At 52.0% G+C, this 54,430-nt stretch carries 63 protein-coding genes, 1 rRNA gene and 2 pseudogenes (2 of these 66 cut by a window edge); 29 read left to right on the top strand and 37 right to left on the bottom strand.

The annotated features are described in order from the left end of the window. A protein-coding gene (locus tag TON_RS05815) for a DUF2202 domain-containing protein (protein ID WP_012572104.1) crosses the window boundary here: on the top strand, positions 1 to 186 show its 3' end. The gene continues 552 nt to the left of window position 1, outside the view; 186 of the gene's 738 nt are visible here — the last part of the coding sequence; the start codon falls outside the window, past its left edge; the stop codon is at positions 184 to 186. A gap of 12 nt (positions 187 to 198) precedes the next feature. On the opposite strand, the pseudogene TON_RS05820 reads toward TON_RS05815, so the two are convergent. Next, positions 199 to 758: pseudogene (locus tag TON_RS05820) on the bottom strand (carbon-nitrogen hydrolase family protein). Further along, the gene (locus TON_RS05825) at positions 755 to 1,453 is read right to left on the bottom strand and encodes a carotenoid biosynthesis protein (protein WP_012572107.1); all 699 of its coding nucleotides are present in this window, start codon (positions 1,451 to 1,453) and stop codon (positions 755 to 757) included. The pseudogene TON_RS05820 and the gene TON_RS05825 overlap by 4 nt, the downstream one beginning before the upstream one ends. A 117-nt stretch (positions 1,454 to 1,570) precedes the next feature. On the opposite strand from TON_RS05825, the gene TON_RS05830 reads away from it, so the two are divergent. The 5 genes from TON_RS05830 (at position 1,571) to TON_RS05845 (ending at position 6,789) form a co-directional block, all read left to right on the top strand. Beyond that, complete coding sequence (locus TON_RS05830; RefSeq protein ID WP_012572108.1) at positions 1,571 to 2,341, top strand: DUF2202 domain-containing protein; 771 nt, start codon at positions 1,571 to 1,573, stop codon at positions 2,339 to 2,341. A gap of 193 nt (positions 2,342 to 2,534) precedes the next feature. Then, positions 2,535 to 3,476: a hypothetical protein gene (locus TON_RS05835; RefSeq protein WP_012572109.1), complete on the top strand. Its 942-nt coding sequence runs from the start codon at positions 2,535 to 2,537 to the stop codon at positions 3,474 to 3,476. Positions 3,477 to 3,491: 15 nt separating this feature from the next. Further along, positions 3,492 to 3,644 carry a hypothetical protein gene (locus TON_RS10365; protein WP_012572110.1) on the top strand — a complete coding sequence of 51 codons (153 nt, stop codon included), beginning with the start codon at positions 3,492 to 3,494 and terminating at the stop codon, positions 3,642 to 3,644. Positions 3,645 to 3,679: 35 nt separating this feature from the next. Continuing rightward, a complete protein-coding gene (locus TON_RS05840; RefSeq protein ID WP_012572111.1) occupies positions 3,680 to 4,825 on the top strand; it encodes a gluzincin family metallopeptidase in 1,146 nt (381 codons plus the stop codon). Positions 4,826 to 4,998: 173 nt separating this feature from the next. Then, on the top strand, positions 4,999 to 6,789 hold the full coding sequence (locus TON_RS05845; protein WP_012572112.1) for a hypothetical protein: 1,791 nt from the start codon (positions 4,999 to 5,001) through the stop codon (positions 6,787 to 6,789). A 13-nt stretch (positions 6,790 to 6,802) separates the two neighbouring features. Here the strand turns inward: TON_RS05845 and TON_RS05850 are convergent, their stop codons facing one another. Genes TON_RS05850 through TON_RS05870 form a run of 5 tightly spaced genes read right to left on the bottom strand, consistent with a single transcriptional unit; the run spans position 6,803 to position 9,127 of the window. Next, positions 6,803 to 7,024: a hypothetical protein gene (locus TON_RS05850; RefSeq protein ID WP_012572113.1), complete on the bottom strand. Its 222-nt coding sequence runs from the start codon at positions 7,022 to 7,024 to the stop codon at positions 6,803 to 6,805. Then, entirely contained in the window at positions 7,021 to 7,512 is a 492-nt protein-coding gene (locus TON_RS05855) for a hypothetical protein (RefSeq protein ID WP_012572114.1), read from the bottom strand. Before TON_RS05855 ends, TON_RS05850 begins: the two co-directional genes overlap by 4 nt. Before the next feature lie 10 nt (positions 7,513 to 7,522). After that, positions 7,523 to 7,960, bottom strand: a complete 438-nt coding sequence (locus TON_RS05860) for a helix-turn-helix domain-containing protein (protein ID WP_012572115.1) — start codon at positions 7,958 to 7,960, stop codon at positions 7,523 to 7,525. Between the two features lie 25 nt (positions 7,961 to 7,985). Beyond that, complete coding sequence (locus tag TON_RS05865; RefSeq protein ID WP_012572116.1) at positions 7,986 to 8,594, bottom strand: class I SAM-dependent methyltransferase; 609 nt, start codon at positions 8,592 to 8,594, stop codon at positions 7,986 to 7,988. A 23-nt stretch (positions 8,595 to 8,617) separates the two neighbouring features. Further along, positions 8,618 to 9,127: a hypothetical protein gene (locus TON_RS05870; protein WP_238516378.1), complete on the bottom strand. Its 510-nt coding sequence runs from the start codon at positions 9,125 to 9,127 to the stop codon at positions 8,618 to 8,620. A 59-nt stretch (positions 9,128 to 9,186) separates the two neighbouring features. Here TON_RS05870 and TON_RS05875 point away from each other — a divergent pair, with 59 nt between their 5' ends. From TON_RS05875 to TON_RS05890, 4 genes are read left to right on the top strand one after another with little or no spacing between them, the layout of a single operon-like run. Beyond that, positions 9,187 to 9,999, top strand: coding sequence for a GNAT family N-acetyltransferase (locus TON_RS05875; RefSeq protein WP_012572118.1), 813 nt, complete (start codon positions 9,187 to 9,189; stop codon positions 9,997 to 9,999). Positions 10,000 to 10,050: 51 nt separating this feature from the next. After that, on the top strand, positions 10,051 to 10,521 hold the full coding sequence (locus TON_RS05880; protein WP_012572119.1) for a GNAT family N-acetyltransferase: 471 nt from the start codon (positions 10,051 to 10,053) through the stop codon (positions 10,519 to 10,521). A gap of 38 nt (positions 10,522 to 10,559) precedes the next feature. Further along, positions 10,560 to 11,747 carry an MFS transporter gene (locus TON_RS05885; protein WP_012572120.1) on the top strand — a complete coding sequence of 396 codons (1,188 nt, stop codon included), beginning with the start codon at positions 10,560 to 10,562 and terminating at the stop codon, positions 11,745 to 11,747. Between the two features lie 11 nt (positions 11,748 to 11,758). Further along, positions 11,759 to 12,343 carry an HAD family hydrolase gene (locus TON_RS05890; RefSeq protein ID WP_012572121.1) on the top strand — a complete coding sequence of 195 codons (585 nt, stop codon included), beginning with the start codon at positions 11,759 to 11,761 and terminating at the stop codon, positions 12,341 to 12,343. On the opposite strand, the gene TON_RS10615 is transcribed toward TON_RS05890, so the two are convergent. The 4 genes from TON_RS10615 to TON_RS05905 are packed head-to-tail and all read right to left on the bottom strand — an operon-like array spanning position 12,321 to position 14,480. Beyond that, the gene (locus TON_RS10615) at positions 12,321 to 12,692 is read right to left on the bottom strand and encodes a hypothetical protein (protein ID WP_012572122.1); all 372 of its coding nucleotides are present in this window, start codon (positions 12,690 to 12,692) and stop codon (positions 12,321 to 12,323) included. The two genes, TON_RS05890 and TON_RS10615, sit on opposite strands and share 23 nt — an antisense overlap. Further along, on the bottom strand, positions 12,679 to 13,086 hold the full coding sequence (locus TON_RS10620; protein WP_012572123.1) for a nucleotidyltransferase domain-containing protein: 408 nt from the start codon (positions 13,084 to 13,086) through the stop codon (positions 12,679 to 12,681). The genes TON_RS10615 and TON_RS10620 overlap by 14 nt, the downstream gene beginning before the upstream one ends. Positions 13,087 to 13,130: 44 nt before the next feature. Further along, complete coding sequence (locus TON_RS05900) at positions 13,131 to 13,694, bottom strand: nicotinamide-nucleotide adenylyltransferase (protein ID WP_012572124.1); 564 nt, start codon at positions 13,692 to 13,694, stop codon at positions 13,131 to 13,133. A gap of 12 nt (positions 13,695 to 13,706) precedes the next feature. Next, positions 13,707 to 14,480 carry an SAM hydrolase/SAM-dependent halogenase family protein gene (locus tag TON_RS05905; RefSeq protein WP_012572125.1) on the bottom strand — a complete coding sequence of 258 codons (774 nt, stop codon included), beginning with the start codon at positions 14,478 to 14,480 and terminating at the stop codon, positions 13,707 to 13,709. A 49-nt stretch (positions 14,481 to 14,529) separates the two neighbouring features. Here TON_RS05905 and TON_RS05910 point away from each other — a divergent pair, with 49 nt between their 5' ends. Genes TON_RS05910 through pgsA form a run of 3 tightly spaced genes read left to right on the top strand, consistent with a single transcriptional unit; the run spans position 14,530 to position 17,240 of the window. Then, complete coding sequence (locus TON_RS05910) at positions 14,530 to 16,137, top strand: transglutaminase-like domain-containing protein (RefSeq protein WP_012572126.1); 1,608 nt, start codon at positions 14,530 to 14,532, stop codon at positions 16,135 to 16,137. Further along, a complete protein-coding gene (locus TON_RS05915) occupies positions 16,134 to 16,673 on the top strand; it encodes a tRNA (cytidine(56)-2'-O)-methyltransferase (protein WP_012572127.1) in 540 nt (179 codons plus the stop codon). The genes TON_RS05910 and TON_RS05915 overlap by 4 nt, the downstream gene beginning before the upstream one ends. 3 nt (positions 16,674 to 16,676) lie before the next feature. Next, the gene (pgsA, locus tag TON_RS05920; RefSeq protein ID WP_012572128.1) at positions 16,677 to 17,240 is read left to right on the top strand and encodes an archaetidylinositol phosphate synthase; all 564 of its coding nucleotides are present in this window, start codon (positions 16,677 to 16,679) and stop codon (positions 17,238 to 17,240) included. Between the two features lie 83 nt (positions 17,241 to 17,323). Here pgsA and TON_RS05925 read toward each other — a convergent pair whose 3' ends face one another. Next, positions 17,324 to 18,034, bottom strand: a complete 711-nt coding sequence (locus TON_RS05925; RefSeq protein WP_012572129.1) for a TIGR02253 family HAD-type hydrolase — start codon at positions 18,032 to 18,034, stop codon at positions 17,324 to 17,326. A gap of 159 nt (positions 18,035 to 18,193) precedes the next feature. Between TON_RS05925 and TON_RS05930 the strand changes: the two genes are divergently transcribed. Then, complete coding sequence (locus TON_RS05930; RefSeq protein WP_167711489.1) at positions 18,194 to 18,475, top strand: hypothetical protein; 282 nt, start codon at positions 18,194 to 18,196, stop codon at positions 18,473 to 18,475. On the opposite strand, the gene TON_RS05935 is transcribed toward TON_RS05930, so the two are convergent. Both TON_RS05935 and TON_RS05940 read right to left on the bottom strand, forming a co-directional pair. Continuing rightward, complete coding sequence (locus TON_RS05935) at positions 18,456 to 19,025, bottom strand: ASCH domain-containing protein (RefSeq protein WP_012572131.1); 570 nt, start codon at positions 19,023 to 19,025, stop codon at positions 18,456 to 18,458. The two genes, TON_RS05930 and TON_RS05935, sit on opposite strands and share 20 nt — an antisense overlap. A 3-nt stretch (positions 19,026 to 19,028) precedes the next feature. Then, entirely contained in the window at positions 19,029 to 19,364 is a 336-nt protein-coding gene (locus TON_RS05940) for an ASCH domain-containing protein (protein ID WP_012572132.1), read from the bottom strand. 93 nt (positions 19,365 to 19,457) lie between these two features. On the opposite strand from TON_RS05940, the gene TON_RS10280 reads away from it, so the two are divergent. Next, a complete protein-coding gene (locus tag TON_RS10280) occupies positions 19,458 to 19,625 on the top strand; it encodes a class III signal peptide-containing protein (protein WP_012572133.1) in 168 nt (55 codons plus the stop codon). A gap of 9 nt (positions 19,626 to 19,634) precedes the next feature. After that, the gene (locus TON_RS05945) at positions 19,635 to 20,765 is read left to right on the top strand and encodes an A24 family peptidase C-terminal domain-containing protein (RefSeq protein ID WP_012572134.1); all 1,131 of its coding nucleotides are present in this window, start codon (positions 19,635 to 19,637) and stop codon (positions 20,763 to 20,765) included. Between the two features lie 179 nt (positions 20,766 to 20,944). Here TON_RS05945 and TON_RS05950 read toward each other — a convergent pair whose 3' ends face one another. From TON_RS05950 to TON_RS06030, 18 genes and pseudogenes are all read right to left on the bottom strand, one after another. Beyond that, positions 20,945 to 21,568 carry an HAD-IB family phosphatase gene (locus TON_RS05950; RefSeq protein WP_012572135.1) on the bottom strand — a complete coding sequence of 208 codons (624 nt, stop codon included), beginning with the start codon at positions 21,566 to 21,568 and terminating at the stop codon, positions 20,945 to 20,947. 38 nt (positions 21,569 to 21,606) lie between these two features. Further along, complete coding sequence (locus TON_RS05955; RefSeq protein WP_012572136.1) at positions 21,607 to 22,269, bottom strand: protein-L-isoaspartate(D-aspartate) O-methyltransferase; 663 nt, start codon at positions 22,267 to 22,269, stop codon at positions 21,607 to 21,609. 49 nt (positions 22,270 to 22,318) lie between these two features. Further along, positions 22,319 to 24,223 (bottom strand): hypothetical protein, encoded by a 1,905-nt coding sequence (locus tag TON_RS05960; RefSeq protein ID WP_148202371.1) that lies wholly within the window; start codon positions 24,221 to 24,223, stop codon positions 22,319 to 22,321. 26 nt (positions 24,224 to 24,249) lie between these two features. Continuing rightward, positions 24,250 to 25,980 (bottom strand): archaellar assembly protein FlaJ, encoded by a 1,731-nt coding sequence (flaJ, locus tag TON_RS05965; RefSeq protein WP_012572138.1) that lies wholly within the window; start codon positions 25,978 to 25,980, stop codon positions 24,250 to 24,252. Between the two features lie 13 nt (positions 25,981 to 25,993). After that, positions 25,994 to 27,634 carry a type II/IV secretion system ATPase subunit gene (locus tag TON_RS05970; RefSeq protein WP_012572139.1) on the bottom strand — a complete coding sequence of 547 codons (1,641 nt, stop codon included), beginning with the start codon at positions 27,632 to 27,634 and terminating at the stop codon, positions 25,994 to 25,996. 1 nt (position 27,635) lies between these two features. Continuing rightward, positions 27,636 to 28,334: an ATPase domain-containing protein gene (locus TON_RS05975; protein ID WP_012572140.1), complete on the bottom strand. Its 699-nt coding sequence runs from the start codon at positions 28,332 to 28,334 to the stop codon at positions 27,636 to 27,638. Positions 28,335 to 28,389: 55 nt separating this feature from the next. Further along, positions 28,390 to 28,869 carry a flagellar protein G gene (locus tag TON_RS05980; protein ID WP_012572141.1) on the bottom strand — a complete coding sequence of 160 codons (480 nt, stop codon included), beginning with the start codon at positions 28,867 to 28,869 and terminating at the stop codon, positions 28,390 to 28,392. Continuing rightward, positions 28,869 to 29,345, bottom strand: a complete 477-nt coding sequence (locus TON_RS05985; protein WP_012572142.1) for a flagellar protein — start codon at positions 29,343 to 29,345, stop codon at positions 28,869 to 28,871. Before TON_RS05985 ends, TON_RS05980 begins: the two co-directional genes overlap by 1 nt. Before the next feature lie 32 nt (positions 29,346 to 29,377). Continuing rightward, complete coding sequence (locus tag TON_RS05990; RefSeq protein WP_012572143.1) at positions 29,378 to 30,709, bottom strand: FlaD/FlaE family flagellar protein; 1,332 nt, start codon at positions 30,707 to 30,709, stop codon at positions 29,378 to 29,380. Between the two features lie 3 nt (positions 30,710 to 30,712). Beyond that, entirely contained in the window at positions 30,713 to 31,189 is a 477-nt protein-coding gene (locus TON_RS05995) for a flagella accessory protein C (protein ID WP_012572144.1), read from the bottom strand. Between the two features lie 13 nt (positions 31,190 to 31,202). After that, entirely contained in the window at positions 31,203 to 32,000 is a 798-nt protein-coding gene (locus TON_RS06000) for a flagellin (protein ID WP_012572145.1), read from the bottom strand. A gap of 10 nt (positions 32,001 to 32,010) precedes the next feature. Then, positions 32,011 to 32,676 (bottom strand): flagellin, encoded by a 666-nt coding sequence (locus tag TON_RS06005; RefSeq protein WP_012572146.1) that lies wholly within the window; start codon positions 32,674 to 32,676, stop codon positions 32,011 to 32,013. 54 nt (positions 32,677 to 32,730) lie between these two features. Next, positions 32,731 to 33,471, bottom strand: coding sequence for a flagellin (locus TON_RS06010; RefSeq protein WP_012572147.1), 741 nt, complete (start codon positions 33,469 to 33,471; stop codon positions 32,731 to 32,733). Between the two features lie 36 nt (positions 33,472 to 33,507). Beyond that, positions 33,508 to 34,038, bottom strand: coding sequence for a hypothetical protein (locus TON_RS10800; protein ID WP_337998376.1), 531 nt, complete (start codon positions 34,036 to 34,038; stop codon positions 33,508 to 33,510). Between the two features lie 174 nt (positions 34,039 to 34,212). Further along, positions 34,213 to 34,539 (bottom strand): annotated as a pseudogene (locus tag TON_RS10805) (archaellin/type IV pilin N-terminal domain-containing protein); the annotation flags it as partial. A gap of 39 nt (positions 34,540 to 34,578) precedes the next feature. After that, on the bottom strand, positions 34,579 to 35,286 hold the full coding sequence (locus TON_RS06020; protein WP_012572149.1) for a flagellin: 708 nt from the start codon (positions 35,284 to 35,286) through the stop codon (positions 34,579 to 34,581). A 215-nt stretch (positions 35,287 to 35,501) separates the two neighbouring features. Continuing rightward, a complete protein-coding gene (locus TON_RS06025) occupies positions 35,502 to 36,455 on the bottom strand; it encodes a class I SAM-dependent methyltransferase (protein ID WP_012572150.1) in 954 nt (317 codons plus the stop codon). A 9-nt stretch (positions 36,456 to 36,464) separates the two neighbouring features. Next, positions 36,465 to 36,794: a helix-turn-helix domain-containing protein gene (locus TON_RS06030; protein ID WP_012572151.1), complete on the bottom strand. Its 330-nt coding sequence runs from the start codon at positions 36,792 to 36,794 to the stop codon at positions 36,465 to 36,467. Positions 36,795 to 37,146: 352 nt separating this feature from the next. Here TON_RS06030 and TON_RS06035 point away from each other — a divergent pair, with 352 nt between their 5' ends. Further along, a complete protein-coding gene (locus tag TON_RS06035; RefSeq protein ID WP_012572152.1) occupies positions 37,147 to 38,226 on the top strand; it encodes a hypothetical protein in 1,080 nt (359 codons plus the stop codon). On the opposite strand, the gene TON_RS06040 is transcribed toward TON_RS06035, so the two are convergent. Both TON_RS06040 and TON_RS10525 read right to left on the bottom strand, forming a co-directional pair. Then, positions 38,223 to 38,663: a chemotaxis protein CheW gene (locus TON_RS06040; RefSeq protein ID WP_012572153.1), complete on the bottom strand. Its 441-nt coding sequence runs from the start codon at positions 38,661 to 38,663 to the stop codon at positions 38,223 to 38,225. The two genes, TON_RS06035 and TON_RS06040, sit on opposite strands and share 4 nt — an antisense overlap. 4 nt (positions 38,664 to 38,667) lie before the next feature. After that, on the bottom strand, positions 38,668 to 39,894 hold the full coding sequence (locus TON_RS10525; protein ID WP_012572154.1) for a methyl-accepting chemotaxis protein: 1,227 nt from the start codon (positions 39,892 to 39,894) through the stop codon (positions 38,668 to 38,670). A 243-nt stretch (positions 39,895 to 40,137) separates the two neighbouring features. Between TON_RS10525 and TON_RS06050 the strand changes: the two genes are divergently transcribed. From TON_RS06050 to TON_RS06095, 10 genes are read left to right on the top strand one after another with little or no spacing between them, the layout of a single operon-like run. Then, the gene (locus TON_RS06050; RefSeq protein ID WP_012572155.1) at positions 40,138 to 41,001 is read left to right on the top strand and encodes a CheR family methyltransferase; all 864 of its coding nucleotides are present in this window, start codon (positions 40,138 to 40,140) and stop codon (positions 40,999 to 41,001) included. Continuing rightward, positions 40,976 to 41,338 (top strand): response regulator, encoded by a 363-nt coding sequence (locus tag TON_RS06055; protein ID WP_012572156.1) that lies wholly within the window; start codon positions 40,976 to 40,978, stop codon positions 41,336 to 41,338. Before TON_RS06050 ends, TON_RS06055 begins: the two co-directional genes overlap by 26 nt. An 11-nt stretch (positions 41,339 to 41,349) precedes the next feature. Beyond that, entirely contained in the window at positions 41,350 to 42,462 is a 1,113-nt protein-coding gene (locus TON_RS06060) for a protein-glutamate methylesterase/protein-glutamine glutaminase (RefSeq protein WP_012572157.1), read from the top strand. Further along, the gene (locus TON_RS06065) at positions 42,434 to 44,779 is read left to right on the top strand and encodes a chemotaxis protein CheA (protein WP_012572158.1); all 2,346 of its coding nucleotides are present in this window, start codon (positions 42,434 to 42,436) and stop codon (positions 44,777 to 44,779) included. The genes TON_RS06060 and TON_RS06065 overlap by 29 nt, the downstream gene beginning before the upstream one ends. Next, the gene (locus tag TON_RS06070; RefSeq protein WP_012572159.1) at positions 44,769 to 45,401 is read left to right on the top strand and encodes a chemotaxis protein CheC; all 633 of its coding nucleotides are present in this window, start codon (positions 44,769 to 44,771) and stop codon (positions 45,399 to 45,401) included. The genes TON_RS06065 and TON_RS06070 overlap by 11 nt, the downstream gene beginning before the upstream one ends. Further along, a complete protein-coding gene (locus TON_RS06075) occupies positions 45,398 to 46,123 on the top strand; it encodes a chemotaxis protein CheC (RefSeq protein ID WP_012572160.1) in 726 nt (241 codons plus the stop codon). Before TON_RS06070 ends, TON_RS06075 begins: the two co-directional genes overlap by 4 nt. Positions 46,124 to 46,126: 3 nt before the next feature. Further along, positions 46,127 to 46,615, top strand: a complete 489-nt coding sequence (locus TON_RS06080) for a chemotaxis protein CheD (protein WP_012572161.1) — start codon at positions 46,127 to 46,129, stop codon at positions 46,613 to 46,615. Between the two features lie 37 nt (positions 46,616 to 46,652). Further along, the gene (locus TON_RS06085; RefSeq protein ID WP_012572162.1) at positions 46,653 to 48,896 is read left to right on the top strand and encodes a methyl-accepting chemotaxis protein; all 2,244 of its coding nucleotides are present in this window, start codon (positions 46,653 to 46,655) and stop codon (positions 48,894 to 48,896) included. Between the two features lie 37 nt (positions 48,897 to 48,933). Next, complete coding sequence (locus TON_RS06090) at positions 48,934 to 49,683, top strand: hypothetical protein (RefSeq protein ID WP_012572163.1); 750 nt, start codon at positions 48,934 to 48,936, stop codon at positions 49,681 to 49,683. Positions 49,684 to 49,703: 20 nt separating this feature from the next. Beyond that, positions 49,704 to 50,729 carry a CheF family chemotaxis protein gene (locus TON_RS06095; protein ID WP_012572164.1) on the top strand — a complete coding sequence of 342 codons (1,026 nt, stop codon included), beginning with the start codon at positions 49,704 to 49,706 and terminating at the stop codon, positions 50,727 to 50,729. A gap of 22 nt (positions 50,730 to 50,751) precedes the next feature. Here TON_RS06095 and TON_RS06100 read toward each other — a convergent pair whose 3' ends face one another. Next, positions 50,752 to 52,035, bottom strand: coding sequence for an outer membrane protein assembly factor BamB family protein (locus tag TON_RS06100; protein WP_012572165.1), 1,284 nt, complete (start codon positions 52,033 to 52,035; stop codon positions 50,752 to 50,754). A gap of 69 nt (positions 52,036 to 52,104) precedes the next feature. Here TON_RS06100 and TON_RS06105 point away from each other — a divergent pair, with 69 nt between their 5' ends. Further along, positions 52,105 to 52,851 (top strand): PH0542 domain-containing protein, encoded by a 747-nt coding sequence (locus TON_RS06105; RefSeq protein ID WP_012572166.1) that lies wholly within the window; start codon positions 52,105 to 52,107, stop codon positions 52,849 to 52,851. Here TON_RS06105 and TON_RS06110 read toward each other — a convergent pair. Together TON_RS06110 and rrf are read right to left on the bottom strand one after the other, a co-directional pair. Continuing rightward, a complete protein-coding gene (locus tag TON_RS06110) occupies positions 52,816 to 53,892 on the bottom strand; it encodes a hypothetical protein (protein ID WP_012572167.1) in 1,077 nt (358 codons plus the stop codon). The genes TON_RS06105 and TON_RS06110 overlap by 36 nt on opposite strands. A gap of 74 nt (positions 53,893 to 53,966) precedes the next feature. Continuing rightward, a 5S ribosomal RNA gene (gene rrf, locus TON_RS06115) occupies positions 53,967 to 54,088 on the bottom strand. A 53-nt stretch (positions 54,089 to 54,141) separates the two neighbouring features. Here rrf and TON_RS06120 point away from each other — a divergent pair. Next, on the top strand, positions 54,142 to 54,430 hold the start of the coding sequence (locus TON_RS06120; protein ID WP_012572168.1) for a hypothetical protein. Its footprint extends 1,250 nt past the window's final position; the window shows 289 of its 1,539 coding nt (coding positions 1–289); it begins with the start codon at positions 54,142 to 54,144; its stop codon lies off the right edge, out of view.

Consider the following 54,430-nt stretch of genomic DNA (forward strand, 5'->3'; position numbering starts at 1 on the left):
AAGATAGACATCATAACCGTCTACGAGAACCTCATGATGGGGTCAAGGAATCACCTCAGGGCCTTCGTGAGCCAGCTGAAGAACAGAGGCATCACATACGAGCCCCAGATTCTCAGCAAAGACGAGTACGAACAAATAATCAACAGCCCGATGGAGATGGGCGGGGGAATGGGCGGTAGGCCCTGAACGCCCTGTCCTTTACTTCTCCTTTCCTCCATTTTCATCGTAAACCAGCAACTCACTTCCGGGAACTGAGGCGGTAAGCTTCCCGTCCCGCTCAAAAACCCACGCACCACCCGGGGAGAAGCTGTTCACGATGAAGGTTTTAATACCAAGGAGCCTGACCCTCCGGGACATGGCCTCAACGGCGACTTTGCCGGACTCCGTTTGAGCTGTTTTGACGGTGTTGCCCGTGCAGAACTTCATCGGCTCCTGGAACTTGCGGTGTTTGAGGAGAACCCTCCCATCGCGGCCAATTAGCAGGGCAGAGTTGTAGACGCAGCTCTTGTAAGGCCCAAGGAGGCCAAAGATAACGTAGACGGAGTTTTCCTTTGCAAGCCTTCTAACCCTGAATACTATATCGTCGTAAAGTCCCGCCCCGCTGAAATCCCACTCCTCAAAGCCGGTCAGGCAGTACTCTGGAAAGACTATGAAGTCGTCCCGTGCTTCATCGCCTCATCAAAGCGCCGTTGAAACTCCTTCCAGTTGGCCTCAAAGTCTCCGATCTTCACGCGCATTGGGACTAAAGCGACTCTCATTCTCCCAGCCTCTTGAGGCTAAGTGGAATTACCAGAACAAGGGAAATTAGGAACGCCACCATCGTCGGCACCTTAACACTCTCCGGAGCATAGACTGCAAAAGTCAGCATCTCCAGCAGATAGATGGGTGGCCCAAACTTCCTGAGGCTGTGGCATATGGAAGCATCCGAAAATCTCTCATAGAGATAGAATATCACCAGGGACACTATGAACCAGCCGGCGTAGTTTGTCCAGGGAATCCCAAACCAGTTTATTGTTGTTGAGGTTTTCCAGACCCACCCACTCCATGAGGTCATGATGGGGTCTATCGAGAGGTCAAGGACAACCATCAGGAGCGAAGCGAAGAGAAGCCTGTGGTACTTCCTCGCGAACAGAAAGCTGGCCGTGAGGTATGAGATGGCTCCAAAGATTGCCCACGCAAGAGGCACAAAGACCGCTATCTCCAGAATCTGGGGCTGAAGGTTGACGTACTCGTAACAGCTAAAAGGCAGGCACATGCGCGTGCCTACGAATTCCGCCAGAAAACCCACGAGCATCGCCCATCCCAGCAGCGCGGGCAGGCTCTTCCACTCTCTTCTGGAGAGCAGAGCAAAGGCGAGAAAGTACAGGAGTATATAAACCGGCGACTTCTTGAGTATGTTGGCTCCGATGATGAGGAGCATTGCAGCTTTCAAACGGTTGTTGCTGTTGTCCATGTAGGGATTTCTTCACAGAAGGATATAAACCTGTTGCCCAGTTCTGTGAGCCGAAAGGCTTATAAAGTTCCATAGCATATGTAATATTAGAATTACATATGGGAAAAGGTGATGAAAATGTTGGGAAAGAAAGCATTTGGGCTCCTCCTCATGGGGGTCTTGCTACTTGGAGTTTTCAGTGCAGGATGTATAACCACTGACACCGCGACGACCACCACTACTGAAACCGTTAGCTCAGCCGCAACGCAGACGTATGGCTCAGAGGCGGCCCCGCGCGGACCGCCCAGCAATGTGACAGCTGGCAGCTTTGTTGACATGGCATACAATGTGGATTACATCTATTCACTTCCAACAGAGGAGTTGACTCTGGATGAAATACAGGCTATCCTCTACATGCGGGAGGAGGAGAAGCTTGCGCGTGACGTTTACCTCACGCTCTATGACAAGTGGGGCATACCAATATTCAACAACATAGCCCGGAGCGAGCAGATGCACATGGACATGGTGCTGGCTCTCATAGAAAAGTACAACCTCACCGACCCCGCTGAGGGCAAGGACATTGGGGAGTTCACAAACCCTGAAATTCAGGCCCTCTACGACCAGCTGATTGAACAGGGGCTCCAAAGCGAGGAGGCCGCCCTCAAGGTCGGCGCACTCATAGAAGAAGTCGACATCAAGGATCTCCAGGAGTGGCTGGCCAAGACCGACAACGAAGACATCAAGTACGTCTTCGAGAACCTCATGATGGGTTCGAGAAACCACCTCAGGGCCTTTACCAACGTGCTTTCAAGGCAGTACGGGATAACCTATGAACCGCAGATATTACCACAGGACGAGTACGAGGCCGTAGTGAGCTCCCCGATGGAGACGGGAATGTCAAGTGGCTGAAGATTTCTTTCTTTCCTCTCCTTACTTAGCCAGAGGGGTAACGCCCCGGAGCAGTCCTAACGGGCAGAAGTAAATATTTAAAACTCTTTTGCGTTGTAGGTTTGGTGGGCGGGATATCCCAGAACTTGGGTTACACGGACGCATTACTCTATAAAAAACATGAGATGAGTACGATATTGAGAGGGATGAAGTCATGAGAACCCACTCCTTTGGCATCGAAACCGTCCCGGTGGCGATCGCCGAAGACCTCGCTATAGGGAGCGTCCATGACGGAAAGAACTACAAAATAATGCTGGCAAAGCTCTGCGATGATGAAATAACGGCAGTGAAATTCCTCTCAGGCAAGAACGACTGGGAAGGGCACTGCGTAGCAAAGCTCAACGATGGCTACCTCATTGGAGGGGCGGTTGAAGGAATCGCAACTCCTGAGGGCGGCAGGAACTGGAAAGCATACCTCGCAAAGATTAATGAAGACCTCGAAGTTCTCTGGGAGTGGAAGTACCGCATCCTTGGAAACGAGTGCGTTTATTCAATCCTCTTCCTCTCGGACGGCTTTCTGCTCGGCGGTGAAGTTTCAGACGAGAATGGGCGGGGCTTATTCCTGATGAAGGTTGATAGAGAAGGGAATCCTATCTGGACGAGGACGCTCGGCCCGTGGAAAAACGCTGTGTTCGGCGGTTTCCTCGGGAGAAAAGACAGCCTTACCCTTATCGGGAGCGTAAATGAAGAGGGATGGAGGGTTACGGCATTTGACTTTAACGGCAAGGGCGACCTAACCGGCAAAAGAGAGCTCACAGAGGGAATCGCCCTCAGCATGACAGAGCTGGACGGCAGAACTCTAATTGCTGGCTACAATGGCAAGGACTTCTGGATCGCTTTGGTTGGAGAGGGAATCTCGTGGGAGATAACGCTTGGAGAGGGCACTGCAACCGCTATCCTGCAGGAAGAGGACGGCATCCTCGTCGAAGGAGAGCTTGGGGGAAAGGCCACCGTTTTGAAGCTCGACTTTGATGGAAAGCCCCTCTGGAAGAAAGAGCTCTGGGAAAACGGCTGGGTCGAGGTTTTGGGCGAGGGCGTTACACTTGGGGTCAAGGAGGAAGAAGGAAAGACGGTGATGGTTGTTGAAACGATTTAGGGGAATTGATTCAGCATGAGGCCCGTAATCCTCAAGGGCGAGAAGATTTCGCTCGCAGTACTCCTCCGTGAGGATCTGAAGAAAAGCTGGGAGTGGTTCAACGACAGGAGCACTGTTAAGTACCTCTTCAACTCCGCCTGCACGCCGGAGCGACGGGCGATACATTGACGAGCTGATCTACGAGAGATTCCGGGAGGAGTCGCGTGATAAGGAAATTAAGCCTTAAGCTAACCCTCGACTTCGATGCTGGGACCCTCTATGCGGAGGTTAACGAGAACCTGGGAATAGAAGCCGGGACACTCCTTCTCAACAGGGGGCTGAAGGTGGAAAAAGCTCCGGTCAAGTTCTCCCAGGAAATTAAGGGGTTCAAAGGCATTGAAGCCTTCAGGGCCAACGTCGTGAGGCTGGATAGGCCTGTCGAGAATATTAAGCTTTCCTATTCGGGCAAACTTGGAAGCTATAAAGATGTGCTCCCCTATCTAAAGGACTCCATAAGCCAGGACTACACACTGCTGAGGACGGATTCTCTCTTCTACCCGATTCCGGCTGAGCCAAGCTTTGAAAGCCTCGTTAAATCCGTTGTGAGTTCTGAGTTTGACGCGGAGATAACTATTGAGGGCGTCCCGAACGACCTAACGGTTGCCTTCGGCGGGGAAATTCACGGAGAGAGGCTCAGGATTGAAGGAACCAACAGGCTTGACATAGCGGTAGCTCCCTTTGAGGTCATCGAGGAAGAGCCCTTCAGGCTCTTTGTCCTCAGCGGGGAGGGCGTTGAAAGAACCGTTGGACTCCTCAGGGGAGCTTACGACTTCTATTCCTCGCTCCTCGGGCGGAGGGGGTTCACGTACACCGTCATCGAGACGCCCGAGAACTACGGTGGGCAAGCTGGCAAAGGCTACATGCTCGTCTCAGGAAGCTCTTTGCGGGCGGAGGTTCCTGCCAACATCTACCACGAGCTGGCCCACCTCTGGAACCCGAGAGCAACTCAGGAGGCCCATCTAAGCAGGTTCTTCGACGAGGCCTTTGCGAACTACCTGACGGCCCTCGCGATTAGGGAAATTCACGGGGAAGACGCCTTCAGGCGCTTCATGGAGAACCTGCGGAGGAATTACGAGGCCATAGTTAGGAAGTTCCCCGAGGCGGAAAGGCTTAAGCCTTCGGAGTGGGGGAGGCTCGACCTTTGGGAGCTTCCCTACACGAAAGGAGCTTTGATTCTCCACGAACTCCACAGGAAGGCCGGCAATTTCTTCTATGAAATCCTGAAGAGGCTCGTTAGAGAGGAACGCGTTGACTTCGAGGTGTTTCGGGAGATTGTGAAGGAAACCACCGGGCTTGAGCTAGATATTTAGGTTAGCGCCGTAGGAACAACTTGCGGAGGAAAAGTATTTATGATCCAAAATCCAAAAATATCCGGGGTTCCCATGAGACGCATCAAACTTATTGTTTCACTTATCCTTATAGTTCTAATCACAATGTCCAATGGGTGCATCAACAGTCCCGGAGAGGAAAAACAGAAAGCCCGGTGATTGAGACGGTCCACGAAGGCGTGGACGAACGTATCTCCGAGAACACGTCACCTCTGGAAGGAGCAAAAGCCACGTCCCCCACGGGAACGTTCGGGCCGAAGCCGTTTGAATGGTTCTCGTATTCTCCAAAGTACGCAGTTCTCGACGTGATCTCCAGGATTTCGAAGAGATACAACGTCACAGAAAGTCCCGCGAACATACCCCTGCCCCCAGGGAGCCTCTCAAGCTTTACCGGAACAGCAAACGACACCGAGTTCGGCCTCTTTGTTTACCCCAACTCAACCGCGGCCAGGGAAGCCATGGAATACGTGGTGGAAACCCTAAGGGAGAACGGCTTCCAGCAGGGAGGCGGAGGGGGAGCCTTCTGGGAGAGGGGAAACGAGAGCTACACTGTATTCTACACCTACGAGCGCTACTTCTACGTCCTGTTCGTGGCGAGGATCGCTGGAGGGAGCGCGGAGGAGAGAACGGCACGCCTCTCAGAATTCGTGTGGAGCGTCATCACGGTTGGACCCAGTCCCGGCAAAGTTCTTGGTCTCTTCCTGCCCCTCAAAGTGATCGAGGGCAACTGGAGCGAGGGGAGGGGTTTGGGGTTCTCCGGCTACTTGGAAGCCCTGGAGGGAACCGTTGAGGGAACCAACGTGAGTGCAGTTTTCCTTGTTTACCGTCCCCGTGAAGGGAGGGATGTTTACCTCCAGCTCAAGAAGGCTTTCCTGGACAACGGCTGGGTTGAGAGGGAGTACGTCAACACATACACCCGGAATCCGGCTGGACATCTCATGACGAGCGACTACTTCGAGGCCAACGGCTCTGGAGTCTACATTGAACTGGCCGATGTGGCAGGAATGGAAAGGCTGACCCTTCTCTTCGGAGACGAGAGCGAGATTAAGGAAACCGTCCGGGAACTGCGGGGGTGGGGCGACCCAACGAAGGGCCTGTCTGTTGAAGGAAACGGACTGCCGAGGGGAACCTTCCGGCCGGTCAGTGAGAGAGGCGTGAGGCCGGAAACGGTAATATCGATGGTCCTCGATGACCTCAGAAAGGACTTCAACATCACGACCGACTTCGTGGATATCCCCGAAGTTCCCGCAGCGGCCGGGTACACAGGCAGAACCGGCGACGTCGAGTTCATGCTCCTCGTTTATCCAAACGCCACGGCCTACCTCACCGCGCTCGACGAGCTGACCGAAAAGCTCCTGGCTGAGGGCTGGGAGAGAACCGACGACGGAAGGGAACCCTACGCGAGAACCTTCGCCCGGGACTCAGACACCCTAACGGCCTTCGTCCAGTACCGCTACAACCACTACCTCGCGATCATCGTCAAGAAGCCCAAGTACTCGACCAGCGACTTCTTCTGGCACGTGGTTAGCACGGGTGGAGCCAGTCCAGGTGAACTGCTCTCCTTCAGCAAACTGAGGAACGACGTGAAGCCCTGGAACTGGACGGCGGAGCAGGGACTGAGGTTCAACGGATACATATACAAGCTGGAGGGAAACGTTTCCTCTGGAGGCGCAAGGGCCGTGGTGCTGTTCTATCCCCATGACCTCGGCCGGGAAGTCTATCTCCAGCTAAAGAAAGCGTTCCTTGAAACGGGGTGGGCCGAGGGGGACTACGTCAAGCTTCCGTCCCACGATGAAAGGAGACACCTTGTGGCCAACGACCTCTTCGAGAAAAACGGGAAAGCGGTTTACATTGAGATTTCCACCTACAGGGACATGGACGTCCTGATACTGCTCTACGGGGACAAGTTAGGTGTTAAAACTTCCGCCAGGGCAATGTGGAAGTGAAAAGGGGAAGTGGCTATCTCCTGGAAAACCTGAAAAGCGTCTCCCTGAGCGGCGTGGAGGGGTCAAAGTGCTCCACGAGCACCTCGACAACATCGTCGGGAAGATCGTAATCAGCGAGCGCCCTCCGGAACCGCCGCTTCGCCCTGCCGGTCACCCTAGCTATGCCTGCCGCCCTGAACAGAATCACCGGGACGCGAAGAAACAGAAGATGAAGGGCGGAGCAGAGGAACCTCACTCACCCTCCCCCTTTCGTTTATCCCCGTATTCGTCCTGGACGATGTTGATGGGGCCGAGGTGCCGCCCCCCGCCCACCATTTCGCCGAGCATCTCCATCAACTTCTTGCCGGGGTTTATCGCGTCCATGTACTCCTTCGTCAGCTCAAGGGCGGCATCTTTATCCATTCCGGCCTCGGTTAGGTTCTTGTAGAACTCCGCCACGCTCCTGCCCATCGCCTGAACCCTCTCAGGGCTGTAGAGCTCGTTGAGGAGCTCCTTAAGCGGTTCGAGTATGTCCTCCACCATGTCGCCGACCTTCTCCATAAGCAGAGGTATCTTGTCGAGGTCTTTGTCTCCCTCGTAGGCCTCGATGAGACCCCGGAGTATCTTGGCCTTCTCCCCGAGAACCTCGACCTCCTCCGGCGTCTTCGCGTTCTTCATGTCCTCCACGAGCTCGTTTAGGAGTTCCTCCAGCTTCTTTGGGGTTCCTACCTTTTCATCAACCATATCAACCACCTCAGTAATCATTAAGCTGGTCAAGCCTAATCGGCATTCCGATTAGTTCGAGCCACCTTTTGACCACCCGCTTTGAGAGGGCGTAGGTCTTTCCCCTCTCGCCGGGAACCTCGACGACGATGCCAAGCTCAACCAGTTCTCTCAGCTTTGCCCTAACCGTGTTCCGCGAGGCCTTTCCGCGCCTCCCCTTCAGCTCCCGGGCTATCTGGCTGACGTTCGCCCTCTTCAGGTCGAAGAGAATCCGGACGATTTCGCGCGCTATAGGGTCGGTAACCTCGGGCACGGCCACCTCTACCCCGAGCCCACCGTACTGGGCGTAGAGGTTGATGAGCCTCAGATAGGCCTGTGCCATCTGAGAAACCACCGCGAAGCTCTCCCTGAGTTCTTCAAGGGCTTTTCTGAGCTCCTGGACTTCCCTGGTGAGGTCATCGTCAGGCATGTTTAAGGCTAGGGTGCTCAATCCTTTAGCCTTTCCGGTCAGGGGTGAGCAGTTCAATTTCTGCAATCCAGACGTATCTATTTACCCTCCCGAACCGGTATCGGAGACCAAGCTTTCCGCAGATTTCCCGCAGGTGCTCTAAGGTTGCGAAGTACTCGTCCTCTATCTCCTCCTTTAGGCCGTCCTCCGCACTTATACGCCTCTTTTCCTCCCCCGATTCGAACATCACGTCGGCGATAAGGATCTTCCCGCCGGGCTTAAGAACGCGGAGCATCTCCTTTATCGCGTCCGTCTTTTCCCCATCGGGAACATGGTGGAAGGCGTGGGTCGTTATCACGGTGTCCACACTTTCGTCCGTGAGTGGAATCCTTAAGAAGTGCCCGTCGAGGGGCTCGAAGCCGTGCTTCACCCTGAACTTCTCACGCATTCCGACGGAAGGCTCGACGCCAATGTACTTCTCAGGGTCGAGAAAGCGCAGAACGTTCCCGGTGCCACAGCCGATGTCCACAACAAGCCCCCTAGCTCGTTCAGCAACGAGTTTGAGGACCTTCCAGTAATCCTTGTGTATCCAGTCCTCCCTTTCTACATCTTCATCGTAGCTCCTGGCCCAACCGTCGAAGTCCCAGCGCTCCATGAGGATACCTCCAAAACCTCGCCTCAGCTTGATAGCCTCTGCGTCAGGTTGAACAGCCTCTCCGCGCGGGCGGGGGACAGTTCACCCACCCCTCCGTTTTCGAGTATCGCACCCAGTTCTCTTGAGATTTCATCGAGGAGTTTCACGTCGTCCGAGAGCACTTCATCGGGATTTGGACTGTTCATGGCCGTGTGGAGGTAGACCTCCAGATTACTGGCCGCCACATGGAGCCTCCAGTACCTCTCATCTTCATTCAGCAGATAGAAGGAGAACGCTGCCTTTTCCAGCATCAAGGAGCAGTAAGCGTACCGGCTCAGCCTTTCCCTAAGGACATCATTGCTCACGTTGCCATCGAGCATTATCCCGATGGTGTTCATGTCTTCCAGGCAGAAGACCGCGATGTTTGAAACATCGAGTATGCCATTCAGAGTGGCCTCAAACTCCCTTTCCTGCTGATGGTATGCGTAGCCGAGGGAGGCGGAAATGATGAGCAACGCGACGGCGAGCGCGAGGAGGCGATTCATTAACACCATCAAACGTAATAACGAAAGGTGCTTAAAAGTGTTTTTCCAATCAGGCAACGGGTGGTGGTATGGAACCTCCCATAAGGGAAGCCAGACCTGAGGACAGACCCTTCATCGAGGAGATAGCAAGGCTCACCTGGAACGGCGAAGACTACCTGGCGAGGGTTTTCGACGAATGGCTTAGCGATGGCGGTTTTTACGTGCTTGAGGTCGATGGAAGGGTCATCGGAACCGCTAAGATAACGCTTCTGCCCGGGAAGGTCAGCTGGCTCGAGGGGCTGAGGGTCCATCCGGACTACAGGGGAAGGGGCTACGGGAAAAAGCTCCACAGCTTCATGCTCGAGCTCGGGGAGAGGCTCGCAAGGGAGGGGAAAATAGAGGCCCTCGAGTTCGCAACATACTTCCTAAACCGCGAGAGCATAGCAATGGCCGAAAGGACTGGTTTCCACGTCAAGGCCAGGTTCTTCGTCTTCGGGGCAAAAACCGAGAGCTTCGAGCCGGAGGAGCCGAAGCTGGTAGAGCCAGCCCTTGAGGACCTGACCCTTGGCCTGATTCCCGTCGGCTGGCGCTTCGTGAGAAGGAGCGAAGAGGCCCTAGAGTGGATTAAGCTTAACGCAGAGCTTTACGACTTCAACGGCTTCCGCTTCCTCGTCTCGAAGAAGGGAACTACTTTCACGCCCCTCGACGTCGGTTTAGCCACGCTCAAGGCGATGCTTCCGGCGATGGCGTGGGTTGCAAAGGAGAGAGAAAGAGAGAGCTTTGACGTAATGCTCCCGAGCGGGGTCAAACCGCTCCTGCCCGGCCTTAAAAGGCTTGGTCTCCTACTCTGGGACGAGACGGAGGAGCCAAACGTCCTAGTGTTTAGGAAGAGGCTTAGGTGATGTCGGGGGCACTTTTTTCAAGTATCGTTCACGGCAGAGGGGGTCTGCATCATGGACATTCGTCTCCTCAGTAGAGCGGATGAGAGAACTGACTGCCTCCAGATAGCCAAGGGTCTTCCGGAGTGGTTTAACGAGGCCGGCCTAAAGGCAATGGAAAGGGATTTGCAGAGGGAAACAACTTTCGTTACGGTTGAGAAAGACCAAGTTCTCGGCTTCATAACTGTCAAACCCCTCAATGAGAAGGCCCTCGAAATCCTCTGGATGGCCGTGAAGCGTGAGAAGCGAGAGAAAGGAATAGGCTCGGAACTGCTGGCCTTCATTGAGGGATGGGCCCTTGAGAAGGGCTTCGAAGTTCTCGTAGTGAAAACCTCAGGCGATCTATTTTACAAGCCCTACGATGAAACGAGGAAGTTCTACGAAAAGAGAGGTTTTGTCAGGGTTGCTTTAATAGACCCTTATCATGAGTGGGGCGAGCCGGCTCTGATTTACGTGAAGTGCCTAAAGGGAAAGGAAGAGCGTTAGGCTTATAGGTCCGTTCTAAAAACCCATATGGTGTTCCTATGCACTGGAGCGAGATTCCGCGAGATGCCAAAGCCTACATGCTCTACCACACCATCATAGCGCCCCAGCTCATAGTCTGGATTCTTCTGCCCCTCTATATGATGTACTCCGGCTACTCTGTCCTCGAGGTCGGGGCGTTCTTCACAGCCGTCAACATCATCGCGATTCCGCTCACCTATCTCCTCGGCAGGGCGTTCAACAGATGGGACATCAAGAAGGGACTCATGGTGATTGACGCCCTCGATGGAATAGCTTACATCCTCTACGGCTTTGCCAAAGGTGCTATAGCTCCGGTCATGCTCTTTGCGGGAAGAACAGTCGAGAAGCTCTCGACGGTGCTTTACCCTCTCTACCGTGCCTATGAGCAGATTATCTACCCGGAGGACAGGTACGAAGAAATCTTCGCCTGGCACCTGCGCCTGCCCGAAATCAGCAGGCTGGTAACCTTCCCGATCCTCGGCTACCTCTTCGGCTACGTCTGGAGCTCAGCAGAGCACTACCGCTTGGCGTTCCTCTTCTTCGGCCTGCTCTCGATACCGACCATCGCCTACATCTGGCTCTTCCTTCCGTCGGTTGGCAAAGAGGAGAGGATAACCCCTGAGGGCTTCACCTTCAGGATCGGCGAGTTTAAGCTCCTGCTGGCCTTTGAAGCGCTGCTGACTCTGGCGTGGTCCCTCGCGCCTGAGCTGGTGCTCATCAACTACGTTGTCTTCGTGCTCCACAAGACGGTCTTCGAGGTAACGCTGATAGCCTGTGCGAGCAGTCTGGCCTCGATAATTGGAACCTACGCCAGCGAGAGAGTCCCGAAGGAGAGGGGTTTTCAGGCGATTGGCCTAGGAATGTTCCTCAACGCGGTCTATGCCCTCGTCATGGCGCTCTCGCCGCCATTCTGGCTGGCGCTGGCGGTGTACGCCCTCGGCGATTTCGGGAACACGCTCTGGTTCCCGTTCTACCGCTCGTGGCAGTTCTCGCTGATTCCGAAGGAGCGGGCCAGCGAGTTCCACGCGGCGATATCGAGCTACAACAGGCTGATTGGCCTCATCACGCCATTCATTGCCGGCGCACTGGCGAGCGTACATGCGACGCTTCCTTACGCGGCGAGCTTGGGGCTGTTCCTCTTAGCCGGGGTACTTTTCGTTAGAGGGGAAGCCTTTAGAAAGGCGAAGGTAAGAAGCAGCCTCCAGTGAGGGGATGGAAAATGAAGAAGGTCGCGGTAATAGACATCGAGGGGACTTTAACAGACTTCGAGTTCTGGAGGGAGATGGCCAGAATAACCGGAAAACGGGAGATAGAGGAGCTTCTTGAAAAGGGCCTCTCCGGGGAGGTGGAGTGGCTGGATTCCCTCCTCAAACGGGTGGGGCTCATAAGAGGTATCGACGAGGGGACGTTCCTCAGGACGAGGGAGAAGGTAAACGTGAGTCCTGAGGCGAGAGAGCTCGTTGAAACGCTCAGGGAGAAGGGCTTTAAGGTGGTTCTCATCAGCGGTTCCTTTGAGGAGGTTCTTGAGCCCTTTAAGGAACTCGGAGATGAGTTCATGGCCAATCGGGCAATCTTTGAGGATGGGAAGTTCCAGGGAATAAGGCTAAGATTCCGGGATAAAGGGGAGTTCCTCAAAAGATTCAGGGATGGTTTTATCCTCGCTATGGGAGATGGTTACGCGGACGCCAAGATGTTCGAGAGGGCCGACATGGGGATAGCCGTCGGCAGAGAGATACCCGGGGCAGATCTTCTGGTAAAAGACCTGAAAGAGCTGGTGGATTTTATAAAGAATCTAAAGCCTTAGTTCTCAGCCGCCAGCCGTTGATATTGAATCCTCCCATTCTCTTGAAGATGTGCGTTATGACTCTCTCCAGATTTTCAGCCTTGCTTCTCTCAAGAGCATTCAGGAACAGCCCTACGAACTCCCTATCGGGGAATTCCCCAAACATGTACGCTTTTCTGAACCCTTTGTCCCCGAAAAGGTGGCAAACTTTGCTCGCTGGAGGAATTTCAACACCCAAGAACTTCGAATAAACCTCAAGGGCTCTGCTGAGAGCCAGGTGGTAGAGGTAGCCAGAACTGGGATCGTTTCTGTCTTCAGCGCCCTTCAGACTGTCAAGCATGTCCCAGAGAGAGTACTTAGCTACTTCCATTCCAGGTCTCATCGGGCCGTTCAAAGGGTCTCTTCATGTATTCCAGCGCTTCCGCTTTGAGAACCTCAGCTATTCCAGTCCTGTCAAAGAGCACTTTCCCAATTACTATAATCCTCGCCGTGGCCCGGCTGTTCTGGGCAAACTCATCCTCAAAGTAGTGTCTGATCTGTCTCGCGGGATTTGCGAAGTACTCAATTAGAGTCCCATCTATAACGACGTTTCCCCTCTCCCTCCATTCCACGTCATCGGAGAGCACGATGTAAACGTCTACATCGGAGTATCTGGTCTGTAGCCCCACTGCATAACTTCCAGTTAGCAGAGCGGCCTCAACGAAGTCCTTAATTTTCCAGTCCTCGATGAACTGTTCCAAAGCGAGTTTCCAGTCTGCCTCCATACATATCTCCTCTATTCAAAGTAAAATAAAGAGATCCAAGGCTTCTAAAACTCCGGAATCCTTATCGGCGCCTGAAGTTCCTTCTCCGAGTTTTCAAGATTTGTGGCGAGCATCTTTATCCTTTCAACACCCTTGATTTCCTTTATGAACTCGGCGACGCTCTTCGGCACGAGCTCCTCCCAGGGTTCTCCTTCCACCATACGCTTCCTTATTTCGGTTGCCGAGAGGATGTCCTTCCTGAACATGGGTTGTACTATGACCTCGTATCCCCGCTCACGGAAGAGCTGAGCGACAAGAGAGTTTCCAGTGAAGACGACGTCAAATCTTGGAACCATGCTCTGGACGTAGGTTGACCAGATGGCGTTGAAGTTGATGTCTGGTAGCGGAATCAGGTAGTAGCGCTTCTCCAGACCCGCCTCGTCCAGAGCCCTTATGAGCATCTCCATCCTTTCGCTCGTCGTGAAGGGATTCTTGAGCGTGTGGCTGGCCTGGGCGCTGCCGATGCCTATTATTACCTCGTCCACCTGCGAGAAAACAAACTCAAGGGCCTTTATGTGCCCGTTGTGAACCGGCTGGAAACGGCCGACGAACAGACCGCGCTTCGGCATTTTAATCACCTCTCATTGAACCAACCTCACCCTCACCTCATCCCCAACCTTGAGCCCGAGCCTTTCAGCACCAGAACCCTGGTTGACGGCTATCTCGAGGTAGTCGTGACTTCCGGGTAAAGCCAGAAGCTCACCGGGCTTTACCAGGCCATAGGTTTCGAGGTAGGGAATGGTTAACCCAAAGTCGATGAGCTCAACGGCTTTTGGCCTTCCGTAGTCCTCAAGGTTGAGTATGACGTTCCCGAAGTCGTCTATGTAGATTACCTTGAGCTTCCAGATTTCGCCTTCTTTTTTGGGCTCGACCTCAAGCCTAATTAAGCTTTCCAAGGGAATCTCCCGGCCGAGCTCTTCTGGAGAATGCCCAGCATCCAGCAGGGCTCCAGCTGGCCCGAAGATGTCCCTTCCATGGAAGGTCGAGCTTATCCTCCAGCCAGTAAAGCGCTTTATCTTCTCAAAGTCTATTTCGTAGACTGCTCTAGGTTTTATGTGCTTCATGGGGAGTGTTGCCAATCCATTATCGGGGACAACCAAAAACTGCTCGCCCTCTATAATGATAGCCCTCCTGCTCGTCCCGACACCAGGATCAATCACTCCAACGTGGACGGTGCCTTTAGGCGAATACTTGACAACCTGCTCCATGACAAAGGAGCCTTCTATAATTGAGTGCCTCGTTACTGAGTGGGTTACGTCAACGAGCACTGCCACTGGGTTAACCCTGAGCATTGCCACCTTCATCTCGCCGACGTAGGGCCCCTTCAAACCGAAATCTGTCGTCAACGTTATCACTGCCACCACCCAAACTTTATTAACGTCAGTGCTTAAGAGACTTTGGAAGATGGTTATGAGGAAAGGCCCCGTGGTGATTCTCCTGGTCCTCCTGGTGCTGGTTTCAGGCTGCCTCTTCAAGCCACCGGCCGAGGTCAGATTCTCGGTTGACAAGACCCTGGTAAGGCCTGGTGGAACGCTCCATGTGATGGTCTTCGTAAACAACACCGGAAAAGTCGGCCTAACGGGAGCAACCCTTGTCCTGGGTGATGACAACTTCCAGATACTCCAAGAGCCGAAGTTTCCCGATGTCCTGAGGGTTGGAGACAGCGTTCAGCTCGTCTGGATTCTGAGGGCACCCATGAAGCCGGGCGTTTACAACCTCAAACTCTCCTTAGAGCTGACCGATGAACTCAAACGCTCTTGGACAGGCTTCTATGGACAGTTCAGAATAACAGTCTCGAACGAGGCCGGTCCTCCTGACGAGCTCAAACTCAACGTGGAAGCCCCAACAACTCTGAAAGGAGGAGAAACGGCTAGGATAACCGTCACAATCGAGAACACCCTCGAGGTTCCAGTTGAGCTCCGCGATATAAGCTTCAACCTCCTCGACGGAATGAGGCTCGTCAGTGCCAATGCCCTTCCCGACACAATAGATGGCAATGGGAAGATTAGACTGAGCTATACCGTCAGCGTGCCCTACGCATACAGGGACGGCTACGTCTCGGTAATACTCAAGTATGCAATCAGTGGGGCAGAGGGCAGCGTGGTGAAGAGTGTGCCCCTTAAAGTAGTGTGGACGCCCTGGAACGAGAGCAACGAGACCCTGAAAGAGGCATATGGACTCAAATACCACTGGATAACCGACGAGTACATAGTTGACGGCTACTGGGCAGAGCGCTACAACTCAACGCCGGCTTTCAAGGGAAGCGAGCTGAGGGACATGGCCCTCAATATTATCGGAAACGCTGAGTCAGAGTCCCATGCAGTGAAAGCCATCTACAACTGGATGATGAGGACGTACTCATTCGGAGACACAACCTCAACCCTCGAGCCGTCCAAGATACTCCAGCAGGATAGGATAAGCTACGCTGAGGCACAGATACTTATGACTGCCATGCTGCGCTCCGTTGATGTCCCTGCCAGGGTTATAACTCTCTCCAACGGCACGGACTGCACGCTGAGACCGATTACAGAGTTCTACACCGCCGACGGCTGGTACGTAGTTGATATCAGGCACGGCTTCGTGGGTTCTCTCGATGAGTACCTGGCGAGTCCCTACTTCCCCAAGCTCTATCAGCTTGTGACGCGTGACGGTTATCGTATAGTCGCTCAAGCCCCAGAGACGCTCGAGGGCCATGAGCATGTGGACGTTACCGGGGACTTCTTGGCCAATCTGGAGGACAGGCTTCTCAGGATTGTCACAGAGAGACTCAAACCAGAGCTCCGTTCCAAGCTAATGCTTGTGATGAGCAACCTCGACGAGAACGAGAGGCTCTACGCCCTCTTCCTCTTTGCCTCGGCTCCAAATGAGGAGGACCTCAACAGAATCATCGCGGAGTACCGCACGAGCAAGATAGAGCAAGACGTAAAAACCATGTACGAGTTCTACAAGAACATGGCCTGGGGAGACGACTTCACAAAGTACTGGAGAATATTCGCGGGGGAGGTCGGATGATAGTAGTACTTCGCCTTGGACACAGACCGGAGAGGGATAAAAGGATAACCACACATGTGGCCTTAACAGCTAGAGCCTTCGGGGCAGATAAAATAATAATCGCGGCTGAGCTCGACGAGCACGTTAAGGATAGTGTAGAGGACGTCGTTGAGAGGTGGGGCGGACCCTTTGAGATAGAATTCAACCCGAGCTGGAAAAAAGTGATGCGCGAGTGGAAAGAGATGGGCGGAATAATGGTCCATCTGACCATGTACGGTATTCACATCGATGATGCCGTTCCGAAGATTAAGGAAGAACTGAAATCGGGAAGAGACATTATGGTGATCGTCGGCGCCGAGAAGGTGCCAAAAGAAGTTTACGAAATGGCCGACTACAACGTGGCCGTAGGAAACCAGCCCCACAGCGAGGTGGCTGCTTTAGCAGTCTTCCTCGACAGACTTCTCAATGGTGCTGGCCTGAGGAAGGAGTTCCAGAACGCAAGGCTCAAGATAATACCTCAGGAGAAGGGCAAGAAAGTGGTAGAGCTGGGGGAGTAAGGCATGGTGCTCAACAGGTACAGGGCCAACGTCAAAGGCTTCCTTGAGGCCATCGTAAGGCCACTCGCAAAAGCTGGGGTTACACCAAATCAGATAACCTTCGTCGGGCTTTTGATAAGTTTAATCGGCGCCTACTTCTTCTACCGCGGCGAGCAGTTTATAGCCGCCCTCGTCCTTCTCTTTGGTTCTCTCATTGATGCACTCGACGGAACTCTCGCCAGAATGACGGGCAAGACGAGCAAGTTTGGAGCATTCCTAGATTCAACCTTTGACAGGATAAGCGATGGGGCCGTGCTCTTCGGAATAGCCCTCGGAAACCTTGTTGACTGGAGGATAGCTTTCATCGCCTTCATGGGGAGCTATCTCGTCAGCTACGAGCGCTGCAGGGCCGAGCTTGCCGGCTCCGGAACTTTGGCGGTGGGAATAGCGGAGAGGGCAGAAAGACTCCTCATACTTATAATCACCGCCCTGTTCGGATACGTGGAGTACGGCGTCTACATCGTCGCCGTTCTGGCATGGATAACAGTTCTCCAGAGGATGTGGGAGGCCTACAAAAGATTGAAGTGAAAAGAAGGGGGAATGACGAGAATTTCGCTAGCTGAAACGCGCTTTGCACTGGATGATGAGCCCTGCCGTTGCCGACCCCTTTCTCATTTCTCGAGCATGCCCCTGGCTATCTCGACGACCTCTCCAAGCTTTGAGACGACAAAATCGCAGTTCTCCCAGAGCTCACGCTTTGTCCCACTCGGGTCGAGCAGGACGCTAATCATGCCGACGCTTTTCGCTCCGACGCAGTCCTTTGCCGGATTATCGCCGACGTAAATGGCCTCCTCGGCTTTAACTCCCGCCTTCTCCAGGGCAAGCTGGAAGGGCCTAGGATGAGGCTTGTAGTAGCCAGCGTCCTCGCTGGTCGTTATGCTGTCGAAGAGCTCGTAGATGCCGAGAGCCTTAAGGTGAGCCTCGATGTAGTCGTTGTCAGAGTCGGTTATAATGCCAACATGGAGGCCAAGGTCTTTCAGGACCTTAATCGTTTCAACGGCATCGTCGAAGAGTTTTCCGTATTTTTCGTGCATGGCGATGCTTATCTCCCAGAAATCCTCGGGAACGGAGAAGCCGTAGCGCTCGGCAACCTTCCGCATGGCCTCGGTGTCGACGTCCCTTATCTTAACGTAGGGCTTTCCGGCGAGCTCCTTGAAGAGAGCCGAGCTTTCAGCCTCGTACTCCCCCCAGACTTTAACGACGTCCAAATCTTCCCTGCCGGCCCTTCTGAGAACATCCCCAACGATGCGTTGGTGGGTTACGTTTTCCCCCTCCTTTGTTATAAGCGTGCCGACGAAATCGAAGAAGACCGCTCTGAGCATCTTTACCACCGCAGGAATTTAGAAAGGGACGTTAAAACCGTTCCCTTGGCACAACGACAACTTTTAATCGAAAAGTTTTCACGAACTTGCCTCGATGACAGAAAAACTTTGGAAAGGCTTTTATCAATGGGTAGAGCACAAAGGGGAAAGGGAAGGGGGGTGAGCAAAATCGAAGCAATACTCCTCGTCTGGGGTGTCCGGGACGAGGTTTTAGAGAAGCTCCCCGTCGAAGGTTACTGGCTCTACGGGGAGTACGACTTCATAGCGAAAGTAGAGTTCATGAGCGAGAAGGAAGCCGAGGAGTTTGAGAGGAAGCTTAGAAGGCTTATTCACGGAGGAACCTTCAAGCTCATTCCGGTAAAGCTCTCCGCCGTCAAGAACAGTGAAGGAGAAGGAGTTAAAGTGAGCATGTTCGAGAGCGTCAGAGCTTCGGCCCCATGAGGCCCCTTTTTTTCAGCTCTTCGTAGGCCCTCCTCAACGCGTCTCTTATCAGATAGCGCTTGTTCAAACCTCCAAGTCTGTAGGCAGCTTTCCTTAGACTGCCCGCCTGAAGGAAGAGCTCAATGAGCTTTCTGTCCCCCTCAGGAAGGTCAAGATGCTTCAGGGCCATCTCGGCTATCTCAATCGGCAGGTTCCCCTCGTAGGCGTAGTCAGATGAGGTAACCGGCTTATCAAAGCGCTCAACGATGCGGAATACTATCACGTGGGCCTTTGAATCATCGTTCACGTACCTGTAGTGCTCCTTCAAAGCTTTAATCAGCTCCTCCCTGCTTGAAAATCCGTCGAGAAAAGCGTCCTCATCTGTGAGCTCCCCAACTGTCTTGCTTTCGACCCTCTCGATTACGGCCTTTGCTATAGCGTAGCCACCTGAGTGGATGAGCACTTCGTCGCCGGACTGGAGGTTTGGTCTTCTGCCCAACCTCACTGTGGCTCTTTTCTTGCCCTTGAGGATTAAATCGGCGTATTTACCGTCGAACTCGAGGTGCTTCATGACTCACCCCTCGCCGATCAGCTTGAACCTTATGGCTATTACCCCATACCTGTTCTCCTTCCACTTGGGGTACATGTTGTGGAACCTCTTAAGGGCCCTTTCAAAGCTCGGCTCATCAGGGAATATCTTCTTAATCTGCTCCTCGCGGAGAACCTGTCTGAACGTCTCGTAGCGCTTCACTCCCGTAACAACGGCAGGAACTTCGTTGTTGAAGAGTATCTTGTCACCCGGTTTTATGTTCCTCAGCTGGGGATATGCCACCCTAACCTCTATTCTCTTCTCTCCGGACTTGATGTAGTCGAGGTATTCGTCTCTCACGCGAAGTCTGTAAACCTTCATTTTCACCACGCTTCCATTTTTCGCTCCGCTTAAAAGCTTAGCCGATGGAAACTTTTAAATCCTTTAGCGCCGCAGATAGTTTAGGTGTGAGAGATGATAAGAAAAGCCCAGAGCGCGATTGAGTACCTTTTCATGCTGGCCGCTGTGCTCGTGCTCGTAGTCATGGCGGCTAGAGTCGTGCTCAACGGAACGAAGAACCTCAACGAGGCAATATCTAATTACACCACTCAGGTCAGAAAGCAGATTCTCGAAGACCTTTGAGGTGGGATTATGGACTACGTTCCACTCATTCTGGGGCTGGTTATGGGAGTAGCTACCTCGTACACTGACATGAAGACCGGCTTTATCGACGACCTCCATGTATTTCCGATAGCTGGTCTGGGCATAGTTTACTACCTCTACAGGGGTTTCTTCGTTGAGCACAACACCATGCTTGCGCTCTCAGGGCTTATCGGTTTCTTCATCGGGCTTGTCCTGGGCCTTGTTCTATACTTCCTCGGCGCTTGGGCGAGCGGAGACGTTGTAATACTGGCGGGTTTCTCCGCCCTGCTGCCATATCCCCCATCAACGGCCTCCCTAATCCCGCCATATGCCTTGAACTATCCGCTCTACCCCATCTCCATACTCCTCAACAGCATCATCGCGATATTCCCCTTCATATTCCTCTACTCTCTGGGAGTGCTGATTGTCAGGAAAAAGTTCGCCGAGCTGAAGGAGATACTCACCAGTGGAGCAAGGCTCACAGTTGAAGTGGCACTCTGGATAACCGCGGCGCTGGGATTGCAGATAGTCCTCTACGAGACTATTGGAATAGCGCTTGGCGGCATCCTCTGGTGGCTGACAACCGTTGTCATCATAATTCTCCTCGGAAAGGCAGGGAAAATCGGAGACGTACTCGGGTTCATCGTCCTCGGCTACCTCATCTACCTCGACCCAGAAAGGGTTCTCTGGATCTTCGTCAGACTGCTCACCACGATATACCTCTTTAAGGTGTTCCTCTCGACCGTAAAGTTCATGCGCACCGAGGTTCTTATGGAGGAGATTCCAGTTGAGGAGCTGGAAGAGTGGGATATCTTAGGCGAGACTATATTCGAGAAGGACGGAATGATTGGAAGGGACAGAACGGATCCATTCACGCGCATGAAGACTGCCATCTTGACAGCCAACCTCGAACTGCTCAAACCTAACTACGGCAGGGTCATAGCATCTCCCACTGCAGAGGGGCTGAAGAAGGAGCAGATTGAGGAGCTCAAGCGCCTTGTTGAGGAAGGGAAACTCGAAAACAGCTTTTTAAGGAAAAAGGCCATGCCATTTGCCCCCGCACTCTTCATTGGCTTCCTGATAGCATACTTCTGGGGCGACATCTTCTGGTGGATACAGCTCAAAATAGCCGGGCTTTAGTAATGCTTTTTAACTCCTCGCCGAACTCTCTATCGGCCCGGCTGCCCGCCCTCTCCGCTGAGGAGTGAAGCGGGGGTTCCGGTCGGGCCGACAGGGGGATGACGAGCTTTTGCTTTGCTGAAGCCGCGCTGCGTCGTGATGACCACGCCCTTCACCGACCCCGAGAAAAGCATAGAAAATCAGCCAAGGAGTTCCTTGATGATCTCCATGACCTCATGCAGACTCTCGACGTTGTGGTCTCCCTCGACTCCCTCGTGCGGGTTTATGGCGATGCTGACATCCGCAACGCTGAACATGCTGAGGTCATTGTAGCCGTCGCCGACTGCTACCGTCAGCTCAGGATCGAGCTCCTTCTTGAGGTTCTCCAGAATTTTTCCCTTGCTCTGGAAATCCACAGCAGGATTTACCTCCCCAGTAATAACCCCGTTCTCGTCAAAAATCAGCTCGTTGGCAAAGACGTAGTCAACGCCAAGCTCGCTGGCTATCCTCCTTGCAAGGCACATCAGCCCGCTGCTTAGTATTGCTATTTTGAAATTATTCTTCCTCAGAAATTCAATGAGCTCCCATGCACCATCCATGTACTCCACGGAGTTAGCCCACTCCATTATCTCCTCTTTTGTATGGCCCTTCCAAAGCAAAGCGTCGAGCTCTGCCCATGTTGCGTAATCAAACTCCCCAGCGAAGAAGCGCTCAGCATACTCCTTACCCTTATCCCAGGTTCCAAACTTCTTGTGAAGCTCTACCCAGCTTGAGACGGATTTGACCAGCGTTCCCTCAAGGTCAAAGGCAATCAGTCTCACCATGATACCACCAGAGGAAAAACTCATCACGACTTAAAAGCCTACTCCTTCCAGCCGTGCTCCCCGATGAGGGGCACAAAGGCAACTCCACCGTGCCGCTTGACCTTCACGCTTCCGTCCTTAAGCTTTATTACCTCGTACAACTCCTGCCAAAGGTGGTAGCTCCCGACGGGGATTATGAGCTTCCCTCCAGGCTTGAGCTGTTCAACGAGAGGTTCTGGGACATTTGGTGCTCCAGCAGCGACCAGTATCCTGTCGTAGGGCGCTTTAGGTGGGAAACCTTTGGTGCCATCGCCGATGATGACGTGAACCCTATCGGCATAGCCAGCTTTTTCAAGGTTTTTCCTCGCGAACTCGACAAGCTCCGGAATCCTCTCGACGGTATAGACATCGGTCTTAACAAGCTCCGCTGCTAAAGCCGCGTTCCAGCCGCTTCCGGTACCTATATCAAGAACGTTCATACCTTCCTCAAGTTCGGCAAGCTCGAGCATTATCGCGACCATGTGGGGGGCGCTTATCGTCTGACCGCCGGGAATGGGAAGCGGTTCGTCAACGTGCGCCCACTTTTTATGCTCAGGAAGAACGAAGAGATACCTCGGGACCTTCAGAAAAGCCTGCCTGACCTTTTCGCTCCGGATTATGCCTTCCCTCTTAAGTTTCTCCACCGTATGATACCAAAGAACATCAGCATCCTCCATCAACATCACCGGAGAGAAAATATGAGAAAGGGCGTATCAACCTTGCCCTTCCTCTTCAGACTTTCTTGGCTTGGTACCAAGCAAGGGCTATGATGACAAGGGCACCCAGGACAAAGCCCAAGACACCCCACATAGCCTTTGCAGACGTCGGGGTGTAAGGAACGGTCTGAACGTTGGTAACAGTAGTCTCAAAAGTCTGGGTTTCCGTCGTGGTGTACGTCTCTGTTACAGTCACAGTGCCATTGGAAGGAACTGCAGTGGTTTCGATTACAGTAGCTGTGGTCTCGTTTCCCTGGGAAACAGTTACATCGAGATTAAGAACTGTTGAGTCCATGATCCCAAATGGGGTCTCAATCCGAAAGATGAATTCCTTTGTCCCCTCGGTGTACGGGATTGCCTTCAAGCTGAGGGTAACGTTCTCGCCCGAAAGGAGGGAGAGGGGGGCGATCATAATGTCTCCCCTAGAAGAGAACGCATCATCTAGCCCAACGGCAACACCCTGAGGCAGAGCTACTGTGAGGTTTGCAGGAACCGAAACGTCCCCCGTGTTGGTAACTGTAACCATAATTAGGGCAGGGTGGTATATAGGAACCTGGTTGGGGGCCTCAACGCTCAGCTCATACGAAATGTTGGACGGTTCGATACTAACCTGGAGATCGTTTGAGCGGAAATTCAGAACTGTGTATCCCCCACAAGCCAATTCGGAAGGGGCAACTGCTTCAGCCTCAACGTGTCCCAGGGTGAGGCTGCCGGAGCGATGGGGGAGAAGTTTGACCTCAAAGGTCTTTTTCTCACTGGGTCTGATCCTCTGAAGGAACAATTCTTCCCCCGATAGTATCTCGACGTCACCCTCTGGGACAAATTTCAGGGAAACGTTTGAGAGATCCACGGTACCAGTGTTCTGAACTGTCACCATTGCAGTCATGGGGACGTACTGCTTGCCGCCATCAGAGGAGACGCTTATCAACAGGTTCGCAACCTTGTCCACGCTAGGTATCTTGGTCTCATCCACCATGGCAAAGAAAGTCGCGGTTCCGTTGCTGGCTATACTCTCAAGGCCCACGGCGGCGCCACCATAATAGAGGAGAGCTGAGATCGGATCTGCCGAAAGCTTGGCACTTCTTAGTACTTCACCACATGAGTTGCGGAGTGACACAGTGGCGCCACCGAAGTAATAGTCGTAGCTGATTATGTAGGGCCCGACTTTCTGGGTCTGACCTGGGGAAAGCATGAATGTCAAATCAGGAACCGTTTCAACGTCAATAGAGGCACCGATGAAGTTAACCACGACCTTCACATAATCAACACCCACGAGTTCCTCAACTTTAACGTGGAAGACCCCTACATTAGCCTCTTTTCCAACCTCAATGGGATATGTATTGTTTTTATAGGTGAAAAAAACAGTCTCAATGAATCCACCGGTTGTGTTCTCAACGGTGGCGTTTGAGAACGTTAGGATATGGCCATAAGCACTGACGTCCTGACCCCGCTTCAGGTATCCCTCAAAAATCTTGGGGTACGCAGACACCTTAACGCGGATATCTCCAAAGGTGAAGTCAGAGGATGTGAACTCCTTCGACTCGTTGCCTTTACTCACCCTCAGCTTTGCTCCCGAGCTGTCTACGGACAGTACTGAGATCGTGTAGTCTACAAAGGTGACGTTCTGGCCCGGGAAAACATGGGAGAAGTTAACTTTGATGAGCACAAGCGACTCACTGTTTGCAAGGACACGGAAATACGTGAGACTAGTCTGGCCAAAGGTGAGACTCTCCCCAAGTTTAACAATGAAAGTATTTGACGTGCTACCATTCAGCAGAACCACCATCAGCGAACCGTCATCAAAGGAGACGTCCCTCAGCTCTATGATGGTGTCCTCGAGAGTTATAACACCGGGAACACTCATCCAGCCTGTGAAGGAGGAAGCACCTACTCTCCCTATCAGTGGAAAAAGGAGGATCATCACCGCAGCAATAGCCATAAACTTCCTCACGGTATCACCCCCAAGAGGTGAAAGGCGATCTGGGCAGTTTCCCCACCAGAGCTTATCCCCATCATCCTCGCCATAAGGGTCTGGCCGAGGTACATTCCCACGGCAAATATCCATGAAAGTATTACAAAGTACCTCACAGTACCGAGGATGTGACCCCCGTCGGCCAGCTTAATGACCAAGCCCGAGAGGAGAGAGTGGAGCACCATCATAACGAGCATCAAGTACACGAGGAACCTCATTCCTGAAGGTGAGATGACATGGATTATATCGCCTATGTACTCCGTTGGTACCTCCATCTGAGAAAACATCTGGCTTATCGAGACCGCCACCTGAAAGGAGGCCGCCAGTGCGAAGGCAAAGGCGCCTGTGAGACCGTAGATTATACCTACAAAGCTCGCTATGCTCTGCTGCCTCTTTCTCCTTAGACGAACGAGCCTCTCAAAGTTCCTGCTTATGATCAGACCAACGTAGTCGGGCTCGGCACCCATCCGGAGGCTCTCACGGAATATCTCGGAGAAAATTCCGATGAGCCAGCTTCCGGTCCCCGCTATGAAGAAGTCCCATGCTCTGTCCCTGTCCACGCGGACGGCAAGGCGTCTGTAGAGAGCCCGGATATCCTGTGTAAGGGAACCAAAGTCGTGGGCGCTGAGGTACTTAAGGACGAGGACAAGGGAAGCACCGCTTGCAGCGAGGGATGAACCCATGCTCCTAATAAAGGCTGGGAAGTTCTCATCTTTCCTGAATATTGACCCTTCTTCCCTATTGACGACGTGGCCCAGGTAGAAAAACGGAGTTAACACTCCAGCGAGGATGAAGGGTTCAGGAATCGAGTAGCGCGGCCTTAGAACCGCCAAGTAAAGAAGAGCCACAATGATACTGCCGAAAACAGAATAAATCGCCGCCATTTTTATCCTCTTCCGGCGCGGGTCTTCTATTCCTCTGCGGTCTGCCCATATTGGGTCTTCAGGCATTCTGAACTTAACGACGAGGAGTATACCGACCTCAGCCGCAAGGATCATCGTGACCGCGTAGAGTCCCATGGTAGCAATATCCATGCCGGTGATTATCGGGCCGATGATGACAAAAGAGGCTATAAACACAACCGAGATGATTATGGATTCATATATCTCCTTAAAGATGTCAAGGTCGTAAAGCGCGCCCTCATAAAAGGTTTGATAGTCGTCCATAACCGTCTGCTGCTCCTGAAAGAGGTAATCTTTCAAGTCAACACCACTGTCAAGGGAATAGGCTAGCCTGTCAAGGAAGTCAGCGAACATCGTGCTCGGAGTTCTCCTCGCAAGGAAACGGAAGGCTTCAGGCATAGAGAGGTGGAGCCTGTTGACTATTGTGTGAACCTTTTTCAGCTCGTCCGCTATGGCGCCGAGCTTGGGGTCGTGGGAGAGTACCGCGATGAGGTCGGCACGGCCCATCTCGCTCGTAGATAGAACCGCGAAGTAGGTGATGAAGTACGGCATTTTTGAGTTTATTGATATCCTCTTTGAATCGGCCACGATGTAAGGATAAGCAGCAGCGTAAACGAGGAGGACAACTGGTATTAGGAACATGAGAACCTTAAGGGCAGTGGGCATGTAGAGGAAGGTCGTTATAACTCCAACGGCGAGAAAAATGGCTGCCGAGATGGCCATGTAGGGTAGGAGCACTTTCCTTAGGTATGTCCCCATGTCAAGGTCTGCCTTAGTGAAGATGCTGATCTTCCCGTCACTCATAACCCTCACCTCGTCAGATTCTAAAGCTCAGTCCCTCAATACCGCGCTGGTAGAATGCCTTGATCTCCCTGTAGACGTCCCAGTAGTTTGTTATACCCAGTTCGACCATCCTCTGAAGGATCTTCGCACGTAGGAATAGCTCATTGTAAATCTCCTTTGGGTCCTCGTAGCCCGCTATTTCGGCTATCTTCCTCTCTAAGATGTAAGAGTTGTTGAAACCACGGAAGATGTGCCTGTCTGATACTGGATCCCACTCGAAGACGTTCCTTGTGGCCACACCGCCGAGCTCCTCGTAGTAGCCCTCGATCTCGACGACGTTGATGGTCCTCCTAAGGAACTTACCCTTGACATAGACCGCCTGCTGGAAGACTGCTATGTTAAGGTTGTCAATGAATGTTATCGGGACGTTGATCGGATGCCCAGTGAAACGCTGTATCATCTTCTTAATGTCACCCGCGTGGAAGGTGCTCATGACAGGATGGCCTGTCTGCATGGCCTGGAACGCGATGGCACCCTCAGCGCCACGGATCTCACCGACGATTATGTAGTTCGGCCTTGAACGGAGTGCCGCCTTTAGGAGGTCAAAGAGCGTAACCCTGCTTTCCTCAGGACCGCGCTCACGGGTTATAAGGCGCTGCCACACCGGATGCGGAACCTGAACCTCTGGCGTATCCTCGGCAGTGTATATCTTTGAGCCAGGTTTGATGAAGGGAATAATCGAGTTCAAAAGCGTAGTCTTACCGGAAGCTGTTTCACCACAGACAAAGACACTCATACCGTATTCGAGGGCTATCCAAAGGTAGGCGGCAACCTCGGCGCTCAGCGTTCCCCAGGCTATCAGTTGAACAATGCTTATCGGAGTTGCCGAGAACTTACGGATGGTTGCGCTTGGGCCCTTGATGGATATGTCCGGTGAGTAGATTATGTTGATACGGGAACCGTCTGGGAGAGCACCGTCAACGATGGGCGTTCTATCACTTACAGGCCTTCCGATGCGCTCAGATATGTTCTTGAAGTAGTCGGCTAGCTTGACGTCGTCGCCGAAGGTTATGTTGGTCTGCATCATCTCGAATATTTTATGAACAAGAGAGACATTGTTGGCACCGATGATATGGATGTCCTCAATATAGGGGTCCCTGGCTATCGGCTCGAGGGGGCCAATTCCGATGATATCGCGCTTGATGAGGTAGCGGAACTTCTCCATCTCGTCCTTGGTGATCGTGAAGCGCTGTCCTCTGCTGAAGAGGCCGCCCTTGCTCGACTTGATGAGGGCCAACACCGCCTCGTCGAAGAGGGCATCAAGAAAGCGCTCGAACTCCTCCTGCTCTTCCGGTATCTCCCTCGATGGGGCCAGCTCCAGTATCTTGTCGCGGATCATGCTGTACTTTTGCTCCTCTTCCCTGCTTTCGATACGGGGCTCTATGACGATGTACTTCTTTTCGGCGGTGGCAGGGTCGCCGTAGATGTGGATGAATATCGGATCACCGACGGGGTAGAGTATGTTGGGGTAGAGGATTTCCTTCATGTCCCTGCTGAGCTGGGCGTGAAACTCAGGCAACTTACCGTACTTACGCCTGAACTGGTCAACATACTTTCTGAGATGCGGGTTCCTCGCCATCGCTTCCTCAAAGGTGTCGCTGAACGCCTGCGCCATATTACACCACCGCCGCAATTTCTACTATCAGTCCAACCTTCGGCTCCACGCGGAACGGGATAATCTTCTGGAATATGCCCTTGGCGTTGTTGTACTTGACTATAGTTGCCGAGTTTTTGAGATCACCACCGAAGACCTTAACGCTGAGCCTTATCAGCATGGTGGAGGCTTCCTCAAGGACGAAGAGGGAATCCCTGTCGACTTCCTCGGTATTGGCGGTGAGTATTATCACCTTGCCGAGGGAGGCCATCTTCTTGACGTAGAGGAGGAAGTCGCGGACAGCGCTTGGGTCCTGCTCGCGGGAGAAGAGGGAGGAGAATGAATCAATGATCATGATGTCCGGCTCCCAGAGGCGGGGCTCCCCGAAGAGTCTGCTAAAGAACTTTCTCTTCTCACTCACACCAGTGAGTAGTGGGTAAAGAGAGACGAACATGAGCTTCTTCCTGATTAGAAAGGGGATTATACCATAACCGAGGGACTCCATCTGCTTTATGTACTCAACGGTAGTGTACTGACTTGAGATGTAACTGGCGGTGTAGCCGTTCATGAGAAAGCCATAGAGAAGGCGCTGAACAAATATGGACTTACCGCTACCCCTGTCACCCTCGACGAGCATGATGGTGCCCGCGGGAATGCCCCCGCCGAGACGCCTGTGGAGCTCATCGCCCTTAAGCTCAATCTTGAGGAGTTCCTCGACCAAGATGACCACCACCGTCTCGCGTTATTTTACCCGAGGATGATAAAGGCCGCCGACGTCATGGGGCCTTGAAGACCAGGCTGCGCCTCTTGCCGTTTTCAAGAACCACCATGATGGTGTAGTACTGTCCAGATGTAAGGGGACTACCTTTGGTGACTTTTATCACGCCGACCTCGTAGGGGCCGAGAGTAGTTATTGTGTTCCCAGAGACATCGGTGAAAGTGAGGTTCGCAGGGGGCACCATATCCCCGTCAATAAACACCTGAACTGCATCGGCAGTGAATGGAAAGGGTTCCTTCCCTATGTTCTTGATGTAAAACGTATACGTGTAGGGCCCAGTTCCACTTACTGGTATGTTGTTCGGGTCATTTATGATGGAGAAGTCGGTCCTGAGCTGATCTGCCAGCATTGCCCCTCTGTCGTTCATGCCGTGGGCTATGTCGTTGGTGATATAAGCTAATCCGCCGGCGACGCTGCCGGCAACGATCACAGCCACAATGAACATAATCAGCTCGCTCGCTGGCCCTCCTGCGGCCATCAGCTCACCCCCATTGGACACTGGGTCGAGTAGCCGTTCACAATATAGGCCAATTTGGCTGAGTCATAATAATACTCAACCAGCAGCATACATCCGTTGTCAAATCCAAACGTGGCATAGTTAATGGCACCGCTGGTATCAGCCCCCCCAGTGACCGTAATGGTGTAATAATTGTTTGGTATCAGATAGCCAAGATTAACGGACGACACGTAGGTTCCATTATGAAGTACAACAACGGTTCCACTAATGGTCTGACCCAAATACTTGAAAGACACGCTCACATCAGAGGAACCGGACGCAGTAATGCTTACATCACCAACATCGAAATGAACCTGAGAAAGCCTGAGCTCGTACCAGTCCTCGCGGGCGGCCTGGACGTTGGAGTAGCTGTTTTCCCACGCGGTGTAAAGGGTGCTGGCGGCTATTAAAAAAGAAATAAAGATTATGGCCGTACTCGCTGATACGCTGAATCCCATAGGCCGCCCCCCTCTCCCCGAAGTCCTGCACCTCAGATACCGTAAAACTCGTCGAGGGTCTTTTCGAGCATCTTGATTTCGCGCTCAAGCTTGTCTAGGACGTTCCTGTTTATCTTGAGTCCTCTGAGCCTCTCGAGGAAGAGCAAGCTTATGAGGTGATCCTGGACGGTGAGCTTCTCGGCCGGCTTCCACTCGGGGTCCCTGTGGTGCGGCCTGGTACCCTTGGCATAGCGCAGGAGCTGGTTGAGCACTTCCTCACTTATCCAGCCTATCTCATAGTAAAACTCAAGCACTCTCTCAAGGTTCTGGATACCAACCCTGTCGATGAGGAATCCGAGCCACTTAAGGGCTATCATGGTGGAAACGATGTCCTCGGGGAGCTTTTCAAGGCGTGCCTTCTTTGGCTCCTCCTCAAAGAGCAGGCTTGCGATGTCCTCCGGGATCTGGATCTTCTCAGCCATCTCAACACCACCTTCCTCCCTTTTGATTTCCTCAGGTTTAACCTCATGAGCGGGAACCTCTTCAATCGAAACTTCCTCGGCTACCTCGGGGACGGCCTCAACTTCCCCAACAATTCCTTCCTGCGGAGCCTCTTCGGGAAGTTCCTCCACGTTTCCAATCTCTTCCGGAAGCACCTCGACTTCTTCCACCCCTGGGACTTCCTCAGTCTCTTCAACTTCCTCAGGGGCAGTCTCTTCAGTGGGAGCCTCTACCTCCTCAACGCCCCTTATTTCTTCCACCGGGGCTTCCTCTGCTGCAGCTTGGGCCTCGGCAACCGCCTGTTCGGCGGCCGCAAGCTCCTCCTCACTGATTTCTTCGCCGGCCTCTATCTTGGCCTGAAGCTCCTCCAGCTTCTCCTGGGCTTCTTCAAGTTTCTCGGCTGCCGTCTGAACCTCGACCTTCTCGGCAATCTCATCGACCTTTCTGTGGAGCTCCTCGAGCTTTTCGGTGAGTTCCTCAGGAACTTCCTCTTTCTCCTCCCCTTCGAGGAGTTCCTCAAGCTTCCCGATCTTCTCGTGGACTTCGTCGACTTTCTGGGAGACCTTCTCAGCCTTCTTCTCTTGAACATCGAACTTCGCAGATTCGAGAGTCTCAACGAGCCTGCTCAACTGAAGGCTCAGATCGGTGAGCCTCTTGCCTAGTTCATCAACGCGTTTGTTGAGCTGTTCGTACTTTGTGGCCTGGCTTCCATAGGTGTCAAGGACTTTCTGGATTATCTTCTCAAGCTGGTCGTAAGTGAGGTTGTCCTTGCGTGCTATGAGCTTCTCGCGGAGGTCGTTGATGACGACTGTTGGAACCTTGCCCTTGAGCTCCGCGAGCTTGGCGTTGATGTCAGCCTCTGTAACGAGCCTGCTAATCTCCACGCGTCACACCTCCGCAAGCACCTCGTAGATTATCGAATCGAGGTCAACCCCATATCCCGCAAGCACCTTGATGTCGTTTTTTATCTGAGCGATCTCAAGCTTTAGGTCTTCCAGTTCTTTCCTGAGATCCTGTATCTCATTGGTGAGTGGGTTCTCCTGTCCCATCTGGTCCTTAAATGGATTTATCTCCTGGCTGATAACCTCATAGAGCATCATGACGTCCTTAATGGTCTTGTCAAGCCTGTCGATGTCGTCGCGGAGTTCCTGCATCTGCTTCTTTATCGTGTCTATGCTTATCTTTATCCTTGGGATGTCGTTCTCGATCTCATTGATGCGCTCCATGAGTTGTCTTATCTGCTCGTTTTCCTCCCTGTGTTCGACACGCTCTTCTAGTTCCTCTTCAAAAATGGGCTCCTCCGGAGGGGTGGCCTCTTCCTTTGGCTTCTTCTTGAACAAAGACGAGAGGAAGTCCAGCGCCATGGAAGCCACCCCCTCATTGCAGCTCCATCAGGTTGTCCGTGTAGGTGCTTGGAGTGGTAAAGTCTATAACCCCACCTGCACCGTTCTCGGGTATGACCTTACCGGTGACCTTGGTGCTTGGACCAAGGCCGTAGCCGGTAGTCGGGTCACCATCATCGTCAAACGGTATCGTCCAGAGGGCTATTGCTGCTATGTCACCCCAGCTGAGGGTCGGGTGCGCTGGGCTTCCGCTGAGGCTCTGGTCGCCGTCGCTGACGACGATGATACCAAAGAGTATCCTTTGGCCATTACCGTCTGCATTCGTATTGTAGTAGTACAGGTTCTTCCAGAGGATTGATATGTCGCTGGCCGTGGTTGGGGTATATGTGCTGACGTCAACAGCACCTGTTGCTGGGTCCTCACCAACATCGGCGAACACGTTGCTCACGTCACCGGAGTAAATGAAGTAGTCTGCCTGAAGGTCTGGATCCTCGTTCGGATCGTAATACCTGTAGACGGCCATCCTCTTGCCGTCGCTGAGGACAACCCTGACGTGGGCAAGGTCTATGCCGCCAGAACCGGCGTTGGGGGAGACATAGAGCACCATCCTAGTTATCTTACCGCTCCCGGCTGGGTCAGCAGGGGTGTAGCCGTAGACGTTCATCACCTTGATGCCGCTCGCTACCTCCTGGGTCGTTTGCCTGCCGGTGGCCATCGCCTTCTGCTGGAGGTAGCCAGAAGTGCTTATGAGCACACCAGCGGCAACGGCAGCCACCAGCACCATTGCGATGAACACGATGAGCGTCCCAATACCAATGGCACCGCGCCTCATGGCAATCACCTCACTGGAGCACCATCACATTGTAGTTGTACGTCGCGGGGGTGGTGAAGTCTATAACTCCCGCGGCGCCGACTTCGGGTATGACCTTACCAACCATCTTGGTCGCTGGACCTATTCCCTTCTCCCCGTTCTCGGCGCTGAACACAGTGGTCTTTACGAGGAGCGCCACCAGGTCACCCCACTCGAGGTTCGGGTGGTTGGCGTCCATCTCACTGGCGCCGTCGTGGATGACAACTATTGCGAAGTTGGTGTCTGAAAAGCTGGAGTTGTCCCATATCTTGCTGCTTATCTCCGTGCCGTTGAAGAGATCGTCCACGACACCCTTATAGAGTATCCCACTGTAGTTGTAGACGACGAGCTTTATTCCGTCGCTAAGGACTATCTTGACGTTGCTCAGATCGATGCCCTCGCTGCCGGAGTTGGGGGCGATGAACACCGCCATCCTGCTTATGGTACCCTTGCTCGGCGGGGTAGCGTTGGTGTAGCCGTATATGTTGAGGACTTTGATGCCGCTGGCGACCTCCTGAGTGGTCTGCCTTCCAGCGGCTTGAGCTTTCTGCTCTAGGTAGCCCGCTGTGCCTATGATTACCCCTGCCGCTACTGCCGCCACCAGCACCATTGCGATGAAGACGATAAGCGTGCCAATGCCTATTGCTCCCCTACGCATAGCACCACCTCCTGAAAATTTTCAAAAAACGAAAGATAGAGAGAAGCGGTGGAGTCACTGGAGCTCCATGACGCTCTGGGTGTAGGTTGATGGAGTGGTGAATTCAATGACGCCTGGAGCACCGAACTCCGGAATGACCTGGCCGGTGATCTTGGTGTTGGGGGCAATACCATCAACATTCTGCTCGTCGTAAATGCCATCCCCGTCGTTGTCAAAGACTGCTCCAGTCCTGACGGCAAGGACAACTAGGTCGCCCTTGCTGAGGGTTGGGTAATTCATCTGGACGCTACCGTCATCGTCCTGGAGAACTATGATGCCAAAGGTGGTTGGGGCTAGGGCAGTCCAGTCAAACGTGTAAGTGGTTCCGAAGGAGTTAGCGAATATATTGCTAACGGGGTCGTTGGTGTAGGTGTTGACATCCTGAGTACCATCATCGTTAGTGTCCGGGTCGGCCCACTCAAGGGTGGCCTCCTTGTTGCCGTCACTGAGGACTATCTTAACCTTCCTAAGGTCTATGCCGTCACTGCCCGCGTTCGGGCTGACGTAAATGGCAAGCCTCATCATGTTGTCATAGACACCAGTAGTAATCTCAGGAGCGTATCCAACGACGCTGGTGACCTTTATTCCGCTCGCAACTTCCTGGGTGGTCTGCCTTCCGGTGGCCTGGCTCTTCTGCTGGAGGTAGCCGCTGGTGTTAATGAGCACTGCGGCAGCGACCGCCGCGACAAGCACCATAGCGATGAACACTATCAGGGTACCAATTCCGACAGCACCCCTCTTCTTTTTACCGAACATTCACACCACCTCCTCACGAAAATATTGGAAAGGGCATCACTGGAGCTCGATAATCTCGTCCGTGTAGCTGGTCGGAGTGGTGAACTCGATGACGCCTGGAGCACCGAACTCCGGAACAACCTTACCTGTAATCTTGGTCCTCGGCTGGATACCCTGACCAAAGATAGCGGTTCCAGCGTCGTTTCCAACATAGAACGTTAGTGCAACCATGTCACCCTTGTTGATGGTTGGGTAGAGCGGCTGGACACTGTTGTCAGCGTCCTGGATGACGATGATACCGTAGTCAGTGGCAGCGCTGAGGCCGAGCCAGGCAAGCTTATCACTAGCAAAGACACCACCAGCGATGAGGCTGGCTGGAGTGTAGGCGCTATCAATCACGCTGAGTTTAACATTAGCAGAGGCACCTGAACCTATATCGTAGATTACCATCTGGTTGCCGTACTGGTCAGTTATGATAAGGTCATTAGTCCCGGTAACTCCTCCAACATCCTGAGTTCCATCAAGGGTAATTGTACTCTGAACCACTATGTAACCTTTGCCGATGGTATTATCCGCAACAGCAAGCATTGCAGTTTCGGTGTCCTGAATAGTCCCTCCATTGGCTACAGTAACAGTAGTTGTTCCGTCACTGAAGCTAACCTGATTGTTGATTGAATCATATGTGATTGTTATTGTTTGCCCATCGCCAATCGTAAGTGAGTTAGTACCATTTGAAATCGTGGTCTGCCCATCACCGACCTTGTAGTTCAGAACGGCCTGCTGGCTGCCGTCGCTGATGATTATCCTGGTCTTCCTGAGGTCGATGCCGGCACTGCCAGCGTTCGGGCTGACGTAGATGGCGAGCTGCTGGATGTTGAGCTTGGCCGCGTCGGTCTTACCGACTATCCTCTCGACCTGTATGCCGCTGGCTACCTCCTGAGTGGTCTCCCTGCCGGTGCTGGAAGCCTTCTGCTGGAGGAACCCGCTGGTGTTAATCAGAACCGCAGCAGCAACTGCCGCCACTAAAACCATGGCTATGAACACAATCAGGGTGCCTATTCCCACAGCACCCCTCTTCTTCTTAAACATCGCCTCCCACCTCCTCAAATAAGTTGAAAGGAAAGGGCATCACTGGAGCTCCATAACGGCGTCGGTGTAGGTGCTCGGGGTGGTGAACTCTATAACACCGGGAGCACCGAACTCCGGAACGACCTGGCCGGTGATCTTCTTGCCCGGAGCAATACCTGGGCTGAAGACACCGCTGTCGGTAGTTCCATCACCGTTGACGTCAAGGTCTCCAACGAGGACGGTGAGTATGACAAGGTCGCCCTTGTTGAGGGTCGGGTGGGCATCAGTAAGACTTGTATCAGCATCTTGGAGAACTATGATACCAAACTCAGAAGTTGGCTCATCTGCCAGCTGTGACCAAGCATTCAGTGTTGTGCTAAATATGTCACTGACAACACCGGTATCAAAGGCATAAGCAACATCTGCAGTATCATACTTCAGAACAGCCTCAGTGGACTCACTCCTGAGGATTATCTTGGTGTTGCTGAGATCAATTCCAGAGCTGCCTGCGTTCGGGGTAACGTAGATGGCAAGCTGCTCGATGTACTGGTTGCTCGGAAGGTTGTTAGCCTTACCAACGACCCTCTCGACCTGTATGCCGCTGGCTACCTCCTGAGTGGTCTCCCTGCCGGTGCTGGAAGCCTTCTGCTGGAGGAACCCGCTGGTGTTAATCAGAACCGCAGCAGCAACTGCCGCCACTAAAACCATGGCTATGAACACAATCAGGGTACCGATACCCACGGCACCTCTCCTTGTCCTGGCCTTCATTCTCCACGCACCCCCTAGGGTTGTCTGCGTCGTTGATTACGTTATGTAAATATAAAGGTCTTTTTTGTTCTTAGTAGTGTAGGTGGTTGTGTAGGTGCATATGTAGGTACCTGAAAGGACATCCAAAACTCACTGGGAGATGTGCCAAAAACAACAAGGGACAAAGACATTAATTAAGGATGGTACAAAGTAGTGAAAAAGCAGAGACTATGGAATTACATCTTCTTAACGACCAGCATGCTCCTCGCTGGCTGGCTTATCTCAACGTCAAAGCCCTCATTCAGGATGGCATCTTTCACATCCCGGGCGGACGGGAAGCCAATGAAGTCCTTGTTGAGGCCCTCGAAGAACTCCAGGGCCTGGACATACTTGAAGGTGTCTCTGAAGGGCTCAAGGATTACCATCCTACCACCAGAATTGAGGGCCTCCATGGCGCGCTTGAGTACCATGGGAAAGTCATCGATGTACTCAAGGACGAAACTGAGGAAAACAGAGTCGTACTCGTTCACAGGCCTTATGAGCTTCGCGTCCATCTCCTTGAGCTCCACCGGCAGGCTCTTATCCTCGATACGGGCGCGAGCTATCTCAATGAGCGCCGGGGAGTAGTCGATGCCGAGGTAGAAGCCGTTGTATCCTATCATCTCCCCGAACTGGAGCGGGGAATATGAGCCACAGCCAATGTCAAGAACATGCATCCCCTGTCTAAGGCCGGCCACCTGGGCCATCGCCTCGCGGTAGATGCGGGAGAACCTTGTGCTCATACGTATGTCCCAGAAGTCAGCGTCCTTGTCGAAGTCCATGAGAACGTGGGGGTGAATGGGAGTTATGAATGCATAATCCACCATGCGGTAGATCTCCTCCTGGATGGGAACCCAGTCCGGGACGAGAAGGTCGTACTTCTCATCTGGTACGTTGATGGTATATGAGAAACCATCGAGGTACAGCCTGCCGTTTTTCTCCTTGACTATCTTCAGGCTCTCGAGGGTCTCTATGAAACCGAGTAGAAGGCGCCTGTTGGGAAGATCCACTTCATCTATCAGCTCCTGAATCGTTGGCCCCCTTGCAAGAAGTGGAAACACACCATGCTTGGTTCCAAGGCTGATTATTTCAAGCACCGAGAACTTAATCATCTGCTCGATGTTGGCATCGACGGCATCGATGGGATTCATGTTATCACCTCACATGAACCTCCTGTAATAGCGGTAATATTCCTTGAGGTAGTCCACAACCTTCTTCCCGTAGTCTGTCAGGCGGTAGTATTTGAAGCCGTTATTAGAAACCTCCTCCACGAGGCCAAGGTACACAAGAGAGCTCTCACCGTTGTAGCGGTTGCCGAGGCCAACCAGGGCACCTCTGACGTTCGATGGATCAGAACCGACCACCCTTGCTATCTCCGAGAGGTACGTCGCAGAAGGATATATTTCGCTCAAGTACATCAGTATCTTCTTCCTCAGTTCGCTGCGGTGGATAGAACGCAACACCTGTGGATCAACGATCACTGCGTTCATCCTCCCTCCCCCCGAAGTTCATGGCCAGCTTCGGCGTCCCTGATTATAGCCACTGAATGATCACTGAGGATCATGGACACACCACTCCCGTACATAACATTGCCATTTGTAGAATATATAACGTTTTTGGTCAGACCATGGGAATAACTCATCAATGATAATCTTTGATTGTAGAATTTTCATTCAGAAGTTGAACAAAATTGGTATCAAGAACAATCATCCAATGATATGGATAATTTCCAATTCACTGTTTGGTTCTCTGTGGCATATATCGACTCACTACGGTAGAAGAGCATAAAATCTAAATACCATAACGCCGCAGATTACACGGCTGAAGCCAGGTGGTATGGATATGATAATCGAGCTCGCCGTTACCGCGGGAGTTGCCATTGTTCTGGCGTACTACGTCAGGGACGTGACGGACAAAGTCCTGGCCAGACACTTTGAGCTCAAAGAGGAGCTCGGCGAGCTTGAGTCCAAGCTCTCAAAAGTGAGGGACGAACTAGAATCAGAGATAAGGGACGTCAGGTCGAGTGTTTCTTCAGGGGAAGCTGGGGTCAAGGAAGAGGTCAGCCAGATGCTCAGGGCGGTAGAAGAGAAGCTCAGGAGACTAGAGGATTCCCTTAAAGAGCTCCAAAAGTTCGAAACAAGGGTGGACTACGAGCTTGGTAACGTCAGGCTTGAACTGGACAAGACAAACCAACGCCTCGAATCTCTCAAAGAGGAACTAGAGAAGACCAAGAGCGTACTCAGGGAAGAACTCAAGAGGGAGCTCCTTTCAGAGCTCGAGGAAGAGATAGAGCACCTCGAGGAAGCCATAGAAAGGAGGAAGCAGACAGAGGTTGAGGAGTTCTTGGAAGTCATCAAGGCGACTGTGACCCTTCAACCAGAGAAGCTCAGCGCTGGCATGGCCGAAGCAAAAAGGGCCCTGTTATCTCTGAGGGACATAGCCAAGGTCTACGTCCTTACCGGACACGGACAGATGGAGTTCAGAGAGCTCAAGGAGAATATCATAGAACTCCTGAAGAACCTGCGTAAGCTGGCCATAGTGTCCCTTCCAGACGAGAATGTCTATGCAACGTTCAACGATATAATCGTTAGAGTGAAGAGGCTCGATATACCAATGAAAGTAGACAGGGATGGGAAAGAGAAAGAACTGAACCCGGAGAAAAGCTTCATCCAGATCCACAGGATAGTCTATGAACTCGCCGGTGAGCTTGACAGAATAGCCGGGGAGCTTCAAGAGCCGATACCGGTTACGCCAGTCGAGAAGGAGTTCTACGAGAAGCTACGGCACCAGTTCGAAGAACTAAGAAGGCTGGAAGAGCAGGTGCAGAGACTTATGCTAAGACTCGGTGCCGAAAAAGAGAACATCGGAGGAGCAAAGGACAGAAGCGTGGAGGAAATACTCAGAGAGCTCGACCTACTTTAGAACTCCTCGCCGAGGAGCTTGTCAAGGTCGACCATTATGAGGAGCCTCTCCCCGTTGTTTATTTTGGCTATGCCCTTTATGTAGCGGATGTCGACCCTGTTGCTAAGAGTCTTCGGCGGCTGGTCTATCTGCTCGTCGGTCAGGGTTATGACGTCCGAGACCGAATCCACGATTATGCCTATTATCTCGTCCTTGACTTCTGCAATGATTATTTTCTTCTTTGAGAGGTCTCCATCAGGGTCATGGTAACCAAGGAGCTTCTTGAGATTGACGACGGTCGTTATCTGTCCGCGAAGGTTTATGACACCCTCAACGAAGTCCGGGGAGTTAGGCACACGAGTTATTGGCATCATTTCCTTTATCTCCCTGACCTTTGAGATATCAAGACAAAACTCCTCGTTTCCAACCATAAAGGCCACGACCTGAATCTCGGCCATCCCATCACCTCCGGACGGTACTAACCTTTTCAAGAAGTTCCTTTGACTCAACTATTGACTGTTCGAGGTCCTTAAGACCACTTCGTATTTCATCCAACCGTGACTGCATCATGGTGAAGGACTCAACAACCGGAAGCATAACGTTAGATATCTCGTCCTGAAGGGCGTAGACGCCATTGATGGTGTCCATGAGCATTTGAACGGACTGGGCCTGTCCTTCTATGCTGTCGGAGAGTTCTTTTATCATGTTGGCCGTCTCGTTAGCTCGCCTAGCTATGTCGTCGAAGGCCGCTATGAGCTCTTGAACCGCGTCCTTTATCTCCTCGGTGACCCTGAACTCCTGCTTTATCGAACTCACGACGGTATCAATGCTCTCCTGCATGTCCCTGATAAGTTCCGTAATCTGGTCAGTGGACTTTTTTGACTGATCCGCCAGCTCACGGATGTTCTCTGCAACGACAGCGAAGCCTCTACCGTGCTCACCACTTCTAGCAGCTTCAATGGCAGCGTTCAAAGCGAGCAAGTTGGTCTGCTCCGCTATACTGCTGATGACTTCGACTATCTCGCCTATCCTCTTAGAGTGCTCCACAAGTATGGAAACCGCCCTCTCCATGTCCTGATTGACCTCGGTAATGCTGGCAACGTTGAGGGCGACGTTATCAGAGATGCGTTTCCCGGTCTCGGCCATATTGGCGGTCTCAAGGGCATAGTCGGTGAGTGCCTGTGCCTGAGTGTTCATCTCCTCTATACCCGCGGTAAGGGTCTGGATGTAGTCCCCAAGTTCGGCAACGGTGGAGCGCTCCCTTTCGAGGGCGCTCGTAAGCTCATCGTGTTCCACACTAACTCCAACGTCAAGAGTCGGTAGGAGGGAGGACAGCTTCTCTCTCGCCTCTTCAAGATTTTGAAGAACAGTCTCAATCTCGGGCAGGACTGAAACCCGCTGAACTTCCACATTTCTTTTGCCGAGGGCCTTTATCTTGTCCTCAATGGCAGTTATTCGGGCTGCGGTTTCGGCCCCAAGCTTTGAAAGATCAACGCTCTCCCCGTCCAACAAGGCTTCGAGGGCATCCAGAATCCTACTCAAATCATCACTTGGCCGCGAGAGGTAGGCAGAAACGGCAACGGCAGAAACTAGGCCGAGTGCAAGCCCAGCCACAGAGGATACCAAAGTCCCAGCAAGAGTAAGAAGTGATACTGAACTCACCGCTGCTATGGTGACTGCACGGGTCAATGGCCACACCTCCAGTGCCGCTGTTTATTCAATACAGCACAAGGGATAAAAGATTTTCGAATGTAGATAATAACTTTTAATACGCGTTAATAGAATAATCAATTATGACGTAACTGCCTACCTATGCACCTACACAACCATCTACACATAAAGATTTTTTATGCAAACAGTGCATAAATTTTTGCAAAGTTTGCAATAACCAACCTAACGCGTGGGATAATCCCCAATGGATGCGTGACCCAAATGATGGATGTAAAAGACCCCGGCTACCTAAAGATTAAGAGGGAATTGTTTCGGCACCTGAAGGTTAGTAGCGACGCCTACAAGGATACGTACCTTGTAAGGCGCATAAAGGCAAGGATGAGAAAGCTCGGTATAAACAACTACATGAATTACTACCACATGATAAGGACAAACAAGCAGGAGCTGGACGAGCTACTACTCACGGTGGCAATAAACGTCACAGAGTTCTTCAGGGACTCAGTGGTCTGGAGAACCTTCGAGAAAAAGGTTATCCCGGAACTTGTTAGTTACAAGAAGGAGCACCACACAAGCACCATTAAGATATGGAGCGCCGCATGCTCCACAGGACAGGAGCCGTACTCCATAGCTATGGCCCTCCACGAAGCCCTAGGTAAAAACCTCAGCGGATTCAGGGTGCAGATACTAGCAACTGACATAGACAGAGAGGCTTTGGCAACGGCCATAAGGGGAGAGTATCCCGCAGACGTTGTGGAGAAACAGGTACCGAGGCACATGATACCCAAGTACTTCACCAGGATAAGCGAGGAGCGCTACAGGATCTCGCCCAAGATAAAGCGCCTAGTCAAGTTCCAGCAGTTCAACCTCTTCAGCCCGACGTATCCAAAGGGCTTCGATGTAATATTCATCCGCAATGTACTGATCTACGTAAAGAGGGACGCCCAGGAGGAGATATTCGCCAAGCTCTATGACTCCCTCGAAGACCACGGTTATCTCATCCTTGGCAAGACTGAAACCATACTTAGCAACGCTGCCAAGCTGTTTAAATTATACGACCTCGTCGCGAGGATATATCGCAAGAACCTGGAGGTGAAAGGCCATGGCACGGGTTTTGGTCGTAGATGACGCAGCGTTTATGCGCATGCTGCTGAAGAAGATACTAACCCAGGGAGGCCACCAGGTCGTTGGAGAAGCTGCAAACGGAAAGGAGGCTGTTCAGAAGTACCAAGAACTCAAGCCCGACATTGTAACTATGGACATAGTTATGCCCGAAATGGATGGGATTACCGCTGTGAAGGAGATAAAAAAGGTTGACCCAAACGCCAAGATAATCATGATCACCGCCGTCGGCCAGGAAGGAAAGGTCATGGAAGCACTAAAGGCAGGCGCCTCGGGCTACATAGTCAAGCCGTTCCAGGCCCCCAAAGTGTTAGAGGAAATAAATCGCGTGTTGTCAAGCTAAGGGTGGGTTAGATGCCGCTGAACTCACCCGGCAGAAAAATTAGAGTGCTAGTTGTCGATGATTCAGCGTTCATGAGGAAGATACTTGGAGATATAATCAACTCCGATCCCGAGCTTGAAGTCTGCTGCGAGGCAAGAGATGGAATAGAAGCCATTAACATGGTCAGGCTCCACAAACCGGATGTGATCACACTCGACATAGAAATGCCCCGGATGAATGGCCTCGACGCTCTCCGCGTAATAATGAAACAGAGCCCCACCCCGGTCATAATGGTGAGTGCCCGGACCAAGGAGGGCGCCGAGGCCACGATAAAGGCCCTTGAATACGGCGCCATTGACTTCATACCCAAGCCGAGCTCCTCTATTTCTATAAACATGAGGGAGATGAAGGATGAAATCATCGCAAAGATCAAAGAAGCTGCCAGAGTCCCTAGGAGGTTCCTTGAGATTAGGAGGACGAGGCTCCTAAGGGCACAGAAAACAAAGGTCAGAAAACCCAGCGTCCCGGCCAGGACAGTGGTGGCTATGGCCTCATCAACCGGTGGTCCGCAGTCCCTCCTCAAGGTGTTCCCCAAGTTCCCTGACAACCTAAAGGCCGCAGTGCTCTTGGTGCAACACATGCCACCGGGATTCACCAAATCGTTCGCCAAGAGACTTGACAGTATCAGCAAGATAGATGTCAAGGAAGCTGAGGACGGTGAGCCCATCGAGGAGGGCAAAGGCTACGTTGCCCCAGGAGACTACCATATGGAAGTGAAGATGAGAGGAGGAAAGCCTGTCATAACACTCAATAAGAAGCCGAAGATTCACGGGGTAAGGCCTGCTGCAGATCCGATGATGACAACCGCGGCAGATATCTTTGGGAGAAGAACTGTTGGAGTAGTAATGACTGGAATGGGCCGCGACGGTGCTCAGGGTATAATCGCGATTAAAAAGAAGGGGGGCATCACCATAGCCCAGGACAGGGAGACGTCGATAATCTTTGGAATGCCAAAGGCGGCCATTGAAACCGGCATGGTCGACTACGTCGTTCCCCTTGATAAAATCGCTGAGACCGTGGTGACGGCAGTGAACAAGATTAACAGGGGTGGTACCGATGGAGGACCTCTCTCAGTACTTAGATGAGTTCCTTGCCGATGCGAGGGATAGGATAGACAGCCTCAGCAACGCCATACTCACGCTAGAGAAGATAGTCAAAGAAGGCGGCAGCGAGGAAGAAAAAAAGGCCATGATAGACCAGATATTCAGAGACGCACATACGCTCAAGGGTACCGCTGCAACTATGGGATTCATGAAGCTCAGCGAAGTTGCTCACAAGATGGAGAATCTGTTTGATCTTGTCAGAGGCGGGAAGATTGAGCCAACCCCAGATCTCATAGACGTCCTTCTTGAGTTTCTTGATGTCATTGAGGGGATGGTGGACAGCATAGAGGAGAACGGGAACGAAGGGGACTTTGACGTCGGAGAGCTGTTTGAAAAGGCCCAGAAGTTCTTTGAGAGGAGCAGACCAGTAGAAAAAGCTGCCTCTAGTACACAGCCCAAAGAACCCCTGACGGGAGAAAAAACACCCGAAGAAGCCGGGGCTGAAGCCGAGAGGACAGCACCCTCTGGGGAAAAGGGGGAGCTTCCAAGGTACAGGATTAAAGTTTACTTCCACAAAGATGCCCAGCTCAGGGGCGTACGGGCCTTTCTCATACTCTCAGACCTAGAGGAGCTTGGTGAGATAATCGAAACGAAACCGGGTAGAGAGATCATAGAGGATGGGAAGGCCGACGTTGACGTTCTGGAGTTTGTTGTGGCCACTGAGGAGAGCCCTGAAAGACTTAAGCATGTGGTGACGAGACACCCAGAGGTTGAGAGGGTCGAGGTGGAGGAGTACCATCCCGCCGCGGGACAAGAAAACAAGACGTACACTGTCACGGTGTACATCCAGAAGGACGCTCCTTTGAAAGGAGTCCGTTCCTACCTGATTCTGCAGGATCTTCAAAAACTTGGAACTGTCCAGAGAACCATCCCCGACACTGTGGCGATTCAAAACGGTGATATCATCGATGGGCACTACTTCAAGGTTTTGATGGTATCCAATGTGTTACCCAATGACATCGTCAAAATTGTGCGCAAGCATCCCGACGTGGAAGACGTCAAGGTTGAGGAAGGGGACAGCATCGAGGTAGAAACCAAGGAGGAGACAGAGAAATCGAGGGGTCCCGAACAGCAGGCAGAGAAGAAAGCGGAGAGCAAACCTCAGAAGCTCAAGACCGTGCAAACTCCAAAGGTTAAGGTGTCGAAGATTATCAAGGTCGATGTCTCCCACCTCGACAGGCTCATGAATCTCGTGGGTGAGCTCGTCATTACCAAGGGCCGTTTGGAGCAGATAGCCGAGAGACTGGGCGACAGGGAGCTTCTCGAAACGCTCTCAACGCTCTCAAGACTTCTTACCGAGCTCCAAGACGAGATAATGGAAATGCGCCTTACACCTGTGGCGGAGGTCTTCAACAAGTTCCCCCGTATGGTTCGTGAGCTGGCAAGGAAGATGGGGAAGGAGGTCGAATTCATCGTTGAGGGCGCAGACATAGAGGTCGATAGGACGATACTAGACAAGCTAGGTGATGTTCTTGTCCATCTCCTGAGGAACGCCATAGATCATGGGATCGAGTCTCCAGACGAGAGGGAGAAACTTGGAAAGCCACGCACAGGGAAGTTGGAACTCATAGCGAAACGCGAGAGAAGCCACGTCGAGATAATAGTCCGTGACGACGGCCGCGGTATCGACCCCGAGAAGATAAAACGCAAGGCCATTGAGAAAGGCCTCATAACACCGGAGCGGGCCGCGGAGATGAGCGACGAGGAGGCCATAAACCTAATCTTCCTGCCGGGGTTCAGCACCAAGGAGCAGGTCACCGACGTCTCCGGAAGGGGCGTCGGAATGGACGTCGTAAAGGACGTCGTAAAGAGCCTGAACGGTACTATATCCGTCCAAAGCGAGGTCGGAAAGGGCAGCACGTTTATTCTGAAGCTACCGGTCAGCATGGCCATCATCCAAGCGCTTCTCATCGAAGTGCAGGGCGAGGTCTATGCAGTGCCAATAAACAACATCCTCGAGAGCATCGAGATAAAACGTGAGAACCTCAAAAGCATAGGTGGAAAGGATGTCATAGTACTCCGCGGCGAGATAATCCCTGTGATAATGCTCCACGAGCTCTTTGGACTGCCCATACCGGAGAAAGACGAGTTCCCAGCCATAGTGGTCGACCTCGGCGCCCAAAAGGTGGCAATTGGCGTCGACGAACTTCTCCACAAGAAGGACATAGTCATCAAGAGCCTCGGCAAGATGCTCTCCCATATCAGCGGCTTCGCCGGAGCAACTATACTCGGCGACGGTAGCGTCGTTCTAATCATCGAGATAAATGGGCTGCTCGGTGGTGGTAGGAGTGGAATATGAAAACTACGAAGGGTACATCAAAAACCTCGACGAGTTCGCAAAGAGTGTGCTAGTTGAGACCTTCAACATAGGAGCCTCTCGGGCAGCAGATGCCCTCAGTGAGATGACTGGGTTAACTGTCAACATAACTGTTCCGGAGATAGACATCACGCCAATCAAGAGTGTGCCGGAGAAGGTCGGAGAGGACATAAAGATAGCGGTGTACATACAGTTGAGCGGTGGCTTTAATGGCCATGCGTTCTTTTTCATGGATTTTAAGGACGCCCTTACAATGTTTGACCTCATGATGGGAATGTCCCCCGGAAGCACCACAAAGTTTGACGAGATAGTGCAGTCCGCAGTGATGGAGGCGGGCAACATACTGATATCCGCTTTCGCAAATGCACTCAGCGAGTTCCTTGGGACCGAGATAAACCAGACGCCACCCAACTTGGCTATTGATTTCCCTCCTGCCATACTCGACTTTGCGCTCGCTGACATAGGCCAGCACTGCGACTACACCATGCTTCTAAAGACTCAGATGACAGTAGAGGGCGTTGAGTTCAGGGAACACTTCATGATACTCCCACATCCATTCTCTATGAAGAAGATTATAGATACCCTTCTGGAGGGATTTGTATGAGAAAGTACAAGAGCTGGTTTTCCGAATGGTACCGGGACATATTCCGTGAGGCGTCCAACATAGCGATAAGCCACGCGCTGACTGCACTCTCAAACATGATCGGCGAGATTGAAATGGAGCCCCCTGAAGTCGAGGTTATCCCTCGGACAAAGTTCCTAGCTACCCTTGCCGCAGAGGGAATAAGCAACAGCTTCGTCGTAATGTTTGACATAACCGAGGGACTCAGCGGCCTCACCATCCTGCAATTTCCGAAGAAAAGCGCCCAAGCACTCGTATCGCTGCTCCTTGGCATGGCGCCCAGTGATGACGGAATAGACGACATGGGGCGCTCGGCGATAATGGAGATAGGAAACATACTCATCTCAGTCTATACCGACATACTGGCCAAGCTTATTGAAGAACCCGTTTCCCTCAGTCCGCCAAAGCAGGCCGAGAGCCCGTACGACGTGGAGAGAGAACTTGCCAGACCAGACCTCAGGGACGTTCTGGAGGTTATTATCTTCAGGACGCGCTTTTATCAGTCCAGCACAGGGGTCGAGAGCCTATTCTATCTTGTACCCACCAAGGATGCATTTGATAAACTGGTTGGACGGCTGGAGGCTCAAGTCAAAGACATCGAGCCCGTATCACAGTCTGACGAAGGCACTGGGCCCAAGTTGGATAGTTCTGTTCCCCCAGTGAATTCAAGCACACTAAAAGAAAACGAACCCGGCGAGGGTTGAGACTTGCAGGAGATAAAGGTCGGAATCGGCGACTACGCTGTCGGAAAGAAGGCCGGGATAATAAGCACCTATGGGTTAGGCAGCTGTGTTGGCATAACTCTGTACGACCGTCTCACAAAGGTAGGTGGCCTGCTCCATGCCCTTCTGCCTGAAGCAGCATACTATGGAAATAAAGGCAATCCTGCCAAATATGTTGATACAGGCTTGCAGCTCCTCCTAAGGGACTTCCAAAAGCTCGGGGGCAACCCCAGAAGGACCGAGGCAAAGATCTTCGGAGGGGCGCACATGTTCACCAATGTCACTAGCGACCAGCTCATGATAGGAAAGAGGAACATAGAGGTCGCCAAGAAGGAGCTGAAGAGGCTTGGAATCAGGCTCGTGGCCGAGGATACAGGGGGAAAGGGCGGGAGAACCATCTACTTTGACCTCTCAACGGGTAAAGTCAGAATGAGGAAGGTATCAAATGGGCAGGTCATTGAGAAGATCTACTAAGCAGATAAACTCAAACTTCCCTCAGGGGTGATTTGGTATGGAGTTCAAGAAGAAAATCCTGGCAATCGTCGTACTCGGGTTGGTGCTTGTTACAGCAGTGACCAGCGGAATGATGATATACGCCGGTAAGAGCACGGCAGGAATCGTAGAAGAAAAGATGAGGCCAGTAGTTGAGAACCAAGCAAAAGAAGCCGTTGAAGCACAGGCTGAAGCTCTCGCAAACGAGTTCGAAGCGTTCTTCAAGGGAATAGAGACTCTAGGATTGGTCACAAAGGAGCTGACAATAGTGTCCCTCAATAAGTTGAAAGAGAATGGCTACGACTTTGGAGACCCGGGATATGCCGACAAGCTCAGGCCCATTATCTTGGAGGAGTTCACCACTCTCAGCAAGGCAGAGCCGAGAATAAGCGCCATCTACTTCGGCGATGTCAACGGCAACATGTTCATCTACCCCGAACAGGATCTCCCAGAGGGTTACGACCCGCGTGTCAGACCGTGGTACAAGAAGGCCATCGAGGTAAACGGTCCCACGTGGAGTGAACCTTACGAGGATGCATCCTCTGGAAAATGGGTGGTAACGTTTGCGGTACCAGTTTACTACGAGGGTAAGCTTGTTGGAGTTGTAGGCACAGATATTTACATAGACACGCTCACCCAGAAGATTGACAAAATTAAGATAGGACAAACTGGATACGCGTATGTAGTGAGTCCCGACGGAATGATATACATGCACCCAAAGCATGAGTACATAATGAATCTTAACGTGTTTGACTATGAAAGCCTCAAAGCTGTGGCAGATATACTACGTAGTGGCAAGGACAGAGATGTAACAATATACACTTGGGAAGGCGTCGAAGCCGTCGCAGCTGGCGTGAAGATACCCAGCACAGGCTGGTACGTCTTTACCAAAGTCCCCGTTGAGGAGATAAGCGCACCAATCATAGCGGTTGTAAATGATGTGCAGAACACTACCACAAAGACGGCCATTATGCTCACAGGCTTCATAATCCTGCTTTCGATTGGAATAATTATAGTGGCCTACAAACTGATATCCAATTCAATTAAACCACTTGAGGCTCTTAGGGATGTTGCGCAGGCTTTGGCTGAGGGCAGATTGAGTGAGGTAAGCAGGAAGCTCAAGCAGATTCACTACATTGAGGATGATGAGATTGGCGCGCTCATTAAGGCCTTTGAAGCCGTTGGAAAAGACCTCGTTGGAACCTTGGACACTATAGCGAGTAAACTCGAGCGCTTGGCCGAGGGTGACTTGAGCAATGGTTTAACTGTCGAAGCCAAGGGTGAACTTAGCGGAATCCTTGAAGACCTGAAAGACACTACCCACAAGCTCAAGAGTCTCATAAGTGAAATCGTCCACGTTACTAACGAGCTCGAAAAGCGCGCCAACGTCCTTGCCCAAATTTCTACTGACGTCACTGAATCCATCAACCAAGTTAACGAGGCCGTTCAGCAGGTCAGCATTGAAGCCCAGCGCCAGCAGGAGAACATTAACGAGATCACCGAAGGAATGCGCTTCGTGGCGGAGGTCAGTGCAGAGAGTGTTAGGGCAATGGACGAGTTTGAGGGGGCCGTCAGTGAGGTCGTGAGTATTGCCAGTGAGGGCAGAGAGAAGGGTGAAGTCTCAGCCAGACAAATTGAGAGTATTCAGGAGACAATGAGAGACATCGAGAGTGCCGTAACCAAGGTTGCAGAGATGAGCAGAAGTATTGAAGAAATCACTAACGTGATCACCAACATTGCCGAGCAGACGAATTTACTTGCCTTGAACGCAGCTATTGAGGCCGCGAGAGCCGGCGAGGCTGGCAGAGGTTTTGCTGTCGTTGCTCAAGAGATTCGCAAACTCGCAGAGGAGAGCAAGCAGGCCGCGGACAACATTAAGAACATTATCGATCAGATTACGGCTGAGATTAGGGATGCTGTTGACAGTACGAGACGCGGTGTCACCGTGGTTGGAGAGAGTGCCGAAACCCTTAGGGAGACCACCAACTACTTGACAAACATCGCTGACCTCCTCCAGGATGCCAGTGGCAGGATGGGCGAAGTAAAAGAGCAGATTATTCGCACGCAGGATGAGGTCGAGAAGGCTTTGAGGGCTTTGGAGAACCTAGCTGCCAGTGCTGAAGAGACTACTGCCTCGGCTGAGGAAGTTAGTTCTGCCGTTCAAGAGCAGACCGCTGCGACTGAAGAGTTGCAGCGCGCTGCCAATGACCTGAAGAACATCGTTCAGGACCTCAGAGAAATAATAAGCAGGTTTAAACTCTAAAACCTTTCATTATTTCATTTTGCCTGGGGGTGGAAGCATGGACTGGGTGATGATAGCGATCATAGCCATCGTAGTGCTGATGGGAACCGCCCTGTCGGCGTACATGATATCAAATACTATCAACAACCAGATGGGCGAGCTCTACGCAGTGCTTCTGGAAAAGGAGATGAAAGAAGGTAGGAAACCAGCCACAGCGCCGTCAAGAACCAAAAAGGAAGAAACAAGCATTGTGGAGCAGAAAAAGACGAACGTTTCGGGTGTCAATGAGGAAGAACTCATTAAAAAGCTCAGGCAGGTTATTGACGAGAAGGTAGAAAGGGTTCTCGATGAGGCTAAACACAGGAAGGAAAAGCTTCTCATGCTCCTAGACGTGGCTAGGGGCTACACTCTGGGATATATCACGGAGGATGAATACAACGCCTTCCTCATGAAGGTACTCTCGGAGCTCGATGAGTTCAAGCGCCTCTGGCTGGCCCGCTTCCCAAGCCAGAGAGATAGAGAAAAGCTCAACCTCATGATAAACTACATCACCAAGACCAAGTTGCCCATAGTCCTTAAGAGCAAGGATGGGAAGGAAACTATTAACCTTCCTCCGGAGGAGGCGTTGATAAGGATCACAAGCAATATAAACAGCGCGGTGAATATACTCGATGAGCTCATAAGCAGCAGAGGAGAAAACCCCGCCGTCACCCCACTTGAGGTAAAACTCTCCCAAGAGTGTGGGCAGCTCCGTGCAAAGGTCGAAAAGCTGGAGAAACAGCTCGAGGAGTACAGCGCCTTAACTTGAGGACATAGAGGGGATGAACCATGGCAGTGGCAGAGGCGAGGGTAAAAACCGCCATAATTTCCTCATGGAAAGGCTCAGCAGGGGTGGACTGGAGAGACGCAATAGGCATTATCCAGAACGACAGGCTTATCCTGAGGTATCTCCGCATGGGAGAGATTGTTGGGGAAGACAATTTCCCATTCTCATCGCTCTCAGACCTGAGTGTAAACGTCCCCGACAATTACAAGCTCAATCCCGAGAAGGAGCATTTTGGGATGAAGTTCTACATTCCCGGGAGGGGAGAGTTAACGTTAATACTCACAATAGGTGACAACCTCCTGATATACGACGAGAACAAGTTTAGGGAGTTCATTCACACAATATTCGAGATACTCATTAACGGCAAGGCAGTAAAGCTGCTGCTGGCCAGAGTCAAGGGCGGAGCGATAAACATGGAGCCCCAGTGGCAGGACGGATCGCTCAGGATAGTCTCCATAAAATCCGCCAAAAGGGGGAAGACCGAGAGGAACGTGGTAGTTCTTGATCCGGACAGGAAGCCGATACCAATATTCTCCGACGTCGAGGATATGGACGTGGAAGAGATCGACATGAACGGCAAAAAGGTTGAGGCCTGGAAGATAAAGCACTTCTATGTGAATGAGACCATTATCTCCTATCTATACATACCAGAGAAAAAGACCAGACTGTACGTGCTCCGCTACCTGCTCAAGTATATACCCGGCTACTTCGAGTTCATCATGAGGGTGTCGAAGGAATTCCCGATGCTTCAGACGGAATTCAGAGAGGTCATGGAGAAGGAACTTAAGGAACTCGAGAGCCTCGACGAAATGGAGAAGCAGATCCTCATGGCACTCTACTCAGGTCTCAACCCGTTAGAGGTGCATCAGTTCCTCGGCCTCGATGAGAGGGAAATAGAGGAGATATACGACAGGATGATAGACAAGGGGCTCCTAAAAATAGTCATGATAAGGAAAGTCGTTGATCTCACAAGGGATGGCAGAAAGATAGTCAATAAGCTGATGGAATATGGCCTCATGGCAATGTAAAAATTCAAGAAATAATAAAGGCTCAAAGCTTTCTCAGTAATAGGAGTGGTATTATAGCCAACCCGACGAAAGTGGCCGGGCCGCAAATGCCCGAACTCTTCTTCCCGGCGAGTTTCTGGATATCTATCGCATAGAAGTTTGAACTAGCCGTTCCAACGATCGCTATATTTCCTTCAACAGCGATGCTCCTGACGTAGCCGATGTCAGTAACGGCGCCTAGTATGTTCCCGGTCTTTGCATCAAGCGCGTAGAGGGAGCCGTAGGTGTAGATTATAGTGGTTCCATTCTCCTGCCTGCTCTCAAACTTGCCAACACCGACCAAGAGCGTACCGTCGACGTATTTGACAACCTTGACTCTGAACGGAAAGGTCTGGTTCCACAACATGTTCCCTGTTTCTGGATCGATCGCTGCGAGAACACCATTGCCGTTGCCCATCCCACCGACATAAATCCTGCTATCGCCGATTTCAATGTCCTCTGTGTAGAAGAGTTCCTTCTTCCAGACCACGTTTCCAGACGGATCAATACGATAGAGATAACCTTCGAAAGTCCCGTTACCTGTCCCTGCGATCACGTCGTTCCCGAACAGTTCCATATCCCTGACCCACTGCCCAGTTTCAATGGTCCAGGAGAGCGTTCCATTGAGAAGAACGCCGTAAACGTAGCCAAACTGCCTTGGCCCCACGTAACCCGACGGAAAACCCGCCCCAATGTAGATTATTCCCTCCCCTACGCGAACCCTGCTCACGAGGCTCGTGAAGTTAACGATCCAGCTGTTTAGGACGACGCTATCGTTGATTATCTCTCCCCTATATAGGTGCCCCACATATGTAACGCTATCGTTCTCAAGGAAGAAGTCTCCATCAACAGCGTAAACGGTGTTGTCCAGGATTTGGAAATCGTAAAGCTTGTTAATGGTTAGATTCCTTGAGAGGAACTTGCCGTTCTCGTCAAATGTTACGAAGCCGCCGATGGTTCCAACGATAACTTTTCCACTGGAAAGAGGATACAGCCCCACAACATAGCCTGAGTCGTTCTGCCAAAGAAAAGTTCCGTTGAACGAGTAAGCAACCAGCTGACCGAGATAATATATACCTATCATTCCGCTCGAGTTGACCAGCTGTCTGTATGAGCAACCGGCGTACACCCTACCGTCATTGATCGCAACAGCCTCTATGCTCTTCTGATACTGGACATCATCACAGACCGTGCCCTTCCACAGTATCGGATTGTCATCCGCGGTCACGGTCCCCAGCACTGAAAGAGCTAGTATTAACACCAGAATCACTGGAACTCCCCGTTTCATGGCCTATCCCCCGAACGGTTAAGTGAAAAGCTTATATAAACCTTTGCAGTATCTCAAAACGGTGGTTGGATGGAAAAAGAGCTGGACATCAGGGAGGCACTGGCCACAGGGGAACACATCGATGAGATTATCATACAAGCCACTCTTAACAAAGAATTCCTGAAGGAGGTACTTCACTACCTCGACGACGACCTATGGATCGTGCAGAAGAATGCCCTTAGGGTAGTTGTTGAGGCAATACGAGAGATGCCTGATCTCCATGAGTCCCTTATAACTAAACTCCTGGTGATGCTCAGAAAGAGCGAGGCAATACCTCTGACTCAGGAGATAGCGAGGGCCTTCGGTGTACTCGTGGAGATTAACCCAGAAAAGGTTGCAAAAGTTGTTCCAGCGATATTCGCCAACTATAGGGTAGGTGACCCAAAGATAAAGGTCAACATGGCGTACGTCCTTGAGGAGATAATGCGTGTGAATCCCAGCCTTCTCGGCAACGTATTTAGAGACATAGGTTACATGCTCACCTCAAAAGACACGATGGACAAACTCACTGCGCTTAATTTTATCTCGGCACTTGGAGAGAACGGTCTCAGATACATCAGCCCCTTCCTGCCGAAGCTCTTTACACTACTCTACGACAAAGATGAGATAGTTCGAGCAAGCACCGTTGAAACGCTCATCCACGTAGCCGAGCTCAATCCAAAGCTCAGGAAAATAATTCGCTCAAAACTTGAGGAAATGGACGACAGAAGTGACCTAGTTACAAAGAAGGTCAAAGAAGGACTAACCAGGCTTATTATCATCGAAAGAGGAAGATGAAGTTTCCTCAGACTCGCTCCCTACTGACTCTTCAAGCCTCTCCTGGAAAAGAGTCTTCAGGACCTCCTTCAACTTCTCGTTTTCGATCCTGAGCCTAGCGTTTTCTTGGCGTATCTCCTCAATCTCGCTGAGAATGCCCTTGACCTCGCGTAGAGTGCTCTCAAACTTTGACTTTGGAATAAACTGGGTTTTGAGTATATTAAGGGCCTCGTCGACATCTCTCGTCCCCGTGAGGGCAGCGAGTTCCTTCTGGATACGGCTCATCTCGGCTAGCTTTGCCTCGTAGTCGGAGAGTCTCTTGCTCAGAGTATTGACGCGCTTCGACATCTCTCTAAGGACTGCCAATTTGCGCTTAAGCTCCTCAATCTCGCGTTCTTTCTCAGCCAGTGCTCTCTTTAGCTCCTCCCTCTCCTTGACGACGGAACGAAGGCGTACATTCTCAGCAACAAGTTCCTCGTAGTGTTGCTGTATCCTGAGAAGGGTTTCCGATAGGTCCACACTCACACCAAATATACTCCTCTTAAGCTCTCCCTCGAAGCTCTTAAGGCGCTCCTCAATATATGTTCTGATGAAATCGTCCATTCTCTTACTGTAATGCTCCTCAACCCGTCTGAGTATCTCCGCGGAGAGCCGCTCCATACGTTCGTCAATCTCGTTGAGTCTTGGAACCAGCATCTCAACGCTGTCAAGGAAGAGAGTCCGCTGTTCAAGCTCAGCTAGCTGGTCTTCAAGCTCCTTAATACGTTTTTCCAGCGAATGAGTGCTTTCCTTATGGGAAGAGCTTAACTCTTCGAACTTTCTGTTAAGGATCTCAATTCGCTCTGCAAGCATCTCTCTGTCGATTCTGAGCTCGCGGATTGTGGCTGCCACTGCTTCTAGAGCTAGGACAGAATAGTCCCGGATGGTCTCTGACTCAGGAATAGCTGACTTAACGCTGTCCCAATCACGGAGGGTCTTGAGTTCATCAACGACTTCGGGATGTCGCTCCTTAATGTAATCCCAGCCAATTCCCTGCTTCTTTGACCTCTTGAGCATGAGCATCGACCGTAAAAAAATCCCCGGAGGAATTTAAATAGCTTTTGTGTAGGTAATTACTCCAGAAGGGGTAATATAGTGGCCGGCGGCGTTCCCGGTTTCCCGCCCCCTCTCGGAGGGCAGTACACCCGGGATCGCTGGCGGGCTTAACTTCCGGGGTCGAAACGAGACCGGGTGTGACCCCGCCGCTATGACCGCCGTACCGATACATACCTCCCGCGGTGCATTTATAAATCTTACGGTCGATGAAGACGGATGATGGAGAAGGAAATACTCGAACTACTGAGACTGGAACGGATGAGGGAGCCGCTGAGCCCTAGCAGAAGGGTTAGGGAGTTCCAGACGAGACTTCAGAGAATAAAAAACGGCGAAGAGACAGAGGTAGCAGGTTTCCTACTCGCGAGGAAGCCTCCCCACGCCCCAATGGATGCTGCCTATTACCTCCTTTCCCCACTATCTCCATCGGAGCTGGCGGGTCTGGAGAAGGACGAGTTCAGGACGTACCTGATCGTTCGAGCCACAGAGAACACCAAGGTGAGCGGGG

The organism is Thermococcus onnurineus NA1 (assembly GCF_000018365.1).
Taxonomy (GTDB): Archaea; Methanobacteriota_B; Thermococci; order Thermococcales; family Thermococcaceae; genus Thermococcus; species Thermococcus onnurineus.

What these genes read in the sequence shown, in the direction of transcription:
- pgsA (WP_012572128.1), top strand. Translation starts at nt 16,677, where the DNA reads ATGGTGCTCAACAGGTACAGGGCCAACGTCAAAGGCTTCCTTGAGGCC.
- TON_RS06030 (WP_012572151.1), bottom strand. Translation starts at nt 36,794, where the DNA reads ATGAACGCAGTGATCGTTGATCCACAGGTGTTGCGTTCTATCCACCGC.
- TON_RS05935 (WP_012572131.1), bottom strand. Translation starts at nt 19,025, where the DNA reads ATGAAGCACCTCGAGTTCGACGGTAAATACGCCGATTTAATCCTCAAG.
- TON_RS06110 (WP_012572167.1), bottom strand. Translation starts at nt 53,892, where the DNA reads ATGCTCATGCTCAAGAGGTCAAAGAAGCAGGGAATTGGCTGGGATTAC.
- TON_RS10800 (WP_337998376.1), bottom strand. Translation starts at nt 34,038, where the DNA reads ATGCTTGCTGTTGCGGATAATACCATCGGCAAAGGTTACATAGTGGTT.
- TON_RS06050 (WP_012572155.1), top strand. Translation starts at nt 40,138, where the DNA reads ATGATGGATGTAAAAGACCCCGGCTACCTAAAGATTAAGAGGGAATTG.
- TON_RS10280 (WP_012572133.1), top strand. Translation starts at nt 19,458, where the DNA reads ATGATAAGAAAAGCCCAGAGCGCGATTGAGTACCTTTTCATGCTGGCC.
- TON_RS06000 (WP_012572145.1), bottom strand. Translation starts at nt 32,000, where the DNA reads ATGAGGCGCGGTGCCATTGGTATTGGGACGCTCATCGTGTTCATCGCA.
- TON_RS10615 (WP_012572122.1), bottom strand. Translation starts at nt 12,692, where the DNA reads ATGGAAGTAGCTAAGTACTCTCTCTGGGACATGCTTGACAGTCTGAAG.
- TON_RS06095 (WP_012572164.1), top strand. Translation starts at nt 49,704, where the DNA reads ATGGCAGTGGCAGAGGCGAGGGTAAAAACCGCCATAATTTCCTCATGG.
- TON_RS05980 (WP_012572141.1), bottom strand. Translation starts at nt 28,869, where the DNA reads ATGGCCGCAGGAGGGCCAGCGAGCGAGCTGATTATGTTCATTGTGGCT.
- TON_RS06020 (WP_012572149.1), bottom strand. Translation starts at nt 35,286, where the DNA reads ATGAAGGCCAGGACAAGGAGAGGTGCCGTGGGTATCGGTACCCTGATT.
- TON_RS05910 (WP_012572126.1), top strand. Translation starts at nt 14,530, where the DNA reads ATGGTTATGAGGAAAGGCCCCGTGGTGATTCTCCTGGTCCTCCTGGTG.
- TON_RS06010 (WP_012572147.1), bottom strand. Translation starts at nt 33,471, where the DNA reads ATGTTCGGTAAAAAGAAGAGGGGTGCTGTCGGAATTGGTACCCTGATA.
- TON_RS05865 (WP_012572116.1), bottom strand. Translation starts at nt 8,594, where the DNA reads ATGGAGCGCTGGGACTTCGACGGTTGGGCCAGGAGCTACGATGAAGAT.
- TON_RS06085 (WP_012572162.1), top strand. Translation starts at nt 46,653, where the DNA reads ATGGAGTTCAAGAAGAAAATCCTGGCAATCGTCGTACTCGGGTTGGTG.
- TON_RS05855 (WP_012572114.1), bottom strand. Translation starts at nt 7,512, where the DNA reads ATGGTTGATGAAAAGGTAGGAACCCCAAAGAAGCTGGAGGAACTCCTA.
- TON_RS05995 (WP_012572144.1), bottom strand. Translation starts at nt 31,189, where the DNA reads ATGGCGCTGGACTTCCTCTCGTCTTTGTTCAAGAAGAAGCCAAAGGAA.
- TON_RS05875 (WP_012572118.1), top strand. Translation starts at nt 9,187, where the DNA reads ATGGAACCTCCCATAAGGGAAGCCAGACCTGAGGACAGACCCTTCATC.
- TON_RS05870 (WP_238516378.1), bottom strand. Translation starts at nt 9,127, where the DNA reads ATGGTGTTAATGAATCGCCTCCTCGCGCTCGCCGTCGCGTTGCTCATC.
- TON_RS05885 (WP_012572120.1), top strand. Translation starts at nt 10,560, where the DNA reads ATGCACTGGAGCGAGATTCCGCGAGATGCCAAAGCCTACATGCTCTAC.
- TON_RS06090 (WP_012572163.1), top strand. Translation starts at nt 48,934, where the DNA reads ATGGACTGGGTGATGATAGCGATCATAGCCATCGTAGTGCTGATGGGA.
- TON_RS05915 (WP_012572127.1), top strand. Translation starts at nt 16,134, where the DNA reads ATGATAGTAGTACTTCGCCTTGGACACAGACCGGAGAGGGATAAAAGG.
- TON_RS05900 (WP_012572124.1), bottom strand. Translation starts at nt 13,694, where the DNA reads ATGCCGAAGCGCGGTCTGTTCGTCGGCCGTTTCCAGCCGGTTCACAAC.
- TON_RS05860 (WP_012572115.1), bottom strand. Translation starts at nt 7,960, where the DNA reads ATGCCTGACGATGACCTCACCAGGGAAGTCCAGGAGCTCAGAAAAGCC.
- TON_RS05970 (WP_012572139.1), bottom strand. Translation starts at nt 27,634, where the DNA reads ATGGCGCAGGCGTTCAGCGACACCTTTGAGGAAGCGATGGCGAGGAAC.
- TON_RS05925 (WP_012572129.1), bottom strand. Translation starts at nt 18,034, where the DNA reads ATGCTCAGAGCGGTCTTCTTCGATTTCGTCGGCACGCTTATAACAAAG.
- TON_RS10620 (WP_012572123.1), bottom strand. Translation starts at nt 13,086, where the DNA reads ATGGAGGCAGACTGGAAACTCGCTTTGGAACAGTTCATCGAGGACTGG.
- TON_RS05940 (WP_012572132.1), bottom strand. Translation starts at nt 19,364, where the DNA reads ATGAAGGTTTACAGACTTCGCGTGAGAGACGAATACCTCGACTACATC.
- TON_RS05835 (WP_012572109.1), top strand. Translation starts at nt 2,535, where the DNA reads ATGAGAACCCACTCCTTTGGCATCGAAACCGTCCCGGTGGCGATCGCC.
- TON_RS06065 (WP_012572158.1), top strand. Translation starts at nt 42,434, where the DNA reads ATGGAGGACCTCTCTCAGTACTTAGATGAGTTCCTTGCCGATGCGAGG.
- TON_RS05985 (WP_012572142.1), bottom strand. Translation starts at nt 29,345, where the DNA reads ATGGGATTCAGCGTATCAGCGAGTACGGCCATAATCTTTATTTCTTTT.
- TON_RS05880 (WP_012572119.1), top strand. Translation starts at nt 10,051, where the DNA reads ATGGACATTCGTCTCCTCAGTAGAGCGGATGAGAGAACTGACTGCCTC.
- flaJ (WP_012572138.1), bottom strand. Translation starts at nt 25,980, where the DNA reads ATGAGTGACGGGAAGATCAGCATCTTCACTAAGGCAGACCTTGACATG.
- TON_RS06100 (WP_012572165.1), bottom strand. Translation starts at nt 52,035, where the DNA reads ATGAAACGGGGAGTTCCAGTGATTCTGGTGTTAATACTAGCTCTTTCA.
- TON_RS06055 (WP_012572156.1), top strand. Translation starts at nt 40,976, where the DNA reads ATGGCACGGGTTTTGGTCGTAGATGACGCAGCGTTTATGCGCATGCTG.
- TON_RS05955 (WP_012572136.1), bottom strand. Translation starts at nt 22,269, where the DNA reads ATGTTGATGGAGGATGCTGATGTTCTTTGGTATCATACGGTGGAGAAA.
- TON_RS06005 (WP_012572146.1), bottom strand. Translation starts at nt 32,676, where the DNA reads ATGCGTAGGGGAGCAATAGGCATTGGCACGCTTATCGTCTTCATCGCA.
- TON_RS06105 (WP_012572166.1), top strand. Translation starts at nt 52,105, where the DNA reads ATGGAAAAAGAGCTGGACATCAGGGAGGCACTGGCCACAGGGGAACAC.
- TON_RS05960 (WP_148202371.1), bottom strand. Translation starts at nt 24,223, where the DNA reads ATGATCCTCCTTTTTCCACTGATAGGGAGAGTAGGTGCTTCCTCCTTC.
- TON_RS06035 (WP_012572152.1), top strand. Translation starts at nt 37,147, where the DNA reads ATGATAATCGAGCTCGCCGTTACCGCGGGAGTTGCCATTGTTCTGGCG.
- TON_RS05830 (WP_012572108.1), top strand. Translation starts at nt 1,571, where the DNA reads ATGTTGGGAAAGAAAGCATTTGGGCTCCTCCTCATGGGGGTCTTGCTA.
- TON_RS05890 (WP_012572121.1), top strand. Translation starts at nt 11,759, where the DNA reads ATGAAGAAGGTCGCGGTAATAGACATCGAGGGGACTTTAACAGACTTC.
- TON_RS05950 (WP_012572135.1), bottom strand. Translation starts at nt 21,568, where the DNA reads ATGGTGAGACTGATTGCCTTTGACCTTGAGGGAACGCTGGTCAAATCC.
- TON_RS06040 (WP_012572153.1), bottom strand. Translation starts at nt 38,663, where the DNA reads ATGGCCGAGATTCAGGTCGTGGCCTTTATGGTTGGAAACGAGGAGTTT.
- TON_RS10365 (WP_012572110.1), top strand. Translation starts at nt 3,492, where the DNA reads ATGAGGCCCGTAATCCTCAAGGGCGAGAAGATTTCGCTCGCAGTACTC.
- TON_RS05825 (WP_012572107.1), bottom strand. Translation starts at nt 1,453, where the DNA reads ATGGACAACAGCAACAACCGTTTGAAAGCTGCAATGCTCCTCATCATC.
- TON_RS06060 (WP_012572157.1), top strand. Translation starts at nt 41,350, where the DNA reads ATGCCGCTGAACTCACCCGGCAGAAAAATTAGAGTGCTAGTTGTCGAT.
- TON_RS05945 (WP_012572134.1), top strand. Translation starts at nt 19,635, where the DNA reads ATGGACTACGTTCCACTCATTCTGGGGCTGGTTATGGGAGTAGCTACC.
- TON_RS06075 (WP_012572160.1), top strand. Translation starts at nt 45,398, where the DNA reads ATGAGAAAGTACAAGAGCTGGTTTTCCGAATGGTACCGGGACATATTC.
- TON_RS06025 (WP_012572150.1), bottom strand. Translation starts at nt 36,455, where the DNA reads ATGAATCCCATCGATGCCGTCGATGCCAACATCGAGCAGATGATTAAG.